The organism is Agromyces sp. Soil535 (assembly GCF_001428255.1).
Classification (GTDB): domain Bacteria; phylum Actinomycetota; class Actinomycetes; order Actinomycetales; family Microbacteriaceae; genus Agromyces.
This window is the reverse complement of the sequence record NZ_LMRW01000008.1, coordinates 1-57,671: the sequence shown is the minus strand read 5'-3', so window position 1 is coordinate 57,671 and position 57,671 is coordinate 1. Positions and strand designations below refer to the sequence as shown.

Sequence of the window (57,671 nt, the reverse complement as noted above, 5' to 3'; positions counted from 1 at the left end):
AGGACGGCCTCGCCTTCTACCCCGACTGGCCCACGCCGACGTTCTACGACGAGCTGAACGCGGGCCTGCAGGAGCTCGTCAACGGCACCAAGTCGCCCGCCGACGTGCAGCAGCAGCTCGGCGAGCAGTACCAGGCCGGCGTCGACGACATCGTCGGCTGACGCCACGGATGCCGCGGGCACGGAGTGTGCGCCGAGCCCGCGGCATCCGTCCAACCAACCGGAAGGACCCATCATGGCCATCGTCCCCGACACCCGGGCGCTCACCACGCGCGGCGCCGGCCGCGCCGGGAGCCGGGCTCCGTCCAGCCTCATCCCGGGCTCGAGCCGCAACGCCTACTGGCTGTACCTCGTGCCCGGCCTCGCGCTGCTGGCCGTCATCATCGTCGTCCCGCTGATCTGGAACATCTACCTGACGTTCACGGACTATCGCGGCATCCGTCCGCCCGAGTGGATCGGCCTCGAGAACTGGATCGAGCTGTTCGGCGACGAGGTGTTCTGGACCTCGTTCGGCAACTCCATCGCGATGATCGTCGCGATGGTGGTGGTGCCGACGCTCGCCGGCCTCGTCCTCGCCGCGATGCTCTTCGACCTCATCGGCAAGAAGTTCGGCGGCAAGCTCGCGAGCTTCCTGCGTGCCACCTACTACCTGCCGCAGATCCTGCCGGCGGTCATCGCCGCGATCGTGATCGGCTGGATCCTGCGCCCGCAGAACGGCGCGCTCAACCAGATCCTCGAGGCGATCGGGCTCGGCGCGCTGCAGCACAACTGGCTCGGCAGCCCCGACACCGCGCTGCCCAGCATCATGGTCATCATGGTCTGGGTGCAGCTCGGCTACCCGATCGTGATCTTCATGGCGGCGCTGCAGCGGGTGGACCCCGAGCTGTACGAGGCCGCCGAGCTCGACGGCGCCAACTGGTTCCAGCGGTTCCGCGCCATCACGGTGGGGATCATCCGCCCCGAGATCTTCGTCGTCACCCTGACGTGCACGATCGCAGCGCTGAAGGTGTTCGGGCCGGTCTACGCGCTGACCGGGGGTGGTCCAGGCACGGCCACGATCGTGCCCGCGTACTACGCGTACAGCGAGTTCTTCCAGTCGCAGCAGGTCGGCTACGGCGCGACGATCGCGACGGCGCTGACCGTCGTCATCGCCGCGGTCAGTGTGGCGTTCATCCTCGTGCAGAACCGTGCGGAGCGGAAGGAGGAGGCCCGATGAGCGCCGTGCTCGACGAGGCCGCGGAGACGCTCGGGGCATCCGTTCGCGAACCCGTCGACGCCAAGCGCCGCAGCCGGCGGGCAGGCGGCACGAAGCGCCGCACCGCAAGCGACTGGGTCGTGCTGGTCGTCGCGATCGTGCTCGGCTTCTTCATCGCGGTGCCGTTCCTGATGATCCTCATCAACTCGTTCAAGTCGCCCGCGGACTACAACACGTCCGGCCCGCTGAGCCTTCCGACCAGCCTGTACTTCGACGGCATCGTCGCGTTCTGGGAACGGGTGGACTTCCCCGAGAAGCTGTGGAACAGCGTGTTCATCTCAGGCCTCGTCGCGGTCTTCGCGGTGGTGCTGTCGATGTTCAACGCGTTCGCGCTGGGCATCGGCCGCGTGAAGGGCCGGCTCTGGATCGTCGTCGTGATCCTGCTCGCGAACATGCTGCCGCAGGAGGTGCTGCTCTACCCGCTGTACTTCATGTTCAAGGAGGCCGGACTCTACGACAACCAGTGGGCCGTGATCATCATCTTCACCGTGATCCAGTCGGCGTTCGGCACCTACCTGCTGGCGTCGGTCTTCGGCACCTTCCCGAAGGAATTGCTCGAGGCCGCGTCACTCGACGGCGCGAGCCGGTGGCAGATCCTCTGGCGCGTGGTCTACCCGATCTCGCGGCCGATGCTCTCGGTGCTGCTGATCTTCTTCTTCATCTGGACGTGGAACGAGTTCCTGATCCCACTCACGTTCCTGGTGTCGAACGACACGCAGACCGTGCCGGTGGCGATCACGGTGCTGCAGGGCGACCGGCTCATGGACGTGACCACGACGAGCGCCTCGGCCCTGCTCGGGCTCATCCCGACGCTCGTGTTCTTCCTCATCTTCCAACGCACCCTCACCCGGGGCATCACCGCAGGAGCAGTCAAGTAGCCATGAAGTTCACCGATGGGTTCTGGCACGTGCGTCCGGGCGTCGAGGCGCTCTACGCCCAGGAGGTGCGCGATCTCGCGGTCGAGGGCGACGAGCTGGTGGCCTGGGCGTCGACCCGCGTCGTGGAGCGGCGCGGCGACACCCTCAACCGGCCGATGCTCACGGTGTCGCTCGCGAGCCCGGCCGAGGGCGTCATCCGCGTGCGCATCGAGCACCACCGCGGCCGGCGCCGTGACCCCGGCTTCGCGATCGAGTCGGATGCCGCGCACCGCCCGGTGCTCGAGGCCGGCGACGACGAGGGCGTCCTCGACGCGGGGTCGCTGCGTGCGCGCATCCGCCGCGGCGCCCCCTGGGAGCTCGCGTTCGAGCACGACGGCGGCGCCTACACCACGAGCGGCCACAGGTCCGTCGGCTACCTGAAGCTCGCACCCGGCGCCCCGGTGGCCGCCGAGCCGACCGGTGTCGCCGGCATCACGACCACGGGCCTCGCTCCTGCGCCCGCCTACCTGCACACGCAGCTCTCGCTCGGAGTCGGCGAGCTGGTCTACGGGCTCGGCGAGCGCTTCGGGCCGCTGGTGAAGAACGGCCAGACGGTCGACATCTGGAACGCCGACGGCGGTACGTCGAGCGAGCAGGCCTACAAGAACGTGCCGTTCTACCTGACGAACCGCGGCTACGGCGTGCTCGTGAACCACGCCGGGCACGTCTCCTTCGAGGTCGGCTCCGAGGCGGTCGAGCAGGTGCAGTTCTCGGTCGCCGGCGAGAGCCTGGAGTACTTCGTCATCGCCGGTCCGACGCCCGCGGAGGTGCTCGACCGCTACACGCGCCTCACCGGGCGGCCCGCGCGCGTGCCCGAGTGGTCGTATGGGCTCTGGCTCTCGACGAGCTTCACGACCGACTACGACGAGGAGACGGTCACGTCGTTCATCGACGGCATGGCCGAGCGCGACATCCCGCTCGGCGTCTTCCACTTCGACTGCTTCTGGATGCGCGAATTCCACTGGACCGACTTCGAGTGGGACCCGGCGGTGTTCCCCGACCCCGAGGGGATGCTGGCCCGGCTGCACGATCGCGGCCTGCGCGTGAGCGTCTGGCTGAACCCCTACATCGCCCAGCGCTCCCGCCTGTTCCGCGAAGGCATGGAGGCGGGCTACCTCGTGCGGCGCGCCGACGGCTCCGTGTGGCAGTGGGACCTGTGGCAGGCCGGCATGGCCCTCGTCGACTTCACGAACCCCGAAGCCACCCGCTGGTTCCAGGATCACCTGCGGCGGCTCCTCGACCAGGGCGTGGACGCCATCAAGACGGACTTCGGCGAGCGCATCCCCGTCGACGTCGTCTGGCACGACGGCAGCGACCCCGAGGCCATGCACCACCGCTACACCGACCTCTACAACCAGGCGGTCTTCGACGTGCTCGAGGAGGCGCGCGGGCAGGGGGAGGCGGTGCTCTTCGCCCGGTCGGCGACGGCTGGCGGCCAGCGGATGCCGGTGCACTGGGGCGGTGACAACTCCTCGACGTTCACGTCGATGGCGGAGAGCCTGCGCGGCGGGCTCTCGCTCGCGCTCAGCGGGTTCGGCTACTGGAGCCACGACATCGGCGGGTTCGAGGGCGACCCCGACCCCGCGGTGTTCAAGCGCTGGCTCGCGTTCGGACTGCTCTCGAGCCACTCGCGGCTGCACGGGTCGACCAGCTATCGCGTGCCATGGGCGTTCGATCACGGCGACGAAGCGCCCGGCCAGAGCGCGGTGGAGGTCGCATCGCGGTTCGCGAAGCTCAAGCGCTCGCTCACGCCGTACCTCGTCGCGGCTGGCGAGGAGGCGCACCGCACCGGGCGGCCGATCATGCGGCCGATGCAGCTCGAGTTCCCCGACGACCCCGCGGTCGCCCACCTCGACCGGCAGTACCTGCTCGGCCCGAGCCTGCTCGTCGCGCCGGTGTTCAGCGCCTCGGGCGAGGTCGACTACTACCTGCCGCACGGCCGGTGGACGAACTGGTTCACGAAAGAGATCGTCGAGGGCGGCGGCTGGCGGCGTGAGGTGCACGGCTTCGACACGCTGCCGCTGTGGGTGCGGGAGGGTGCCGTGATCCCCGTGGTCGGCGAGGACGGGCGCGTCGGGCAGTTCGTCGGCTGACCGCAAGTTTCGACGCTAGGCTTCGAAACATGGAAACGGATGCCGCCGCAGAACGCGTCACGCTCGCGAGCGTGGCCGAGGAGGCGGGCGTGTCGCTCTCGACGATCTCGAAGGTGCTGAACGGCCGGTCGGATGTGTCGGCGGCGACCCGCACGCGGGTGGAGACGCTGCTCGCCGAGCGCGGCTACGTGCGGCGCGCCGGCCGCTCCGACGGCCGGGCCGACCTCATCGAGCTCGTCTTCCACGAGCTCGACCCGATCTGGTCGATGGAGCTCATCGACGGCGTGGAGTCGGTCGCGAAGGCGCACGGGCTGAGCGTCGTGCTCACGGTGAGCGGCAGCAGGCACGCGCCCGACCCCGACTGGATCGAGGGCGTCATGCGACGGCGCCCGGTCGGCGTCGTGCTCGTCTTCTCGGACCTCGCGCCCGAGTACCGCGAGCGGCTGCGATCGCGGGCGATCCCGTTCGTCATCGTCGATCCGGCGGGCGACCCGTCGCCCGATGCCCCGTCGGTCGGCTCGGCGAACTGGTCGGGCGGCCTCGCGGCGACCCGGCACCTCATCGAGCTCGGGCACCGGCGCATCGCCGCGATCACCGGGCCCGAGGACATGATGTGCTCGCTCGCCCGCCTCGACGGCTACCGCTCGGCGATGAACTCCGCGGGCCTCGCCATCGATCCGGAGTGGGTCCGCTTCGGCGACTTCCACGTGGAGGGCGGTCGCGACCGGGCCCGCGAGATACTGGCCCTGCCCGAGCCGCCCACGGCGATCTTCGCGGGCAGCGACCTCCAGGCGCTCGGCACGCTGGACGCCGTGCGCGAGGCCGGGCTCCGCGTGCCCGAGGACATCTCCGTCGTCGGCTACGACGACATCCCGCTCGCCCGCTGGGTGAGCCCGCGGCTCACCACCGTGCACCAGCCGCTGCGGCGCATGGGCGAGGAGGCGGCACGGCTCGCGATCCGCCTCGCAGAAGAGCCCGCGGGTACCACGCCCCGCATGGACCTCGCGACGAGCCTCGTGGTGCGCGACAGCACGGCGCCGCCCGCCGGGTAGGAGTCAGGCCCGTCCGTGCCCCTGCACCCGCGCCCGTGCACGCGTGCCCGCCTCACGGGTGGGAGGGCGACGAGTCTCCTGCGCTGGGGCTGAGCCGGAGCGCTCGCGCTCGCGGCCCCGCGCGAGGCGGCACGGTCAGCGCGCCGGCGCGTGCACCAGGCTGAGCAGATCGAAATCGGCCGCGGCCGCCAGCGCAGCGCCGCCTTCGTCTCGAGCGGGCTCGCCGACGACGAAGACCCCGCCTACGACCCCCACGAACCCGCCGCCCTCGCTCGGGCTGAGCGGCGAGAGGTCGGCCGTGCCGACCGCGATGCGGCGTTCGCCGTACTCGACCCGGGCGACGGCCTCGAAGCCGTCGATCTCGAGGGCGAGCCCGAGTCGCCCCGCGGGCACCTCGGCGACGCCCAGCACGCGGTCTTCGCCGTCGACATGCAGCACCAGTTCCACGACGCGGCCGGCAGTGCCTGCGCGCACGCCCAAGGTCAGGTGTCGGCGCTCCGAGAGCCGCAGGGTGAGCCCGGCGAGCAGGCCGGGCGACGGGGCATCCGGTGCCTCGACCACCGTCGCGAGCGTCGCGATGGGCTGCTCGAGGCGGAAGCCCGCGAACGCGTGCGGTGCGAGCTCGTGGAGGCTGCCGGAGGTGGCGTGGAGGCGCAGGTGCCCCTGCCGCTCGCCGAGCTGAGTCCTGCGCGCGCCGGGTGCGGTGCGCACCGACACCAGTTCCGGATGTACCGACGGCCCGTCGAAGTCGTCGACCAGCGACCGCGCAGCGGTCGCCTGCGCGTCCGCCCACGGCACCTCGACCTCCTCGGCCAACCGGCCGGTGGCCGGCGCGAACACCGGCCAGCCGTCTTCGAAGACGACCGGAACCAGCCAGGTCTCGCGGCCCTGCAGCGCGTCGGCGCGGGCCTCGTCGAGCGGCAGCCGCCTCGTCGCGAGCACGGTCGCCCACCACCCGCCGCGACCGTCGTCGACGAGGTCGGCATGTCCGACGTTCGCGACCGGGGCATCGCCGCCGAGATGACGGTGGGTGAGCAGCGGGTTCGCCCGCGACCCGGTGAAGGGTCCTGTCGGGCTCGCGCCGCGCGCTGCGCTCACGGCGTGGTGGCGTTCGGTGCCTCCCTCGCTCGCGACGAGCAGCAGGTCGCCTCCTCGGCGATAGAGGTGCGGCCCCTCCGCCCAGACCGCACCCTCGACCGCGCCGTGCCACACGACGTGCTCCTCGCCGGCGAGCGACATCGTGGAGAGGTCGAGCTCGCGCACCCACACCTCGGTCTGCTCGGGCCAGTCGCCCGGCTCGGCGAGCCGGGTGCCGCACCACCACGCCCGCCCGTCGTCGTCGTCGTCGTCGTCGTCGAACAGGATCGACGGGTCGATGCCCTGGGCATCCTCGATCCATGCCGGATCCGACCACGGGCCGGCCGGGTCCGTCGTGGTCACCACGAAGCTGCCCTGCCGACCCTCGCCGCCGACGAGCGTGCAGGCGACGTAGAACCGGCCCTCGTGGTGGCGGATCGTCGGCGCGAACAGCCCGCCCGAGGCCGACACCGTCGACAGGTCGAGCTGCTCGTCGCGGTGCACCGCGTGGCCCACGAGCTGCCACTCGACCAGGTCGCGAGAGCGATGCACCGGCAGCCCGGGGAAGTACTCGAAGGTCGAGGTCACCACGAAGAACTCGTCGCCCACCCGGCAGATGCTCGGATCCGGGTGGAACCCCGGCAGCACCGGGTTGCGCGCCGCGGTCACAGCGGATCCGGGCCGATCCGCTCGGAGGCCCACACGGGATGCAACGCGCGGGTGTGGTCGACCACTCGCACCGGCCCGACGAGCTCGACGTTCGCCTGCAGCGGCAAGTCGGCGCTCGACCGCCCGAAGCCCAGCACGAGCGACCCCGGCTCGACGATGCGGCGGCCGTCGCGCCCGGTGAACGCCGCGAGGTCGGCCGGCACCTCGACGCCCAGGCGCACGGATGCTCCCGGCTCGAGCTCGACTCGCCGGAACCCGACCAGCCGCTGCACCGGTCGCACGACGGATGCCACGGGGTCGTGCAGGTACAGCTGCACGACGTCGGCGCCCGCCCGGTCGCCGAGGTTCTCGATGATGAGCGACATCCTGACCGTGCCGCCGGTTGTCGCCTCGGCCGATTCCACTCGCAGGTCGCTCCATGCGAACGACGTATAGCCGAGCCCGTGGCCGAATGGGTAGCGCGCCGTCGGGTCGATGTTCGACACCTCGCTGCGCCGGGCCAACGTCGACGCCAGGTACGTCGACGGCTGCGCGCCGGGCGTCGCCGGCACGCTGACGGGCAGTCGGCCGCTCGGGTTCACGCGTCCGCTGAGGATGGCGGCGATGGCGCGCGTGCCCTCCTCGCCCGGGAAGAACGCCTGCACGATGCCGGCGGCGCGCTCGGGAGCGGTGCCGAGCACATACGGGCGGCCCGCGAGCATGGTGAGCACCGTCGGGGTGCCGGCGTCGAGCACGGCCTCGAGCAGCGCCGCTTGCGCACCGGGCAGGTCGAGGGTCTCCGCGTCGCAGCCCTCGCCGCTCGTGCCCCGGCCGAAGAGGCCGGCGCGGTCGCCGAGCGCGAGCACGACGACGTCGGCGGATGCTGCGAGCACGACCGCGTCCGCGATGCCGTGGGTCTCGCCGCCGTCGATCGAGGTGCCCGATGCGAGGGTGACCTCGGCGGCGGGGAACTCGGCGCGCAGGGCGTCGACGAGGGTCGGCAGCTCGATTCCCGCGCCGCTCGCTGGGTGGTGCACGCCGACGTGCGTCGGGAAGGCGTAGCAGCCGAGCACGGCGAGCGGGTCGTCGGCGGTCGGGCCGATCACGGCGATGCGTGCGGGCGCGGACAGGGGCAGCGTGCCGTCGTTGCGCAGCAACACGATCGCCTGCTCGGCGATGTCGCGCGCGAGGGCGCGATTCTCCACCGGGTCGAGGTCGACCGTGCCCTGCGCGGCCGCGGCCGGCGCCGCCGGATCGTCGAGCAGGCCCGCCTCGATCTTCTGCACGAGCACCCGGCGGAGGGCCCGATCGACGACCTCCTCGCCGACGCGGCCGTCGGCGACCGCCCGCACGAGCGGCTCGCCGAACGCGTGCACCGTGGGCAGTTCCACGTCGATGCCCGCCTCGAGCGCCGCCGCGGCCGCCTCGCCGAGGTCGCCGGCCGTGCCGTGCAGGGTCTCGAGGAAGGCCACCGAGAAGTAGTCGGCGACGACGGTGCCCTCGAAGCCCCAGGTCTCGCGCAGCACGCCCGTGAGCAGGTCGCCGTCGGCAGCCGTGGGCACGCCGTCGAGATCGGTGTACGCGTTCATCACCGAACGCGGCTTCGCATCGCGCACCACCATCTCGAACGGCGGCAGCAGCACGTCGGCCAGCTCCCTGGCGCCGACCGACACGGGCGCCAGGTTGCGGCCCGCCCGCGACGCCGAGTACCCGACGAAGTGCTTGAGCGTCGCCACGATGCCGGATGCCTCGAGCCCGCGCACGTACGCCGTGCCGAGGGTGCCGACCAGGTACGGATCTTCGCCCATGGTCTCCTCGACGCGGCCCCAGCGGGCGTCGCGCACCACGTCGAGCACCGGAGCCAGTCCCTGGTGCACGCCGACCGAGCGCATGTCGGCGCCGATGCGGCGCGCCATCTGCTCGATGAGCTCGGGATCGAACGTCGCGCCCCACGACAGCGGCACCGGGTAGGCGGTCGCGCCGTAGGCGGCGAAGCCCGCCAGGCACTCTTCGTGCACGAGCGCCGGAATGCCGAACCTGCTCGACGCGACGATGCGCTCCTGCAGGCGGGCGAGCGACCGCGCCCCGACCGCCGCATCGACCGGCGCGGTGCCGAAGGCCCGCGTGATCTGGCCGAGGCCCTTGGGCAGCAGCTCATCGAGATCCACTGCGCTGCTCATGTCGTGCTGGTGCGGGGCCACGTCGGCGCCGTCATCTGAGGCACCGATCCAGATGCCGTAGAGCTGGGCGATCTTCTCTTCGAGGGAGAGTTCGGCGATGAGCGCGCCCGCGCGCACACCGGCAGGCAGCGAACGGTCGCGCCACGGAACATCCGTCGTCGTCGTGACACCCGTCGTCTGGGCATCCGTCATCGTGTCGGCCTCTCGCTTCGTCTGGGCATCCGTCATCGTGTCGGCCTCTCGCTCCGTCGGGGCATCCGTCATCGTGGCGGCATCCATCGCGTACGCAGCATCCGTCACCGGCTCGCTCATCCCTTCACCGCCCCGGTCAGGCCGCCGACGATGCGGCGCTCGAAGATGCTGAAGAAGATGAGGGCGGGGATCATCGACAGCGAGGTGAAGGCGAGCACTTTGGCGGTGTCGACGGAGTACTGCGAGGCGAAGGCCTGCACGCCGAGCGGCAGGGTGAAGGCGGCCTCGTTGTTCAGGATGAACAGCGGCAGGATGTAGCTGTTCCAGCTCGCGATGTAGGCGAGGATGCCCACGGTGATGACGCCGGGCAACGCCAACGGCACCACCATCCTCCAGAAGAAGCCGAGGCGCGAGCATCCGTCGATCGAGGCGGCCTCCTCGATCTCGTCGGGGATGGCACGCAGGAACGGCACGAGGATGATGATCGTCGCCGGCAGGGCGAAGGCGATCTGGGGCAGGATGATGCCGGCCATGGAGTTCATCAGGCCGAGGTTGCGCACCACGATGTACAGGGGCGTGATCGCCACCGTCATCGGGAACATCAGGCCTGCGGCGAAGACCGCGTAGAGCAGCCCGCGCGCCCGAAACCGGTACCGCGCGAGCACGTAGCTGGCCATGAGGCCGAGCGCGACGACCCCGATCGTGGTGACGACCGCAGCGACCGTGGAGTTCGCCACCTCGCCCCAGAATGTCGTGCTGCCGAGCACTTCGGCGTAGTTCTTCGTCACCCAGGGCGAAGGCAGCCCCGACGGGTCGGCGGTGATCTGTGCGTTGGTCCGGAAGCCGCCGACGATGATGTACGCGATCGGCGCCAGCATGAGCGCGATGACGACGAGGGCGCCGAAGTAGATGGCGGGACTGCCCCATGGCAGCCGGCCGTTGCCGCGCGGCCGCCTGGCCCGCGGGATGGCGATGGTGGAGGTGGTCATCGCTCGCTCCGTTCTGTGAGGGCGCCCGCCGTGTCACGGCGCAGCACGTAGCGCTGGTAGACGAGGGCGACGACGAGCGAGATGAGGAACAGCACGACCGCCACGGCGTTGCCGTAGCCGTAGTTGCCGGCATTGCGGCCGTTGGCGACCATGTACGTCGCCATCGTCGAGGTGCCGGCGGTCGAGGCGATGTACTGACCCCAGATGATGTAGACGAGGTCGAACAGCTGCAGCGATCCGATGATCGACAGGAACGCCCAGATGCGCAGGGTCGGTCCGAGCAGCGGCAGCGTGATCCGGCGCTGGATCTGCCAGTAGGAGGCGCCGTCGATCTGGGCGGCCTCGGTGAGCTCCTGCGGGATGCCCTGCAGTCCGGCGAGGAAGAGGATGACGGCGAAGCCGATGTACTTCCAGGTGATGATCGCCAGCAGGGTCCAGATCGCCAGCCCGGGATTCGAGAGCCAGTCCTGGGCGAGCGCGCCGAGGCCGATCTTCTCGAGCAGTCCGTTGAGCGCGCCGTCGCTCTGGAGCATGAGGCTCCAGCCGGTGCCGACGACGACCTCGGCGATGACGTACGGCACGAAGATGAGCACCCGGATCGCCGACTGCCCCCGCATCGGGCGGTTCAGCAGCAGCGCCAGCAGCAGCGCGATCGGCCCCTGCAGCACGAGCGACATCACGACGATGACGACGTTGTGCCAGAGCGCCTCGTGGAACGTCGGGTCCTGGAAGATCGTGACGTAGTTCTGGAGGCCGACGAAGTCCGTGGGCGGACCATAGCCCTTCCATCGGAAGAATCCGTAGTACCCGGCCATGACGACCGGGAAGATGACGAAGCCGAGGAAGACGACGAGGGCCGGGCCGACGAGCACGGCGATCTCGAGGACCTTCCGCCAGTCGCGCCGGCCGCGGCCGAGACTCGGGGCCGACGCCGCCGGGGCGATGGCCGGGCGCGGGGCCGGGGACGACATGTCGTCCCCGGCCCGCACGCCGTCCGCCAGGGCTCGCCTCGGTGCGGGAGAGCTGGTGCGAACGCTCATGTTGCGAGGGCCTCTCAGCCCTTCTTGATGGCGTCTTCGACGGCGTCGACGATGCCCTGGGCGTCGCCCTTGCCGGCGAGCAGGTCGACGACGCCGACGTTCAGCGCGTTGCCGACGTTCTGGCCGAGCAGCGTGTCGAGCCACACCGAGACATACGGCGCGTCGCTGTACGAGGCGAGCACCTCCTGCAAGGCGGGGTCGGTGACGACGCCCTGGGCATCCTTGTTGGCCGGCAGCGTGACGAACGCCTCGGCGTAGGCTTCCTGCTGCTCCTTCTGCGAGGCGAACTCGAGGAACTCTGCGCATTCCTTCGGCGCGTCGACGTAGCAGCTGTAGCCGTCGACGCCGCCCATCATCGCGCCGGCGTCGCCGTCGCCGCCGTCCACGGCGGGGAAGGGGAACCAGCCGAGGTCGGCGAGCGGCTGCTCGTCGGGCGTGAGCGAGGCGATCACTCCGGGGTCCCACGCGCCCATGAGCTCCATCGCCGCCTTGTGGTTGGCGATGAGGCCCGCGGAGGAGCCGGCCCCCTGCTGGGCGGTGGTGGTGAGGAAGCCCTCGTTGTACGGCTCGGTGGCGGCGAAGTCCGCGAGGTCCTCGCCGGCGCGCAGGAAGCACTCGTCCGAGAAGCTCGGGTCGGTGGCGAGCGCGGCCACGACGTCCTGCGAGCACTCCCGCAGCACGAAGAAGTAGTACCAGTGGGCTGCGGGCCAGGCGTCCTTGGCGCCGAGGGCGATCGGGGCGATACCGGCGGCCTTGAGCTTGTCGACGTCTTCGCCGAGCTCGTCGAACGTCGTCGGCGTCTCGGTGATGCCCGCCTGGGCGAACAGGTCCTTGCTGTAGTAGATGCCGCCCGGCAGCACGGAGGAGGGCACGCCGTAGACCTTGTCGTCGACGGAGAACGCGGCGAGCGATGCCTCGCCCAGCGCGGACTTGGTGTCGTCCGAGAGCGCATCGGTGAGGTCCTGCACCTGACCGGCCTCGACGACGGCCGCGAGCTTGCCGCCGCCGCGGGCCATGAAGATGTCGGGCGCGTCACCTGAGTTCAGGGCGGTCTGGAGTTTGCCGTCCATATCCTCGTTCTGGATGGCCTGGATCTTGATGTCGACGCCGGGGTGCTCGGCCTCGAAATCCTTCGCCGTCTGCTCCCAATACGCCTTGCCGTCGCCGGTGGTGGAGTTGTGCCAGAAGGACAGTTCGACCGTGCCGTCCTCCGCGTCACCGCCGCCGGCACTGCACCCGGCGAGGGTGCCGACGGCCAGTGCGGCCACGGCACCCAGCGTGACGAGCCGTGTGGTGCTGCGTCTGTTCATCATTGAACCTCTCGAAAGTTTCGACCTTCACGTCGAAAGTGATCTGGACGCCTCGAATACTACGTCGCTCGGCATTTGGGGTCAAGCGCAACATATTCGGCGCGTCGCCGATGCGCCCTTCGGCGGCGCGCCTAGAGTGGTCGCGTGGCAGAGCGAGGCGGAACGTTCGACGGGGTGCACCGTCGAAACCTCTCGAAACTCCTCGGGCTCGTGCACCTCGAGGGGCCCCTCTCTCGCGCCCGGCTGACGGCCGCGACGGGTCTCAACCGCTCGACCGTGGCCGCGCTCGCCGCCGAGCTCGTCGACCACGGGCTCGTGGTGGAACGCGCCCCGGATCCGACGAATCGCGTGGGCCGTCCGTCGCCCGTGGTGGCGCCGCACCCCGGCGTGACCGCCATCGCCGTGAACCCCGAGGTCGACGCGGTGACCATCGCGGCGGTCGGCCTCGACGGCCGCATCCCGGTGCGGGAGCGCGTGGACGTCGACCACCTCGTGTCGCCAGCCGAGACCGCCGAGCTCGTCGCCCGCACGATCGAGCGCTGGCGATCGGGCGAGCTGGTCCGCGCCCGCATCGTGGCGGTGGGCCTCGCCGTGCCGGGACTCGTGCGCGCCTCCGACGGACTCGTCCGGCTCGCCCCGCACCTGGAGTGGACGGATGCCCCGATCCGCACCCTCGTCGAGGACGCGACCGGCCTGCCGACCGTGGTGGGCAACGACGCGAGCCTGGGCGCCCTCGCCGAGCACCTCTTCGGAGCGGGACGCGGGGTCGACGACATCGTCTACCTCAACGGCGGTGCGAGCGGCATCGGCGGCGGTCTCATCGTGCACGGGCTGCCCGTCGGCGGAGCGGGCGGGTACGCGGGGGAGTTCGGCCAGAATCGCCCGGGCATCGCCTCGCCCGACGATCGCCGGGCGGCCGGCGGCGTGCTCGAGGACGAGGTGAGCCGCGCCCGGCTGCTCGCGGTCGTCGGCCTCGCCGCCGCCGACGAGCCCACGCTCGCCGCAGCCCTCGATGCGTCGGACTCGCCCGAAGTGGCGGCAGAGCTCGCGCGTCAGCGCCGCATCCTCTCGACCGCGCTCGCCAACGCCGTGAACGTCCTGAACCCGTCGCTGGTCGTGCTCGGCGGTTTCCTCGCCACCGTCGCCGAGAGCGACCCCGGCGCCCTCGCGGCGGCCGTCGCCGAACAGGCCATGCCGGCAGCGGTGGAGGACGTCGACCTCCGCGTCGCCGCGCTCGGCGAGGACCGCCTCGCCATCGGTGCGGCCGAGCTGGCGTTCCAGGACCTGCTCGCCGACCCGCTCACGGGTGTCTGAGGGGCGGCGCCCACACACTGAGGCGTGCCTTCGCACGACCTGCCGGCGCGCTGATGCGCCCTCGCGCTGACGCTGGCGCGCGGCGTCCCTGCATGCGCGGCCCTCATCGCATGCAGCACTACCTCGACTCACGAGTTCTGGTCGGCTGGGGCCCAAGAGCAGCGGCCAGAACTCGTGAGTCGCATATCGATCTCATGCCGGGACGCGCCATCTCTCCCATTCGCGCGCAGGCCGACGTCGAGTCACGGGATTTCGTCGCTCAACGCAGTGAGTGGCGGCCGTAACTCGTGAGTCGCGAACCAATGTCGCGCGGCGTCGCGTGCTCGCTGACCCGCTCACGGGTGTCTGAGGGGCGCGGGGATGCGCTTCCCGCTTGCGTGAGCCGGGGCGGCATCAGCTAGAATCGATCACAGTCGAATCGATTCGAGGCCATGATGGCCGAGATCGCCTCACGACGGCGCCGAGCAGGGCGCCGTCGTTCCTGTTTCCCCGGCGCCCGAGGGCGTGCGCCGCCGCACACGAGCACGCCCAGGATCCGCATGTCCTCCACCGCCTCCATCCCCATCATCCGGCCCGACGACTACTCGGCGCCCGCGCACCCCGGCGACCTCCTCTCACGCCGCCAGCGCCTCGTCTACGTGCTCGTGCTCGGCGCGCTCACCGCACTCGGCCCGTTCACGGTCGACCTGTACCTGCCCGCGTTCCCCGTGCTGCAGGACGAGCTCGGCGTCTCGGCCGCGGCGGTGCAGCTCACGCTCACCGGCACGATGGTGGGCTTCGGCTTCGGCCAGCTCATCGTCGGCCCCTGGAGCGACAAGGTCGGCCGTCGCCTGCCGCTCATCCTCGCCACGACGCTGCACATCGCGGCATCCGTCGGCGCAGCGTTCGCGCCCGACATCGTGTGGCTCAGCGTGTTCCGCCTGCTGCAGGGCTTCGGCGCGGCCGCGGGCGGCGTGGTCGCCATGGCGATGGTGCGCGACCTGTTCGGCGGCAAGCCGCTCGTGCGCATGCTCTCGCGCCTTGCGCTCGTGAACGGCCTCGCGCCGGTGCTCGCCCCGGTCATCGGCTCGCAGCTGCTCGCCGTCATGGACTGGCGCGGCATCTTCGTGGTGCTCGCGATCTACGGGGCCGTCGTCGTCACGGCCGTCGCATTCTTCATCGTCGAGACGCTGCCCCAGTCGCGCCGCCACCTCGCCGGTCACTCGACCCTGCGCGACCGGTACGCCGCGCTCTTCCGCGACCGCGTGTACCTGGGCGCCGTGCTCATCGGCGGCATGACGTTCACCGGCCTCTTCGGGTACCTGTCGACGTCGTCGTTCCTCTTCCAGGAGATCTACGCGTTCAGCGCCCAGGAGTACGGCCTCCTGTTCGCGGTCAACTCCGTCGGCATCATCATCGGTGTGCAAACGAGCTCGCGCCTGATGCGCGGGGCGGTGCAACCCCAGTGGATCCTCGCGATCACCACCGTCGTGCACCTCTCGATGGCGATCGCCATCATGGTGCTCGACAACTCGGGTGCTGGCTTCTGGGGCACGGCGATCCCGCTCTGGATCTACATCCTCGCCTGCGGCTTCTCGTTCCCCGCGGTGCAGGTGCTCGCCCTCGCCCATCACGGCGCAGAGGCGGGCACCGCCGCGTCGCTGCTCGGCGCGCTGAACTTCGGTCTCGCGGGCCTGATCTCGCCGCTCATCGGCCTCATGGGCGTCGGCAGCGCCGTGCCCATGGCGTTCGTGATGACCCTCGCGGCGGTCGTGGCGATCGCCGCCCTGTGGGCGCTCGTGCGGCCGAAGACGGTGCCTCCGCTCAGCGACTGACGGCGCGCGGATGCCGAGGGCGGATGCCGCGAGGCGGGCGCCGCGGCATCCGGCATCGCGTGCTCGCGGCTAGCGTGGTGGGATGACGGACACCGACGACCTGCGGCCCGCGCAGCGGGAGGCGCGGGCGCAGCGGCTCGGCCGCCGGGTGCCGTTCGTGAGCGGCGTGGTCGCGGTCGTCGCCGCGGCCCTGCTCGGCGTCGTCATCATGGCCCGCTCGGGCGGCCTGCCGTTCGCGTTCGACGAGGAATGGGCGGCGGATCTCGTGGCGCTGCGCGGTCCTGTCGGCGACGTGTTCGCGTACTTCATGAACGCACTCGGCGGCGGAGTCGTGGGCGTGTTCCTGGTGCCCGTTGTGGCCGCGGTCGTGCTGCTCATCGCGAGACGACCGTGGGGTGCGCTGTACTTCATCGTGGCGTCGGCCGCGAGCGCCCTGGTCGTGCAGATCCTGAAGAACGTGTTCGGGCGCGCTCGGCCCGAGGACATCATGGTCACCTCCGACACCGGTTCATTCCCGTCGGGGCATGTCGCGAACGCGGCCACGATCGCGGTCGCGTTGGGCGTCATCGTGCCGGCGGTGTGGGTGTGGGTGCTCGGCGGCGTCTACACGGTGCTCATGGCCGTCAGTCGCACCTACCTGGGTGCGCACTGGCTCTCCGACACGATCGGCGGCCTCCTGGTTGGAGCGGGCGTCGCGCTCGTGCTGTGGTCGTTGTTCGCCGCACCCCTCGAGCGCGAGCGGCTCGCGTGGATCGCGCGCGTCTCGGCGCGGAACGCCGCCCGCGCACAGGCGCACGTCACGCCGCCGGCGAGCGAGCGGGACGCGAAGGACTGAATCACCCGCCGCCGATCCGCGGTACGCCGAGTACAACGTTGTAGACTCGCGCCGAACGGCTGAGGAGGCTCATACATGGCGTCGACGCTGCACGATGTCGCGAAACTCGCCGGCGTGTCCATCAAGACGGTGTCGAACGTCATCCACGACTACCCGCACATCCGCCCGGCCACCCGCGAGCGCGTCGAGCAGGCCATCGCCGAGCTCGGGTACATTCCGAACCTCACCGCTCGGAGCCTGCGTTCGGGGCGCACCGGTGCGATCGCACTCGCGGTGCCCGACCTCGGGCTGAGTTACTTCGCCGAGCTCGCGGCATCCGTCATCGAGGCGGCCGAGGAGGCCGGCGTCGTCGTGCTCGTGGAGCAGACCGGCGGCGACCGCGATCGCGAGCTCGACCTCCTGCGCAGCCCGCGGCTGAAGATGACCGACGGCTTGATCTTCAGCGCGCTCGGGATGGGTCAGGAAGACGTTGAAGCGCTCGACGTGCCCTACCCCCTCGTGCTTCTCGGCGAACGCATCTTCGGTGGGCCGTGCGATCACGTGACGATGCGCAACGTCGAGGCCGCACGGGCGGCGACCGAGTACCTCATCGGTTCGGGTCGGCAACGGATCGCGGTCATCGGCGCACACGAGGGCGAGGTGATCGGCTCGGCAGGCCTCCGCCTCAGTGGGTATCGTCAGGCTCTCGAAGTACACAGTCTGCCGTTCGACGAATCGATCATCGGTTACACGACCCTGTGGCATCGCGCGAACGGCGCGACGTGCATGCGCGAGCTGCTCGACCGCGGCGTGGAATTCGACGCGGTCTTCGGCCTTAACGACACGCTCGCCCTGGGCGCCATGCGCGCCCTGCAGGAGTCGGGCCGGCGGGTTCCGGACGATGTGGCGGTCGTCGGCTACGACGACCTGGACGAGGCGCAGTACTCGATTCCTTCGCTCACGACGGTGGACCCGGGTCAGCCGTGGATCGCACGCACCGCCGTGCAGACGCTCCTCGATCGAATCGAACGCGGCGATGCCGCCGGGCCGGCGCGACAGCTCTTGGCCGAGTTCTCGATCATCGAACGCGAGTCGGCGCCGCCTCCAATCAGGAGCGGGACACTGTAACGCCGTCGTCGACTCGGCCATTTGATGTTGGCCGTGGTACGGCGGGGGGCAGGATGTCGGTCTGGTTCTACAACGATATAGAAATCGCTTGACAGGGCGACATCCGCTGTGGAGGATGGTGGTGTTACAACGTTGTAAACCGCAAGCTCCCATCGTGCGACACCAAGTGCAGACAGAGCAGTCCCGCATCAGAGAGAGAACCCACACCAATGTTCCGCACCCGATTCCTTCTGGGCGCCGGCGCCGCTGCCGCCGCCCTTGCGCTCGCCGGCTGTTCGGTCGGCGGCGAGTCCGACGACGCGAGCGACGGCCCTACCGAGCTGACCTTCTGGCATGGCTATACGGAGGCCGACGGCGACGTGCTGGAGCAGATCGTCGATGAATTCAACGCCTCGCAAGACGAGGTCGTGATCTCGACCGAGATCAAGACCTGGGCCGTCATCGACGACACGCTGCTTCCCGCGCTCTCCGCAGGCGATGGTCCCGACATCGTGGCGATGCCCGCCGAGCGTCTTCCCGTCTACGCGGCCCGCGGCGCGTTCGCGTCCCTTGACGATTTCTACGCGGACCCCGATTCGAACACGGCGAACCTCAACCCTGGAGCTGTGGAGATGGAGACCGTGGAGGGGTCCCGCTACGGCGTACCGACGGGCTTCGTACCCCTCGCCGTGTACTACAACAAGGCACTGTTCGAAGCCGCAGGCATCAGTGAACCGCCCGCGACCTGGGATGAGTGGGTTACGACCGCCAAGTCGCTGACCGTCGACGGCAACGGCGATGGGACGCCCGAGCAGTATGGTGTTGTGCTGCCCGACCATGCGACCGTCGCGAACGGTCTTTGGCCGTCCTTGTTCTACGGCAACGACGGCGACATCGTCGAAGGTGGGGACACCGCCGTGATCGACTCGCCCGAGAATGCCGAGACGCTCGAATTCTGGCGTTCGGCGATCGTCGACGACAAGATCTCGCCGACTGGCGTTGATGGAATCGGCGCCGATGAGGTGTTCAGCAGCGGGAAGGCAGCCATGACCGTGGGTGGCCCCTGGATGGTGTTCATCGCGGGGGACAACGGCATCGATTACGGCATCGCACCCATTCCGGCCGGTCCGGAAGCGCAGGCCGCATCGGCGATCGGCGTCTCGATGGCGATCACCGCACAGGATGACGTTGCGAAGCAGGAGGCGGCGGAACAGTTCTTCGCCTACTTCCTCAACGACGAGAACTCGGTGGCATGGTCTCTCGGCTCCGGCTGGCCGCCTCTGCGTACGGACATCCCGGCGGATGCCGTCTCCGAGAACGCCACGGTCGCCGCGCTGACCGAGCAGGCTGAGCTCGGCCGCCCGCTGCTTCCCGGCGTCGTGAACAGCGTCGACGTGCTCACCGCAGTCGACGAACTCACGCAGAAGGTCATCGCCGGCGGCGACATCGAGGCATTGCTGGCCGAGGCGCAGACCGCGATCCAGACCGCACTGGACGACTGACCCGGCGTGCATCGACCGAGGGGGCGCCCTTCGGGGCGCCCCCTCTCCTGCAGAGATCATGGAGCCATGAGCACCCAGAACCACATCGTCCGCCGCTATCGGCCGGCGGCACCTCTCGGCGGACGCCGAGTGGCGCCGGCTTCCCGGCAGCGCAGCATCACGGCCCTCGCCTTCCTCGCCCCCGCGCTCATCATCCTGGCTGCGTTCGTGGCATGGCCGGCGCTGTCGGCCCTGCGGCTCTCGTTCACTGATGCAAGCGGTTTCGGGAAAGAGGAATTCGTGGGCTTCGGCAATTACGTCGAGGTCTTCACGCAGCCCGACATCCTCAATGCCGTGGTGAACACGGTCTGGTACACGGTACTCTTCACGCCGACGGCGGTCCTCGTCGCCCTCGGGCTCGCGCTGCTCCTCAACAATCCGCACCTGCCCTTCCGCTCGTTCTTCCGCACGGCGCTCTTCCTCCCGTTCATCGTCTCCCTCGCCGTCGGCGCCTTCGCGTGGAGCTATCTCATCGACCCGCAGATCGGTCTGCTGAACTACTGGCTGAACGGGCTCGGGGTGCGCATCGGCAACGTCCTCCAAGACCCCGTGCTCGCCATGCCCATGGTCGCGCTCGTGGCGGTCTGGAAGAACTTCGGGTTCTACTTCGTCATCTTCCTCGCCGGTCTTCAGGACATCCCCGCGTCGCTCTACGAAGCCGCGCGAGTAGATGGCGCGGGGCCGTGGTCGCGATTCCGGAACGTAACGGTACCTCTCCTGTCGAACACGTTCGCGTTCGTGGTCATCTTCGCGATGATCGCGGCGCTCCAGGCATTCGACCAGATCTACGTCATGACGGGTGGCGGTCCGTACGGGAGCACCCAGACCGTGGTGATGGAGATCTACGAGTCAGGCTTCCGAAAGCTCGAGCTCGGCTTCGCCTCCGCACTCTCGTATGTCCTGCTGATCGCCACGCTCCTGCTCAGCGCCGCGCAGTTCGTATTCTTTGGCCGCCGTGAGAAGGACCTGTCGTGACCACCGCCACCGCCATTCGCCGTCGCTCCGGTCTACGTCCGAGTACGGTGCTCGCGACGCTGGCGCTCGTCTTCACCACCGCGTTCGTGCTGCTCCCGATCGCGATCATCGTCTTCACCGCGTTCAAGCCCGTCGCCGAAGTGAATGCCTATCCGCCCACCCTGCTTCCGACGGAGTGGACGCTCGACAACCTCGCTCGGATAATGCAGGAACTGCCGTTCGCAAGACTCGTGCTCAACAGCTTCATCTTCGCGGGGGGCGTCACGCTATTCGCACTCGTGTTCGACTCGCTGGCCGCCTACGCGCTTGCCCGCATGGATTTCACGGGGCAGCGGGTGCTCCTCGTCGCGATCATCGCGAGCCTCATGATTCCATTCCAGGCGACCCTGATCCCCGTGTACCAGCTCGTGAGCCAGCTCGACTGGGTCAACACCTACGCCGGACTCATCGCGCCTCGGGCAGCGGATGCCTTCGGCATCTTCTTCCTCCGTCAGTTCTTCCTCGCCCTACCCCGGGACATCGACTCGGCGGCCCGCATCGACGGTGCGTCCGAGTTCAGGATCTTCCGCAGTATCGTGCTGCCGAACGCGGTTCCAGCCCTTCTGACGCTGGCGATCTTCACGTTCGTCAACAACTGGAACGACCTCCTCTGGCCGCTCGTGTTCACGACGGAGAGCGAGATGGGGACGATCACGTCGGGGCTCACGCTGCTGACCGGCCCCGGCGGCATCATCCCCTACGGCGTGATGATGGCGGGCTCCCTCATCGCGGTGCTTCCGCTCGTGATCGCCTTCCTTCTCGTACAGCGCCGGTTCATCGAGAGCATCGCGACGACGGGACTGAAGTGAGCAGCCGACCGGATTGGTATCGAGACGGCACGCTTCACTTCGCGCTCGGAATCGAGGACACGTTCGTGCCCCAAGAACGCGCCGGCGAGCGCGCGATCGATGAGTACGTGCTCACCGAGCACGACGTCCGGTGGCACTCGGACCTCGGTCTTGCGGTCGATGCCGGAGCGGAGCTGCTGCGCTGGGGCGTTCCCTGGTATCGCATCGAGCCGACGCCAGGAGTGTGGGAGTGGTCCTGGCTCGACCGGGTCATGGATCGATTCGCCGAACTGGGCCTGCGGCCGATCGTCGACCTCATGCACTACGGCACGCCGCTCTGGCTCGAGCACGAGTTCGCGAACCCGGAATATCCGGCCCGGGTCGCCGAGTACTCGGCTCGAGTCGCAGAGCGGTATGCGGCGCTGGGCGTGATGGACTACACGCCGGTCAACGAACCGATGATCCATGCCCTGTTCTCGGGCGAGTATGCGTACTGGCCGCCCTACCTCAGCGGGCCGGATGGCCTCAGCCTCATGGTGCATCGGCTCGCGCGCGGTTTCGTCCTCGCACAGCAGGCGATGCAGCAGGTGCTCGGCGATGGGGCCGTGTTCGTCCACGTCGACGCCGGCATGCGGTATGTCGGGGACACGGATGCACCGGAGCATCGGGATCTCTCGACGCGCCTTCGTGAGCAGGTGTTCCTCGTCGAGGATCTCGTGACGGGACGCGTCGACGGACAGCATCAGCTCGCGTCGTTCCTGCTCGCGCACGGCTGGGGCGACGATGACCTCGCGTGGTTCCGGGCCGACCCGATCCAACCGACGGTGATGGGCGTGAACTACTACCCGAGGCATTCGACCGAGGTGTTCGAGGCGGGTGTCCGTCACGCCGGCGGGTTCCGTGATCCCCGACCAACCCGGGACGACGGTGTCGATGGGCTCGAGGAGTTGTTGCGCGCTGCGGCCGTTCGATACGGCGCGCCCGTCATGCTGACGGAAACGTGCGTGACCGCCTCGGTGCCCGCACGGATCGCGTGGCTGGATGCATCCGTAGCCCGTGTTCGTGAGCTCCGCGATGACGGACTCGATCTCGTCGGCTACACGTGGTGGCCCGTCTTCGACATGTTCGAGTGGACCTACCGCCATTCCGACGCACCTCGGGAGGCGCACCGCCTCACCGTGGGGCTCTGGGAGCTCGCCGAGCGAGATGGAACCCTCGAACGCGTCCCGACGGCGATCGTCGATCGCTTCCGCATGCACGCTGGCGACCCCCGCAATCAGAAGACTCCCTAGCACATCCGTTCATCCTCGAGCAGAGAGCACCACATGCCCACCGCACGCCTGACCATCGACCCGCACTTCACGATCGGGCGCGTCCACCGGCGCGTCTTCGGCGGCTTCGTCGAGCACCTCGGCCGTCACGTCTACGACGGCATCCACGAGCCCGGCCACCCGACGGCCGACGCGGAGGGCTTCCGGGCCGACGTCGTCGAGCTCGTGAAGGAGCTCGGGGTCTCGACGATCCGCTACCCGGGCGGCAACTTCGTCTCGGGCTTCCGCTGGGAGGACAGCGTGGGCCCGCGCGACCAGCGCCCGCGCCGACTCGACCTCGCCTGGCACTCGACCGAGACGAACGAGGTCGGCCTGCACGAGTTCTCGTCGTGGCTCGACAAGGTCGACAGCGAGCTCATGCTCGCCGTGAACCTCGGCACGCGCGGCATCCCCGAAGCGCTCGACCTGCTGGAGTACGCGAACATCCCCAGCGGCACCGCGCTGTCCGAGGGGCGCATCGCGAACGGCCGCACCGACGCGTTCGGGGTGAAGATGTGGTGCCTCGGCAACGAGATGGACGGGCCATGGCAGCTCGGTCACCGCTCGGCCGAGGACTACGGCAAGCTCGCGTCGCAGACCGCGAAGGCGATGCGCCAGCTCGACCCGTCGGTCGAGCTCGTCGTCTGCGGCTCGTCGAGCGCGCACATGCCGACCTTCGGCGAGTGGGAGCGCGTCGTGCTCACGCACACGTACGAGGACGTCGACTACATCTCGTGCCACGCCTACTACGAGGAGAAGGGCGGCGACCTCGCCAGCTTCCTCGCCTCAGCCGTCGACATGGACCGCTTCATCGAGACCGTCGTCGCGACGGCCGACCATGTGAAGGCGGTGCTCGGCAGCGAGAAGACCGTGAACATTTCGTTCGACGAGTGGAACGTCTGGTACCTGACGCGCTTCCACGACGTCGACCGGATCGAGGGGATCGACAACTGGCCGGTCGCCCCGCGACTGCTCGAGGACGTGTACTCCGTTGCCGACGCGGTCGTCTTCGGCAACCTCATGATCTCGCTCCTCAAGCACGCGGACCGCGTCACGAGCGCGTCGCTCGCGCAGCTCGTGAACGTGATCGCGCCGATCATGACCGAGCCGGGCGGCCCCGCCTGGCGGCAGACGACGTTCTTCCCGTTCTCGATCACCTCGCGGCTCGCGCAAGGCGAGGCGCTGGAGCTCAAGCTCGACGCGCCCACGTATGCCACGGCGGAGTACGGCGAGGTGCCGCTCGTCGACGCGGTGGCGACGCACGACGCCGAGTCGGGGCGCACGGCGGTGTTCCTCGTGAACCGCAGCCAGGACGAGGCTGTGACGCTCACGGTCGACGTGTCGACCCTCGGTGATGCGGCGCTGCTCGAATCCCACACCCTCTCCGACGACGACGTCTCCGCGAGGAACACGCTGGCCGACCCCGAGCGGGTCGCGCCGCGGCCGAACGACTCGGTGCGCATCGAGGACGGCGAGCTCACCGTGACGCTCCCGCCGGTGTCGTGGACCGCACTGTCGCTCGGCTGACCGGGTCCAGCGCGGCGCGGCGGTCGTCGATGCCGTCGCGCCGCGTCGCACGCGGGGTCTCCGTGCTGGCCGCAGCATCCGTCATCGCATTGCTCGCCGCGTGCGCGCCCGGCGGCGCGCGCGAGCTGACGGGCGACCTCGCCGCCCACGACCCGGCGCTCGCCCGTGACGGCGACACATGGTACGTCTACTCCACCGGCAACGGCACGGTCGCCGACGGGAACATCCAGGTGCGCTCATCCGACGACGGCGTCACGTGGCGCTACGACGGCGAGGTGTGGCAGGAGAAGCCCGGGTGGCTCCGCGAGTCGGTGCCGGGCGTCGACAACCTCTGGGCGCCCGAGCTCGTCGAGCACGACGGCATCTGGTACCTCTACTACTCCGCGTCCACGTTCGGGAAGAACTCGTCGGTGATCGCCCTGGCGACGAACACGACGGTCGATCCCGACGACCCCGAGTACGCCTGGGTCGACCGCGGTCCCGTCGTGACGTCCTCGAGCGGCGACGACTTCAACGCCATCGACCCCGGCGTGGCCGTCGACGCCGAGGGCACGCCCTGGATGTCGTTCGGCTCGTTCTGGAGCGGCATCCGCATGGTGGAGCTCGACTGGCCGAGCGGGCTGCGCGCCGACGACGGCGAGCCGCTGCGCCTCGCCGACCGCGGCGTGCCGCCGAACGCGATCGAAGCACCGTACCTCGTCGAGCATGACGGCGAGTGGTTCCTGTTCGTCTCGCTCGACTCGTGCTGCCGCGGCACGGACAGCACCTACCGCGTCGCCGTGGGCCGATCGAATGCTCCGACCGGTCCGTTCGTGGACCGCGACGGCGTGCCGCTCCTCGAAGGCGGCGGCACCGTGCTGCTCGAGTCCGAGGGGTCGCGCATCGGGCCCGGCGGGCAGTCGATCGCCGACGGGATGATGGCGCTGCACTACTACGACGCGAACCTGCGTGGCGCGTTCCAGCAGGCGCTCCTCCCGTTGCGGTGGGACGGCGACGGGTGGCCCGTGGCCGAGTGGTGAGGAGCCCGACGAAGCGCAACCGAGTGGGGGCTGAAGGTCACGCGGAGCCCGATGCCGAGCCCGTCGCCGCCGTCGCAGGCTGGACGGCAGCCGCCTCCTCCACGAGCTGCAGCACGCGCGCGGCGACGCTCACCGCGATCGCCGCGGGCTCCTTCGACCGGATGCCCTCGATGCCGATCGGCGTCGACACCCGTGTGAGGTCGGCTTCGCCGAAACCCGCCTCCTCGCGCAACTGCTTCCGGAATCGCGTCCACTTCGAGCGTGAGCCGATGAGGCCGATCGAGCCGAGGCCGGGGGAGCGCAGCGCGGCCTCGACGATCGCGAGGTCCTCGACGTGGTCGTGGGTCATGACGAGCACGTGCGCGCCCTCCGGAAGCTCCGCGAGTGCGGCCTCGGGCACGGGCAGGTGGCGCACCCGCACGGTCGCCTCGGCGTCGCCGAGCACGCCGGAGGACCCTGGCACCCCGAGACGTTCAGGCGCGAGCATCTCGGCCCGGGAGTCGACGAGCCAGAGCTCGATCGGATGCCGGCCCAGGATGCGCGCGAGCTCCAGGCCGACGTGGCCGAGGCCGAAGATCGCGACCGACGGGACCACCCGCACGGGTTCCAGCAGCATGGTGACCTCTCCTCCGCAGCACTGCACCCCGTACTCAGTGGTGGTCTTGTCGCTGAGCGTCAGCGTGAGCAGCTCGGGCTCCGCGATGCCATCGGCGAGCAGCTCGCGAGCCCGGTGGATCGCCGTCGCCTCAAGGTTGCCGCCGCCGACGGTGCCGAACAGCGCGTCCGGCGAGACGACCATCTTCGCGCCGCCGTTGCGCGGGGCGTGACCGCGCACCATCGCCATCGTCACGATCACCGCCGGCGTCCGTGCCGCGCGGAGCCGCTGCACGGCCTCCAACCAGTCCACGCCCACGCCTCCGGGTCTCAGGAGTCCGACGGCACGAGGCGAGGTCCGGCAGTGGTGGCCGCGGCATCCGTGCCCGGGCGCTCGCCGGCGGCCCCGACGGCCGCACGGGCGGCCATGATCGCGCGGAAGGTCGCCTCGGGGGTCGCCGGAGAGCCGAGGTCCACGCTGCATCCGTCGGGTCCGAACGCGGCGACCGCCTCGCGGATCGCCTCGCGCACGCTGAACGCGAGCATGAGCGGCGGCTCGCCGACGGCCTTCGACCCGTACACCGCACCGTCCTCGGCGGCGTGCTCGAGCAGCCGCACGTTGAACACCTCGGGCATCTCCGAGAAGCTCGGCAGCTTGTACGTGCTCGCCGACTGGGTGAGCAGCCGGCCCCGGCCGGGCCCGTCGCCGGTGTCCCAGCGCAGCTCCTCGAGCATGAGCCATCCCGCGCCCTGCACGAATGCGCCTTCGACCTGGCCGAGGTCGATGATGGGCGACAGCGAGTCGCCGACATCGTGCAGGATGTCGACCCGCAGCATCCGTGAGACGCCCGTGAACCCGTCGACCTCCACCTCGGTCGCCGCCGCGCCGTAGGCGAAGTACTTGAACGGCTCGCCCTGCATCGTCTCGGCGTCCCAGTGCAGTCCCTCGGTGCGGTAGAAGCCGGCCGCCCAGAGCTGCACGCGCTGGTGGTACGCGGCCTGGGCCACCTCCGCGAACGTGAACGAGGATCCGGACACTTCGACGGAGCCCGGTGGAACTACCCCGAGGCCGGCGACCCGCCCGCCGGAGAACCGCACGTCGCGCTGGTCGATGCCGAGCATCCGCCCCGCCACCGCGGCCATGCGGTCGCGGATCTGCTCGCACGCGTGCTTGACCGCGCCGCCGTTGAGGTCGGCCCCCGAGGAGGCCGCCGTCGCGGAGGTGTTCGGCACCTTGTCGGTGCGCGTCGGGGCGAGCCGCACCGCCTCGAGCGGCACCCCGAGCGCGGTCGCCGCGACCTGCAGCATCTTCGTGTGCAGCCCCTGGCCCATCTCGGTGCCGCCGTGGTTCACGAGCACCGAGCCGTCCTTGTACACGTGCACGAGCGCGCCGGCCTGGTTGTACGCGGTGAGGGTGAACGAGATGCCGAATTTCACGGGCGTGATGGCGAGGGCGCGTTTCACGTCGTCATGCTCGGCGTTGAACGCGGCGATCCGGGCGCGGCGCGCGTCGAACTCGCTCGTGTGCCGGAGCTCGTTCCAGATGGTGTGCAGCCGTTCCGCGTGGCGCACGGGCTGGCCGTAGGGAGTGGTCTGGCCGGGCACGTAGAGGTTGCGCTCACGAAGGGTCGCGGCGTCGATGCCGAGGGCGGGCGCCGCGAGACCGAGCACGTTCTCGATGACGAACATCCCCTGCGGCCCGCCGAAGCCGCGGAACGCCGTCTGCGAGGTCTTGTGGGTCTTCGCGATGCGTCCCTGCGCCACGAAGTGGGGGATCCAGTACGCGTTGTCGACATGGCAGAGCGCCCGGCCCATCACGGGCTCCGAGAGGTCGAGGCTCCAGCCCCCGTCGGAGGTGAGCGTCGTCGCGAGGGCGAGGATGCGCCCGTCGTCGTCGAATCCGGCCTTCCACACGATGTGGAACGGATGCCGCTTGCCGGTCATCGTGAGGTCCTGCGTGCGGTTCAGCCGCAGCCGCACCGCTCGGCCGGTGAGCATGGCGCCGAGTGCGGCGATCGCGGCGAAGCCGTGCGGCTGCATCTCCTTTCCGCCGAATCCGCCGCCCATGCGAAGACACTGCACGGTGACCCGGTTGTTCGGCAGGCCGAGCACGTGCGCGACGATCTCCTGCGTCTCCGAGGGATGCTGCGTGCTGCACTCGATGAACACCTGGCCCTCGGAGTCGATGCGCGCGAGGGAGGCGTGCGTCTCGAGGTAGAAGTGCTCCTGCCCGCCGACCTCGACGACGCCCTCGAAGACGTGCGGCGCGGTGGCCAGGACGGACTCGGGGTCGCCCCGCCGGATCGTGCGGGGGATGCCCTGGAACGAGCCCGCCTCGATCGCCTCCGGCACGGTGATGATCGACGGAAGCGTCTCGTATTCCACCCGCACCGCGGCCGCGCCGAGTCGCGCGGCGTCCGCCGTCTCGGCGAGCACCCACGCGAGCGCATGCCCGTGGAACATCGCCTCGCTCGGGAAGAGCGGCTCGTCGTGCTTGACGCCCGCGTCGTTGACGCCGGGCACGTCGTCGGCCGTGAGCACGCGCACGACACCGGGTACGTCGAGGGCGGGCCGCACGTCGAGCGTCACGAGCGCGTGCGCCTGCTCGGACTGCACGGGCCACGCCGTGAGCACCCCGGCGGTGAGGGCGGCCAGGTCGTCGGTGTACACCGCGGCGCCCGTGGCGTGCAGCGCGGCGCTCTCGTGGGGCGTGCGCCGACCGACGACCGGGTCGGTCGGGCGGGCGGCGAGCTCGCTCATGCCGGCACCTCTTCCGTCGTGAACGGGGTCGAACGAGAGAGCTTCAGGAGGGCCGTTCCGAGCATGAGCGCGCGGTACTCCGCGCTCGCCCGGTGGTCGGACATCGGCGTGCCCTCTGTGCCGAGCACGGATGCCGCCTCGCGGGCGGTCTCGCGGTTCCACTCGCGGCCCATGAGCGCGGCCTCGGTGGCGCGGGCGCGGATGGGGGTGGCCGCGACGCCGCCGAGCCCGATGCGCGCCGAGGCGATGACCCCGTCGTCGAGGTCGAGCGCGAAGCCCACGGCGACGCTGGAGATGTCGTCGAAGCGCCGCTTCGCGATCTTGTGGAAGGCGGCGAGCCCGGCGAGCGGCATCGGGATCCGCACCGCGCGGATGAGCTCGTCGTCGCGGCGCAGCGTCTGCCGGTAGCCGGTGAAGTACTCCGCGAGGTCGACCTCCCGCTCGCCGTCGGCGGAGACGAGCACGACGCGCGCTTCGAGCGCGAGGAGGGCCGGCGAGGTGTCGCCGATCGGCGAGGCGGTGCCGAGGTTGCCGCCGATCGTGGCCCGGTTGCGGATGAGGGGCGACGCGAACTGCGGGAACACCTCGGCGAGCAGCGGCACGCGGCCGTCGAGGCCGCGTTCGATCTCGGAGAGCGAGAGCGCCGCGCCGATCTCGAGGCTCGCGTCGTCGCTGAAGGCGAGCGTGCGGAGCTCGGGAAGCCGTTCGATCGCGATGGTGAGGGCCGCGCGCCGTCCGCGGAGGTTCACCTCGACGCCCCAGTCCGTGGTGCCGGCGACCACCATCGCCTCGGGCTCGTCGCGCAGCAGCGTCAGGGCCTCGTCGAGCGATGCCGGTCGCACGAAGCGCTCGTCGCCGTCGCCCAGCCGGGTCGCCGCCGGCCCCGGCGCGGGGCGCTCCCGGCGTGCGGCCAACGGGTCGTGCGCGTCGGGCTCGCCGAGCGCGTACGCGGCATCCCGGATCGGACGGTACCCGGTGCACCGGCAGAGATTGCCGCTCAGCGCATGCAGGTCGAATCCGTTCGGCCCGTGGTGTCCGTCGGCCGTTTCGTCGCCGGCCGTCCGCCCGGCGCGGTAGAACTCGCCCGCCATGCTGCAGGCGAAGCCCGGCGTGCAGTAGCCGCACTGCGAGCCGCCCGCCTCGGCGAGCCCGGCCTGCACCGGGTGCGGATGCTCGGGCGACCCGAGCCCCTCCGCCGTCACGACCTCCTGCCCGTCGAGCGCGGCGGCCGGCACGAGGCACGCGTTGACGGTCGTCCACTCGGTGCCGCCGTCGTCGCGAGGTGCCGCGAGCAGCACCGCGCAGGCGCCGCATTCGCCCTCGGCGCAGCCCTCCTTGCAGCCCGTGAGCCCGAGGTCGCGCAGCCAGTCCAGCGCCGACGTGTGCACAGCAACGCCCCGCAACGGGTGTGTCACCCCGTTGACCGTCACGCCGATGGGATCCATGGTCGAACTCCTTGGTTCCGGAGTCTACGCCGCCGCGTTCCGCGTGTTTCCGGTTACGCCGTGATCGCATCTGCGCGAAGATGAGCTGAGCGTGTGGAGCATCAACCCCGGAAGGGAGCGGCAGCCGCATGACCATCGAGATCGCCCGTGACAGCGAGGTTCCGGGCGGCGAGGAGATCCTCACCGACGAGGCGCTCGCCTTCGTCGAGGAGCTGCATCGTCGCTTCGATCCGCGCCGTCGAGCGCTGCTCGCCGCCCGACACGACCGCCGTGAGCGGATCGCCCGCGGCGAGCCGCTCGACTTCCTTCCCGAGACGGCCGAGGTGCGCTCGGCCGACTGGCGCGTGCCCCCGCCGCCCGACGCCCTCACCGACCGGAGGGTCGAGATCACGGGACCCGCCTCCCCGCCGAAGATGGCGATCAACGCGCTGAACTCCGGAGCACGCGTATGGCTCGCCGACTTCGAGGACGCCCTGAGCCCGACGTGGGCCAACGTCGTCGGCGGCGTGCTGAACCTCCGCGACGCCGCACGCGGCGCGCTCGCCTTCGCCTCGCCCGAGGGGAAGGAGTATGCGCTCCGCGACGACGTGCGCCGCCCGACGGTGATCGCCCGCCCGCGAGGCTGGCACCTGCCCGAACGGCATGTGCTCATCGACGGCGAGCGCGCCTCGGGGTCGCTCGTGGACTTCGGGCTGCACTGCTTCCATACCGCGCAGCAGCTCATCGACAACGGCGACGGCCCGTACTACTACCTGCCGAAGCTCGAGAGCCACCTCGAGGCGCGCCTCTGGAACGATGTGTTCGTCTTCGCCCAGGACGCACTCGGCATCCCGGGGGGCACCATACGGGCGACCGTGCTCATCGAGACCATCCCCGCGGCTTTCGAGATGGACGAGATCCTGTACGAGCTGCGCGAGCACGCGGCGGGCCTCAATGCCGGCCGCTGGGACTACCTGTTCAGCATCATCAAGGTGTTCCGCGACGCCGGCCCCGAGTTCGTCGTGCCCGACCGCGCCGCGGTGTCGATGACCGCGCCGTTCATGCGGGCCTACACCGACCTGCTCGTGAAGACCTGCCACCGGCGCGGCGCCATGGCGATGGGCGGCATGGCGGCGTTCGTGCCGAACCGCGCAGATCCCGAGGCCACGGCCGTCGCGTTCGAGAAGGTGCGCGCCGACAAGACCCGGGAGGCGAACGACGGCTTCGACGGCTCCTGGGTCGCGCATCCCGACCTGGTGCCGGTCTGCCTGGAGGTGTTCGACGGAGTGCTCGGCGACCGGCCGAACCAGCTCGACCGCCAGCGCCCCGAGGTCGAGGTGACCGCCGCGCAGCTCCTCGACGTCGCGTCCACCGGCGGCGCGGTCACCGAGGCGGGCCTGCGCACGAACCTCTCGGTCGGCGTGGCGTACCTTGCGGCGTGGCTCGCGGGCAACGGCGCGGTGGCCCTTCACAGCCTCATGGAGGATGCCGCCACGGCCGAGATCTCCCGCTCCCAGGTGTGGCAGCACCTGCAGCACCGCGTGGTGCTCGCCGACACCGGCCGCACGATGACCCCCGGGCTCGTGCGCGCCGTGCTCGACGAGGAGGTGGAGCACCTGCGCTCGGAGACGCCGCCCGTGCGGTTCGCCGCGTTCACGGAGCCGGCCGCGCGCCTCACCGCAGACCTCTGCCTGCGCGACGAGTACGTCGACTTCCTCACCCTGCCCGCGTACGAACTGCTGGAGTGAGCGTGCGCACCGCCCTCACCGCCGCCGACCTCGCCGTGATCGACGCCCGTCTCACGCCGACCGACGAGCTGCTCGCGCGGGCCTATCCGGGAGACGACGGGTCGCGCCAGCCCGTGCACACCGTCTACGTGGCCGCCGACCGGTACACGCCCGAGCTGCCCACCGTGTGGGGGCGCGCGGCGCTCACCGCCGTCGACGCGGCCGGGGGTGTCGAGGCGGTCGCGGTCTCGGTCAGCCTCGACCAAGAGGTCGCGGCGGCCGTCGCACCCGGGGTGCGATCCAAGCTCGAACGCGAGCCGATCGAGGACCTGCGCATCGACTTCGAGGACGGCTACGGCGACCGGGGCGACGACGTCGAGGACGCCGATGCGGAGCGTGCGGCCAAGCGGGTCGTCGCCGCGGCGGGCGCGGGGTTCGCCCCGCCGTTCATCGGCATCCGGATCAAGAGCCTCGAGGTGGCGACGCGGGCCCGCGGCATCCGCACCCTCGACCTGTTCGTGACGACGCTGATGGAGCATGGTGGCCTCCCCGACGGGCTCGCGCTCACGCTGCCGAAGGTGTCGACGGTCGCCCAGGTGGAGGCGATGGCAGATGCCGTGGCCGCCCTCGAGCGCGCGCACGGCCTGACCGACGGGAGGCTCCGCTTCGAGGTGCAGGTCGAGACTCCGCAGGTCGTGCTGGGGGCCGACGGCACGGCGCCCGTCGCGCGCCTGCCGCTCGCCGCGCCGGGCCGCATCAGCGGTCTCCATTACGGCACCTACGACTACAGCGCCGCGATCGGCATCGCCGCCCGGTACCAGTCGTTGGAGCATCCGGCGGCCGACCTCGCGAAGGGGATCATGCAGGTCGCGGTCGCCGGTACCGGCATCCGCCTGTCCGACGGGTCGACGAACCTCCTGCCCGTCGGCGAACGCACGGCCGAGGCGTGGCGGCTGCACGCCCGGCTCGTGCGGCGCTCGCTCGAGCGCGGCTTCCCGCAGGGCTGGGACCTGCACGCGCACCAGCTGCCGACTCGCTTCATCGCGACGTACGCGTTCTACCGCGAGGGCTGGCCCGAGGCATCCGCCCGGCTCCGCGACGCGCTCGATCGCACGCCCGGTGCCGTGCTCGACGAGCCGGCGACGATCCGCGCACTCGCGGGCTTCGTGCTGCGCGGCGTGCGGTGCGGGGCGCTCTCCACCGGCGAGGTCGCGGAAGGCACTGGCCTCGACGAACCGACGCTCGTCGCGCTCGCCCATCCGAGACGCGCGACGAGCTGAGCGGATGCCGCGGCGCAGGCCGCACGGACGAGGAGGTCCCATGAGCTACTACACCCCGCAGGGCGGCCTGCCGCCCCAGACCGAGCTGCTCACCGACCGGGCGATCGTGACCGAGGCGTACACGGTCATCCCGAAGGGCGTGCTGCGCGACATCGTGACGAGCAACGTGCCCGGCTTCACGAACACCCGTTCGTGGATCCTCGCGCGGCCGATCGCCGGGTTCTCCACGACATTCGCCCAGCTCCTCGTCGAGATCGGGCCGGGCGGGGGCGCCGAGCGGCCCGAGCAGGAGGAGGGCGTCGAGGGGGTCGTGTTCGTCACGGCGGGCGAGCTCACCCTGACGCTCGAGGGCGAGCGGCACGTGCTCGCAGCGGGCGGGTACGCGTACCTCGCCGCGGGCGCCTCGTGGTCGCTCGCCAACGAGGGCGACGAGCGCACGAGCCTCCACTGGATCCGCAAGGCGTACGAGCCGCTCGAGGGCCGCACCACGACGTCGTTCGTGACGAGCGACCAGGCGGTCCCGCCACAGGAGATGCCCGACTCGAACGGGGCCTGGGCGACGACGCGCTTCGTCGACCCCGACGACCTCGCGCACGACATGCACGTGAACATCGTGACGTTCCAGCCCGGCGGCGTCCTTCCGTTCGCCGAGACCCACGTGATGGAGCACGGGCTGTTCGTGCTCGAGGGGAAGGCGGTCTACCACCTCAACGGCGACTGGGTCGAGGTCGAGGCGGGCGACTTCATGTGGCTCCGGGCGTTCTGCCCGCAGGCGTGCTACGCCGGTGGGCCCGGGCCGTTCCGCTACCTGCTCTACAAGGACGTGAACCGCCAGGTCCGACTCACCGATCCGGCCACCGGGCGAGCCGCGAGCCGATGGGGGTGAGCGAGCGGATGCCGCGGGCGGCCGGCGCGGCATCCGGGCCCTTCGACCTCGTGGTAGCGGGCGAGCGGGTGCTCGTCGGCAGCGCGTTCGCGCCCGCCGAGGTCGGCGTGCGAGAGGGCGCCATCGGGCGTGTGGCTCCGCTCGGCGCGGGCCTCGCCGCCACCCGCCACGTGCGGCTCGGCGACGACGAGGTGCTCATCCCGGGCCTCGTCGACACGCATGTGCACGTGAACGAGCCGGGGCGCACCGAGTGGGAGGGATTCGCGTCGGCGACGCGCGCCGCCGCCGCTGGCGGGGTCACCACCATCGTCGACATGCCGCTCAACAGCATCCCGCCCACCACCACGGTCGCGGCGCTCGAGGCCAAGCGGCGCGCGGCGCGCGGCGCCGTCTTCGTCGACGTGGGGTTCTGGGGCGGACTCGTGCCGGGCAACGAGGCCGACCTCGGGTTGCTCGTCCACGAGGGCGTCTTCGGGTTCAAGTGCTTCCTCGTGGACTCCGGCGTCGAGGAGTTCCCCGCGGTCACCACCGTCGAGATGGAGGCGGCGATGCGGGCGCTCGTCGGCACCGACTCGCTGCTCATCGTGCACGCCGAGGATGCTTCGCTCATCGATGCGGCGCCGCACCCGCACAGCCGCGCCTACGCCGACTTCCTCGCCTCGCGACCGCGCGCGGCCGAGCACGCCGCGATCGCCGCCGTGATCGAGGCGGCCGCCCGAACGGGGGCGCGAGCGCACATCCTGCACCTGAGCTCTGCCGACGCGCTCGGCACGATCGCGCAGGCCAAGCGCGAGGGAGTGCGCCTCAGCGTCGAGACCTGCCCGCACTACCTGACCCTCACCGCGGAGGAGGTGCCGCAGGGGGCGACCGCGTTCAAGTGCTGCCCGCCGATCCGCGAGGCCGCGAATCGCGACGCGCTCTGGCGCGGGCTCGAGGAGGGCACGATCGACTTCGTCGTCTCCGACCACTCGCCCGCGTCGCCCGCGGTGAAGCTCGCGGGCGACGGCGACTTCGCCGAGGCGTGGGGCGGCATCGCGTCGCTCCAGCTCGGACTGCCGATCGTCTGGACCGAGGCGCGGCGCCGCGGCATCCCGCTCGCCCGAGTCGTCGAGTGGATGTCGGGCGCGCCCGCACGGCGCGTCGGACTCGCGACCAAGGGCGCGATCGCCGAGGGGCGCGCGGCCGACCTCGTCGTGTTCGCGCCCGACGCCGGGTTCACGGTGGAGGCCGCGGCGCTCGAGCACCGGCATCCGATCACGCCGTACGACGGGCGCGAGCTCGCGGGGATCGTGCGGGCGACGTACCTCGCCGGCGTCCCGATCGACCGGTCGGATCCGCGCGGACGACTGCTGCGGCGGGCAGAATCGGAGGGTGGACCGGGCGATGTCGCGTGAAGAGCTCAGCCCTATCGCCTGTTCGACCTATCGAGGGAGTTGAGCCATGCCAGAGCCCGCCATCGTCCTCGGCCCCAACCAATACGGCAAGGCCGAGGTGCGCGTCGTGAAGGTCACGCGCGACACCGCACGTCATGAGATCGACGACCTCAACGTCACGTCCCAGCTGCGCGGCGACTTCGCCGCGGTGCACCTCGAGGGCGACAATTCCCACGTGGTGGCCACCGACACCCAGAAGAACACGATGTTCGCGTTCGCCCGCGACGGGATCGGCACGCCCGAGGCGTTCCTGCTGCGCCTCGCCGAGCACTTCACGAGCTCGTTCGACTGGGTGAGCGGCGGCCGGTGGGAGGCGGAGCGGTACGCCTGGCAGCGCATCCGAGTGGGCGACGCCGAGCATGACCATGCGTTCGTGCGCAGCGGGCAGGAGGTGCGCACCGCAGTGGTGGTCGCCGATGGCGACGCGCGCCACGTGATCGCCGGCCTCAAGGACCTCACGGTGCTGAAGACCACCGAGTCGGGCTTCGAGGGCTACCCGAAGGACCGCTACACGACGCTCCCCGAGACCCACGACCGCGTGCTCGCCACGGATGTCGCCGCCAGGTGGCGCTACGCACGCGCCGATGTCGACTACGACGCCGCCTACGCGAGCGTGCGCGCCCTGCTCCTCGAGGCGTTCGCCGAGAAGTACTCCGCCGCGCTGCAGACGACCCTGTTCGACATGGGACGCCGCGTACTCGAACGACACCCCGAGATCGCCGAGATCCGGTTCTCGATGCCGAACAAGCACCACTTCGTCGTCGACCTCACTCCGTTCGGACTGGACAACCCGAACGAGGTGTTCTTCGCGGCCGACCGGCCCTACGGGCTCATCGAGGCGGCGGTCCAACGCGAGGGCGTCGAGAGCCCGGCCGTGGCCTGGGAGGGCATCGCGGGGTTCTGCTGAGCGGATGCCGCGGGTCCCCTCCGCTACTCCCGCGCCTCCGTCCCACCCGGGCCTCCGTCACGGGCCTCCCTCCCGGTCCCTGCTTATGCAGGAACTTCTGCCCTTCCCCTGCCGGTCGCGCCCGCGACACGCCGGGATCTCGACGGAAGTTCCTGCAGTACCTCGGGAGTATTTCCACTCGTCCTCCCTCCCGTCCCTCCCGTCCCTCCCGTCCCTCCCGTCCCTCCCGTCCCTCCCGTCCCTCCCGTCCCTCCCGTCCCTCCCGGTCCTCCCCGGCCCTGTCAATGCAGGAACTTCCGCCCTTCCGCGGCGAGTCGCCGCCGCGACGCGTCGGTGTCTCGACGGAAGTTCCTGCGGTACCTCGGGAGCCATTTCCACTCGCCCTCCCACGACCGCATGCGACGGGGGGTTTCACTGCCCGCCGCTCAGTCCCCGACGGCCGCGCCTCGGCGCCGGAGGATGCTCGCCATGCCCGATCTCCTTCGTGAACTCGCCCGGCTCGGGCACGTCGCACGCGTCGCGTCGCTGCGAGCGCGCGGCATCCCTGACGCCTCGCTGCACGCGGCGCTCGCCGCTGGGTTCGTGAGGCGCCCGCGGCGCGGCTGGATCGCGTCACCGCTCGCCGACCAGGACCAGCTGCGCGCGATCGCCACCGGCGCCCGCATCGGATGCTCGTCGGCACTCCGTCGCCTCGGCGTGTGGGCCGGCACCGACGACGCCCTCCACCTCCACGTCCCGCGCACCGCCGCTCGGCTCGGCCAGTCGCCACAGGTCCCCGGGGTTGCGAGCCCCGGCGTGTGGCATCCGTTGGTGCCGGATCGGAAGCGGCGGGCGCGAACGGTCCGTCTCGCATCGGATGCCCCGCCGCGCGTGCACTGGGCACGGGAGCTCGCGCCACGACGTGCGCTCGACTGGATCGTCTCACCACAGACGGCCCTCGCCGCGGCCGTGCGCTGCATGGACGCCGAGCACGCGAGCGCGGCGATCGACTCCGCACTCCATGAGCGGGTCCTCACGCGACGGGAGGTGGACACGGTGATGGCGTCGCTCCCGAATCGGTGCGCCGCCCTCAGGGACGACTTCACCGGCAAGCCCGAGTCGGGAGCGGAGAGCCTGTTCGTACGGCGGATGTCGGATGCCGGGTTCCTCGTCGAACCTCAGGTCGATCTCGCGGGATTCGGCAGGTATGACGGGGTCATCGACGGATGCGTCCTCTTCGAAGTCGACGGCCGCGAATTCCATTCGGGGTCCGACGCGTTCTTCGCCGACCGAGATCGCACGCTCGTCGGGCAGGTCTTCGGCATCCCGGTCGTCAGGCCGAGTGCGCGGCACGTGCTCGAGGACTGGCCGATGACGTTCGCCGCCGTGGCCCGCACCGTCGCGGATGCCAAGATCGTGTGGCGGCATCGCGGGCTGCCGCCCATCACGGGCTGACCCCTCGGCTGCCCGCTCCGTTTCAGGCCTGGCGCGGGTGCGAAGTGCAGGAAGAAACGCCGACCAGCGCCGCCACGGGCGCCGCGACACGCCGACGATCGGTCAGAAGTTCCTGCATCGGCCGCCAAGGCGGTGATGGGAGGGGCGAGCGGATGCCGCGCCGCCCGCGACGGGACGGTGAGCGGATGCCGCGCCGGCGCGGGCCGACATTCCGTTCGGTTTCCGCGCACGGCCGTACCGCCGCCCATCGACTCGTCACGTCCCGCCGCGATAGCGTCGAGGCATGCGGATCCTCCTCGTCGGCGCCGGAGGCGTCGGAGATGCCATTGCCAAGATCACGGCCCGCCGGGACTTCGCCGAACTGATCGTGGTGAGCGACTACGACGAGGGAAGGGCGCGGCGCACCGTCGACTGGATTCGCGCGAAGCACGGCGACGACGTCGCGGGCCGCTTCGCCACGGCGCAGGTCGACGCGTCCGATCCCGACGTCGTGGCATCCGTCGCCCGTGAGCACCGCGCCACGCACGTGATGAACGCGGTGGAGCCGAAGTTCGTGCCGTCGATCTTCGCGGGCGCACTCGCCGCGGGAGCGGACTACGTCGACATGGCGATGAGCCTGTCCGAGCCGCATCCGACGCACCCCTACGAACGCACCGGGATCAAGCTCGGCGACGACCAGTTCGCGCAGGCGTCGGACTGGCAGGCCGCCGGCAGGCTCGCGCTCGTGGGCATGGGCGTCGAGCCGGGTCTGTCCGACGTGTTCGCCAGGTACGCCGCCGACCACCTGTTCTCCGAGATCGACGAGCTCGGCGTACGCGACGGCGCGAACCTCGTCGTCACCGACGAGGACGGCAACGAGATCTTCGCGCCGAGCTTCTCGATCTGGACCACCATCGAGGAGTGCCTGAACCCGCCCGTCGTCTGGGAGGAGGATGCGGGCTGGTTCACCACTGCGCCGTTCAGCGAGCCCGAGGTGTTCGAGTTCCCCGAGGGAATCGGCCCGGTCGAGTGCGTCAACGTGGAGCACGAGGAAGTGCTCCTGATGCCGCGGTGGGTCGACGCGAAGCGGGTGACGTTCAAGTACGGCCTCGGCGAGGAGTTCATCAACGTGCTGCGGGTGCTGCACCTGCTCGGCCTGGACTCGACCACTCCGATCCGCGTGCGCTCCGCCAACGGGCCGGCCGAGGTCGCCCCCCGCGACGTGGTCGCCGCGGCCCTGCCCGACCCGGCCACCATCGGGCCGCGCATGACGGGCAAGACCTGCGCAGGCCTGTGGGTCACCGGCACCGGCACCGACGGGACGCCCCGCGAGGTGTACCTGTACCACGTGTCCGACAACGCCTGGACGATGGCCGAGTACGAGTCGCAGTGCGTGGTCTGGCAGACCGCACTCAACCCGGTCATCGCCCTGGAGCTCCTCGCGACGGGCGTGTGGTCCGGCAGCGGGGTGCTCGGGCCCGAGGCGTTCGATGCCGCGCCGTTCCTCGACCTGATGGCCCGGCCAGAGGCCGACGGCGGCTACGGCCAGCCGTGGGGCCTGGAGGATCGGCTCGCGTGACCGCCGCGTCGAACCTGGTGCCTGCGACGGTCGTGGCCGACGCCGAGACGACGGCGGATGCCGCCGACGCACGTGCCGGCATCCGTACCCGCCCGGCCCGACCGGATGAGCTCGACGGCGTGCTCGCCCGTTTCGAGACCACGTGGGGCGCGGGACGCGGGCCCGACCGTGCGACGCTGCAGGCGCTCGACCACGCGGGCAACACCCTGCTCGTCGCAGTGGACGATGTGCCGGATGCCGCGGAGCCGCCCCTCGGCGCGACTCTCGGCTTCCTCGGCTGGTCGGGCGGCATCCACCTGCACTCGCACATGAACGCCGTCGACCCGGCGACCCGGGGCCGCGGCGTCGGGGTCGCCCTGAAGCTCCGGCAGCGGGCGGTCTGCCTCGCGCACGGTGTCAACGAGATGCGCTGGACCTACGACCCGTTGATCCGCCGCAACGCGCGGCTCAACCTCGTTCGCCTCGGCGCCGAGGTCGTAGCCTTCCTGCCCGACTTCTACGGCGAGCTCCGCGACGCGATCAGCGGCACCGACCGCAGCGACCGCTTCGAGGTGCGCTGGCGGATGGACTCTCCACGCACGGCGCGGGCCCTCACCCGGGGCCCCTTGCCCGACTGGCGGGCCCAGGGCGGTCTCGCGCTCCTCGCCGACTACGAGCACGTTCGCGCCGAGGACCCCGACGTCGCCGTGCGCCTGCGCGAGGCCTCCCGCGAGGCGTTCGCGTCGCTCGAGGCCGATCCGAGCCTCCGCGTCGAGCTCGACGCGAACGGCGACTACGTGTTCACACGCGACGACCCCGACCGGGAGGCCTGATGAGCGACCCCACCCCCACCATCGAGCGCATCGAACTGCACCGCCTCGACGTGCCGCTCGTGCGGCCGTTCGAGACCTCCTTCGGGCGGGAGACGGTACGAGAGGTGCTCCTCGTGCACGTCGTCACCGACGCGGGCGACGGGTGGGGGGAGTGCGTCGCCGGCCGCGACCCGTTCTACTCGGGCGAGTACGTCGACGGTGCGGCATCCGTCATCGAGCGCTACCTCGGACCGGCGCTCCTCGGGAGGCACGGCCGTCACGCGGCGACCCACCACGGCGCACCGGATGCCGCGGGCACGACGGTGGCCGAGGGGCCCGGGTCACGGGGGGCATCCGTGCCGCTCGCGGCGTCCGTGGCTTCGACGCTCGCGTTCGTCGCCGGCCACCGCATGGCGAAGGGCGCGCTCGAGGCGGCCGTGCTCGACGCCGAGCTGCGAGCGCAGGGTCGCTCGATGGGCGAGCTGTTCGGCGCGGAGCGCGAGTGGGTGGACTGCGGCGTCTCGGTCGGCATCGCGCCGACGGTCGAGGAGCTCCTCGACGAGGTCGCGGGCTACATCGAGGAGGGCTACCGGCGCATCAAGCTGAAGATCAAGCCCGGCTGGGACCTCGTGCCGGTCGGGGCCGTGCGCGAGGAGATCGGACCGCGCGGGATGCTGCAGGTCGACGCGAACACGGCGTACACCGCCGAGGACATCCCGCTGCTCGCGCGCCTCGACGCGTTCGACCTCCTGCTCATCGAGCAGCCGTTCGCCGAGGAGGACATCGCCACGCACGTGCGCCTCGCCGAGGCGTGCGTGACACCGGTGTGCCTCGACGAGTCGATCCTCGACGTCACGACCGCGATCGACGCGATCGACCGCGGTGCGACGAGCGTCGTGAACATCAAGCCGGGCCGCATGGGCGGCTACCTCGAGGCGCTGCGCGTGCACGACGCCTGCCGTGAACGGGACGTGCCCGTGTGGTGCGGCGGCATGCTCGAGACCGGGGTCGGCCGCGCGGCGAACGTGGCGCTCGCCGCGTTGCCCGGGTTCACGTTGCCGGGCGACACGTCGGCGTCGGCGCGCTATTTCGCCGAGGACCTCACGGAGCCCTTCGTGCTCGGCGAGGGCGAGCACCGCGGGCAGCTGCGGGTGCCGGATGCCGCGGGCACGGGCGTCACCGTGCGCGATGATCTCCTGCGCGACTGGGCGAGCTCCGCGCGCGTCGTGATCTCGCGCTGACGCCTGTGCGGCGTGCCAGAATCGGCAACGTGGACTTCTCCGAGCGAGCCCGTTCGCGCTACCCCGGCGGGCGACCGACCGAGGAGGCGCTCGGCATCCAGCGCCGATTCATGCGTGTCATCGAGCGCGGGCTCGCGCCGTTCGCGATCGTGCTCGAGACGAGGGGGCGCACGAGCGGGGCGACGCGGCGCGTGCCGCTCGTGATGGTGCGGCGCCGCGGCATCCGGTACGTGGTGTCGATGCTCGGTCCCGACGTGGGCTGGGTGCGCAACGTCCACGCGGCCGACGGGCGTGCGGCGATCATCCGCCGCCGGCGTGAGGAGGTCGTGCTGTCGGAGGTCCCGGTCCCGGAGCGCCCGCCCATCCTGCGCCGCTACCTGCTCATCGCGCTCGGGGCGCGTCCGCACATGAAGGTGCACTGGAACTCGCCGCTGCGGGACTTCGAGCGGGTGGCGGGGGACTACCCGGTATTCCGGGTCGATCGCGCTACGCCATGACGCCCGGCCGTCAGGCCGGAAGCAGCTCCAGCGCGAGCTCGCCGATCGCCGCCGCGGAGTCCGCGAGCCGCGGATCGTCGTCCAGGGTGAACCACGTCGACGAGAGGGCGCACCACGCCAGGAGCCAGTGCGTGAGGCGGGTGGGCTCCACGCCGGTCGACGCCGCCACCACGCTGAGCTGCCGCTCGAGGCGGCCCGGCGCGAGCGCGCGGTCGTGCGAGGGGTTGCACAGCAGGTTGCAGTAGTCGAACGCGGCCTCGCCGATGAGCCCCTTGGGGTCGATCGCGAGCCAGCCGCGCTCGCCGAAGTCGAGCACGTTCCCGTGGTGGAGGTCGCCGTGCAGCACGACCGGGCTGCGCGCGTCGTCGAGGAGCGCGGCGGCCAGATCGGCGCCGCGACGGTGCAGCGGACCGAGCCGGTCGGCATGTTCGAACAGGTGCCGGAACCAGGTGGGCAGGTCGAGGAGCTCCGGCGGGTGATCGGCGCCGAGCACGTCGTCGGATGCCGCGTGGATGCGCACAGCGGTGTCGCAGATGATGCGAGTGGCCTCGCTGTCGCGGCCGTTCTCGACCAGGCGCACGAGGTCCCGCTGCCCGGTCGCCCGCTCGAGGAGCACCGCCTCGCCCCTCCGCTGGAGCACGCGTGCCGCGCCGTGCCCGGCGAGGGCGTCGAGGACGTGAGCGCCGCGGATCTCCTCCTCGGTGTGCGCGAGCTTCAGCATCGCCGGTTCGCCCTCGATCGTCCGCACGGGCATGAGCGTGCTCGACGCGGTCGTCATGACGTCGCCGTCGGGGTGCAGTCGCCACCGTCGCAACCAGGCGGCCTCCCCGGCGTGGCCGGGGTCCACGGGGCCGAGGTCGCTCACGGGCGATTCCACTCCTTGCCCGCCCACGGGTCGTAGTCGGCCTCGAGGGCCGCCTGCGCCGGGCGCTGGGCTTCGGGCACGTGCTGGAGGTTCACGCGGATCCGGTACCAGAGCGAGCTCGACCCGCGCATGCCGTCCACGAGCACGTCGGCGGGCTGCAGCAGCGGCACCACGTCGGGATGCTTCGCCTTCCACCGCTCGAGCGCCTCGAGGGCTTCGGGCTTCGTCTTCGTGCGTGCGACCTCGATGAGAGGCATCGTCGACTGCCGCCGCCCCGAGCCGTCGGACGACTTCGGCGGCTTCTCCGCGGGACCCAGCTCCTCGGCGAGCCGCAGCAGCCCGTCGAGGCCGCCGACCGTGTCGTCGATGCCCGCCGCCGGATCGCCGCGTTCCGCGAACCGCTGCAGCACCGTCGGCACGGTGAACCGTTCGGGGTGGCTGCCCCGCACCTCGTCCCAGTCCAGCGGGGTCGAGACCCGCGCATCGGGCAGCGGGCGGATCGAATACGCCGACGCGACCGTGCGATCCTTGGCGTTCTGGTTGAAGTCGACGAACACGCTCTCGCCGCGCTCCTCCTTCCACCACCGCGCCGTCGCGAGGCCGGGCGCGCGCAGCTCGACCTCCCGCGCGAGGGTCTCGGCGGCGAGTCGCACGTCGCGGAACGTCCAGCGCGGCGCGATGCGGGCGTAGATGTGCATGCCGCGCGATCCCGAGGTCTTGGGCCAGCCGACGAGCCCGTGGTCGGCGAGCACCTCGCGCACCACCATCGCCACGTCGACGATCTGGCCCCAGTCGACGCCCGGCATGGGGTCGAGGTCGACGCGGAGCTCATCGGGATGATCGAGGTCCTCCGCGCGCACCGGATGCGGGTTGAGGTCGATGCAGCCGAGGTTCACCACCCACGCGAGCGCCGCGGCATCCCGAACCACGACCTCTTCGGCCGAGTTGCCCGACGCATAGTGCAGCGTGGCCGTGTCGATCCACTCGGGTCGCTTCTCGGGCGCGCGCTTCTGGAAGAACGCCTCCTGCGAGATGCCCTTCACGAACCGCTTCAGCACCATCGGACGCCCCTCGACGCCACGAAGCGCCCCATCGGCGACGCTCAGGTAGTACCGCACGAGGTCGAGCTTGGTGAGGCCGGGCTCGGGGAACACGACCTTGTCGGGGTTGCTGACGCGCACCTCGCGACCGTCGATCTCGAGGAGTTCGGCGCTGTCCTTGGCGGGACTCACGCCTTCACCCTAGGTGCGAGCGCCGCGCGACCGGAACCCCCGGGCGGGCGTGGCGCTCATCGCCGGGTCGACGCACTCGATCCGTTGACGGATGCCGCGGCCGCCCCGGCCGCCAGCGCATAGCGCCGGGGCGTCTCGCCGATCACCGCCCGGAACTCGCGGGTCAGGTGCGCCTGGTCGGCGAATCCGAGCTCCGCGGCGAGGTCTGCCAGCGACGGAGAGGTCGGGCTCGCGAGGGCGGCGGCGGCCTCCTGCATGCGGTATCGGCGTATGAGCCACTTCGGGGTGAGTCCCAGCTGCTCGCGCACGAGCCGTTGCAGGGTGCGCAGGCCGAGGCCGCTCGCGCGGGCGAGATCCTCGGCGCGGAGGATGGAGCGGTCCTCCTCGGCGAGCTCGACCACGTGTCGCACGAGGCGGGCTTCGTCGTCGACCACGAGGCGCTGGGAAAGGAGCCACGACTCGAAGCGGTCGAGCCCCGCCGCGTCGTCGCCCGCCGCGACGGCCGTGCGCACGTCGCGCGCGAGGCCCGCGGCATCCGTGACCCGGAGCCGCCCGAGCGGCACCGACCCGCCGATGAGCGCCCGCATCGGCCCGTCGACGAGCAGGCGCGCGACGCCGGGTTGCAGGAGCGCGCCGAACGCCCAGCCCTCGCCCTCGAGGCGCTGGTGGCCGCGGCCGAGCTCTGGGCCGTACAGCGCCGCGGCATCCGCCTCGATCACGAGGTTCGCCGACGGGTACTCGAGCACGCCCTGCTCGACGACGAGGCCCGGCGGCAGGCGCCAGCGCGGCACCCACACGTGCCGCACGAGGTCGGCGACGTCGTCGCTCACTGCGTGACGCGCGAGCCGCACCGGGCTCTGGGCGTCGACCTGCGCGTCGGCATGCGACGGCAGCGGGGCGACGCCGGGCTCGCCGGGCGACGGGGCGAGCACGCCCTTCACCGCGGCGGCGCCCGCGCGGGAGCGCCAGTAGTCGTCACCGGCTCGCATGGCCCCAGTATTCCGGGCACCACCGATGTCGCGTTTCGACAAGATCGGCGGATGCCGCGTGCGTAGCGTCGGAGGCATCCGATGGAGGTCGGAGGTATCCAATGAAGGAGGAATCGTGCAGGACTTCGAGATGACCGTCTACATCGCGGCCGACCCGATGACGGTGTGGGACGCGATCACGGGCGACGAGGGGAACCGCGCCGTGATGTTCGGCTCGGTGCTGCGCGGCGACCTCGTGCCGGGCGGCCACTACGAGTACATCGGGCCGGGTGAGGCAGGCGACGAGACCGTGCACGTCTACGGCGACGTGCTGCAGGCCGAGCCGGGCGCCGTGCTCCAGCTCACCGAGCATCCCGGACCGGTCTATCGCGAGAACCACGCCGAGCTCATGAGCCGCATGACCTGGCGCCTCGAGCAGGCGGGCGCAGGGCTCACCAAGCTGACGTTCACGAACGACGGGTGGAGCGAGGGGCATCCGTCCCAGGCCGAGACGGCCGAGACCTGGCCGATGGTGCTGTCGAGCCTGAAGTCGTGGGTCGAGACAGGGGAGGCCATCCCGGTCAGTGCCTGAGCCGAGCGGATGCCGCGATCACGACCCGCGAGTCAGCGATCCCGAGCCGCGGTCGCGACCGGGACCGCAAGTTCGCGCAACATCGCGATCGCGGCGTGCGACGCCTCGGGGTCCCCGGCCTTCAACGCCTCGAGCAGGCCGGCCTGCACCCGGCCGAGCCCACCGACGTCCACCCAGTCGGGGAGCGAGAGGCTCCCGAGCCGAACGACGTGCTGCGCGGTCTCCAGTGCTCCGCGAAGCGCTGGGTTCGCACTCAGCCCGGCGAGGGACGTGAAGAAGTCGAAGGTCGCGGTGGCGATCTCACGCGACAACGCGATGCGCTCGGCGAGCCTCTCATCGCCCGAACCCATTCCCATGAGCTCGTCGAGGTCGCGAAGGAAACGCCGGTGCTGGGTCTCCATCTTGCGGAGCACGCTCTTCGGCACCGTCTCGGCGACCTCGTCGATCAGCGCGTGCATCAGGGCGACCCACACGATCAGGTGCTGGCGCACCTGCTCGGGCGACACGACGGCCACCCGCGTGAACCGGTTCGGCTCGGACTCCACCACCCCGATCGCGCGCAGCTTCTGGATCGCCTCGCGGACCGGGGTACGCGAGATGCCCAGATCCTCCGCCAGGGCGATGTCGTTGAGCCGTTGGCCAGGCTCGAGTCGGCCGTCGTAGATGGCGTTGAGCAGCTCCTGGTAGACGGAGTCGCCGACCGTGAGGCGTGACGCGCTCACGGACATCGTGCTGCCGAGCCCTGACCGCGATCCTGGTTCCATGAACTGTAATATACCGGAATCCAGGAAAGGTGGAAGGCCTCCGATCCGTGGTGTCGGGCACCACTTGATCCGGAGGCCTTCTCGACCGCGACGGCGGAGCTGCGTCGATCAGCAGGGGGCGAGTGGAGCCACATCGAGGACCGCACGCGACACCCAGCCCCCACCGTTCGCGTTCGCGATCCGGAGCCACACGTCGGAGCCACCGTCGTAGACGGCGTTGACGAAGCAGATGGCCTCGATCTGGTCGCCGGCCTCGAAGTCGTCGATGGCGGTCGACACAGCCGTGGGCGAGGTGTAGCTGGAGGCGTCCCTCGTGAAGGTCGCGATGGTGTTCGACGGGGCGGCGAGCGCGGGGCTCGCCACGACGAGTCCGGCGACCGCGCCCGCGAGCCCGCCGATGATCCAACGTCCGGTGCGGATGTTCATTGCAGTTCCTCTTCTCTCGGATGACCGACCTCTCGTCGATCGGTATTCTAATATATCAGAATATCTCTCAAGTTCAGAATGCAGGCATCCGGCGTGATCGGATCGATACCGGCCCGCAGCCGGGTCGCGGGATAGCGTGGTGCCACCGTGCACGAGCGAAAGGACAGGGATGCGTCGCATTCTCGACATCCGGATCGTCCGTTGGGAGCTGAAGCTCGCGTACGTCGTCGGCGCCTACCTGGTCGGGCTCGCCATCGCGACGATGCTGCGCGCGCTGGGGACAGCGGAGGCCACCATCGCACTTGTCTCGTTCTGCGTCGATCTGGTGGCGATCCTGCTCGGCGCACGCGTCTTCCGCGGCCGGGGCGAGCCGATCGAGCCGGCGCGGACGTGGTGGCGGATGACCGCGCGCCCGAAGCTGAGCTGGAGGCTCGGCATCCTCTTCCTGGTGCTCTCGGTCGGTTCGGCGACCAGGCTTGTCCTCCTCGCGATCGGTGCGTGGCCCGTGGGGCCGACGGGTGCGGACGGCGACATCCTCGGGATCGCCGTCCTCGTCGAGTACGGCTTGATCGCCTTCCTCTACCTGAACTCGGCCATTCGCCTGCGACGGCTCGGAGTGCCGCCACCCGAGCCGAAATTCCGGCCGACGGTCCGGATCAAGCCGTAGCCGATCGGCGTCCGCACGCCCCTCCGCGACACGCGAGGGGCGGCGGCCCCGTCGCTAGGATCGTGCTCATGGCCGACGACGCGGTGAAGCAAGCTCAGGAGGCCGCCGCCGCTGCGGCCGAGGCAGCAACGGCGCTGCAGGTGCAGGCGCAGGAGGCCATCCGCAAGGCAGAGGAGGCCGCGGCGCTCGCGCAGGCCGCCCTCGACGCGCAGCAGGCAGCGGATGCCTCGGCCGCCGCCTCGCGGGTCGAGGAGCGGCCGGCGCAGCCGGACGCGTCTCGAAGCCCGACCCTCGCGCACGCGGGTCTCGAGACGCCGCCTCCGGCGGCTCCTCGACCCGCGGAGGCACCCGCCGGCCCGCTCGACGTCGACCAGGTCGCCGCGATCCGCGACGGCTACGCGTTCGACGGCGCCGCCCTCGAGATGGGCGCGCTCGTGAACGGCGATCCGATGCCCGACGTGCCGGTGCGCATCCCGCTCGCGATGACGAACCGGCACGGGCTCGTCGCCGGTGCCACCGGGACCGGCAAGACGCGCACGCTCCAGGTGCTCGCCGAGCAGCTCGCGGCGAACGGCGTCGCAGTGTTCGCCGCCGATATCAAGGGCGACCTCTCGGGCATCGCGACGCCGGGCGAGGGCAACGAGAAGCTGCTGAAGCGCACCGACGGCATCGGGCAGGCGTGGAGCGCAGCATCCTTCCCGGTCGAGTTCTTCTCCCTCGGCGGCATCGGCAAGGGCGTGCCGATCAGGGCCACGGTCGCCGGGTTCGGTCCGCTGCTCCTCTCGAAGGTGCTGGGCCTCAACGACACGCAGGAGTCGAGCCTCGGACTCGTGTTCCACTTCGCGGAGAACGCCGGCATGGCACTCGTCGACCTCGCCGACCTGCGCGCCGTGCTGCAGTACCTCGTGAGCGACGACGGCAAGGCCGAGCTCGAGGGGCTCGGTGGCCTCTCGAAGGCGACCGTCGGCGTCATCCTGCGCGAGCTCGTCGCGTTCGCCGAGGCGGGCGCCGACGTGTTCTTCGGCGAGCCCGAAATCGACACCGCCGAGTTCCTGCGCGTGGCTTCCGACGGTCGTGGCATCGTGAGCCTGCTCGAGGTGCCGGGTGTCGCCGACCGGCCCGCGCTGTACTCGACGTTCCTCATGTGGCTGCTCGCCGACCTGTTCAACGACCTCCCCGAGGTGGGCGACGTCGACAAGCCCAAGCTGGTGTTCTTCTTCGACGAGGCGCACCTGCTCTTCAACGACGCGTCGAAGGACTTCCTGCAGCAGGTCGTGCAGACGGTGCGGCTCATCCGGTCGAAGGGCATCGGAATCTTCTTCGTCACGCAGACGCCGAAGGACGTGCCGGCCGACGTGCTCGCGCAGCTCGGTTCGCGCGTGCAGCACCAGCTGCGCGCGTTCACCCCCGACGACGCGAAGGCGCTTCGGGCGACGGTGTCGACCTACCCCACGTCGGGCTACGACCTCGAGGAGACGCTCACCATCCTCGGCACGGGCGAGGCGATCGTCACCGTCATGAACGAGAAGGGCGCACCCAGCCCCGTCGCCTGGACCCGGCTGCGTGCGCCGCAGGCGTCCATGTCGCCGAGCGCGGATGCCGCGATCGACGCCGCCGTGGCGGCATCGCCGCTGCAGGCGAAGTACGGAACGGCGATCGACCGCGAGTCGGCGCACGAACTCCTCACCGCGAAGATGAACGCCGCAGCGGCCTCCGCGATGGCCGCCGAGGACGCGGAGGCGAACGCCAGGGCCGACGCCGAGTTCGCCAAGCAGCAGGCGGCGATCGAGAAGCAGCGCGCGAAGGAGCAGAAGGCTGCGCAGGCCGAGTACGACCGGCTCATGAAGCGCACGTCGAGCACGTCGCGCTCGTCATCGTCGCGGTCGCGCTCGTCGAGCGGCGGGTCGGTGCTCGAGCAGGTGCTCGGCTCGAAGGCCACCCGCGACGTGCTGACGAGCGTCGTCGAGGGGATCTTCGGCACGCGGCGGCGCAGGTGAGCGCCGAGCACCCGGATGCCGCGGCGGCCGCGCCGACCGGCAACGCGGCGCCGGGGCATCCGTTCATCCGGCCGTATCGGCCGAGCGACCGCGACGACGTGTACGAGATCTGCCTGCGCACCGCCGCCGGCGGCGGCGATGCGACCGGCGTGTACTCCGACGATTCGCTCATGCCCGACGTGTTCGCGCTGCCGTACGTGGAGTACGCACCGGACCTCGCATTCGTCGTCGACGACGGCCGAGGCGCTCGAGCGCTCGGCTACGTGATCGGCGTGGCCGACACGCGTGCGTTCGTCGAGTGGTGGAAGCGCGAGTGGACCCCCGGCTTCCGCGAGCGGCATCCGGCCCCGGGCCCACCGACCGGACGGAATCCCGAGTACACCGAGGAGCAGTTGCTGGGCGCCGGTACCGACCCCGAACGGATGCTCATCGCCGAAGTCGACGCATATCCCGCCCACCTGCACATCGACCTGCTGCCGGACCTGCAGGGTCAGGGCTTCGGACGTCGCCTCATCGACACGTTGCGAGCCGCGCTCGCCGAGCGCGGGGTCGCCGCGGTGCACCTCGGCGTGGACGCGGCGAACACGGGGGCACGGGCCTTCTACGACCGGCTCGGCTTCCACGAGTTGCCGTCGAGCCGGCCGAATGCTCCACTGCTCGGCATCGCGACGAGCTGACCCGCGATCGCACCAGCCGGCGGCGCCGCAAGCGCGGTGGGTCCCGCGAGCGTCGCCCTCAGCGGCTGAGCGAGCGCCGTTCGAACCAGTAGAGGAGCTCGGGATCCGTCTGGCGCAGCTCCGCGAGCGTCACGGGCTCGGGCCGCACCGTCTCCTCGGCACGCAGTATGCCCGCCACCCGGTCCATCGTGGCCGTATTCCAGAATCGGCCGCGCATGCGGAACACGCCGCGTCCGGTGCGGCTCACGACGAAGAGCTCCTGCGTGGTGTCGAGGCTGTTCGCGCGATAGAGCTGTATGCGCAGCACGCCGGCGATGTCCCGTGCCGCGATCGTGTAGGTGCCGCCGAAGAATCCCCGCTCCACGATGCCGTACACGCTCAGCGACGCCTGCGTGCGCTGGTAGGCGACCCACGCCGCGACGATGAGCGCGGCCGTGATCGCGCCCGTCCATGCGACGACGGGCCACGCCCCGCCCGGGTCGAGCAGCCACAGCTCGGCCGCGAGCAGCGGCAGCACGAGCGCAAACGTCGGCAGTCCGATGCTCCGCGCGAGGGTGCGACGCGGCCTCAGGGTGAACACCCTGAGGCCGTCGCCCCTGATTGCCCTCGACCCGGTGGAGGAGCCCCCTGCGTCCCCACTCCTTGTTTCCACCGGTGCCGATGACATCTCTCACATCATGCGCGGACGCGCGCCTGCGCGCCATTCCTCATTAATGAGGACACGGGCGGATGCCGCGGCGTAGAGGTCGGGGGTGAGGTGCACCGAGGGGGTCGAAACGCGGCTCTACGACACCTTGATTGGCGGGCACATCCAAATCCGAGGAAGACACAACGTTGACAGCATGGCGGGGATTGCAGCCGCCTTCTAGTGACTGGCCGAGCAGGGGCTCCAGCCGAGTACGTCGGGCGCGGCGTGCATTCCGTCCGGCTGTGTGGATGTCACCCCTAGTCACAGCCCGCGCAATTCGCGCGCTGCCTTGACGGTGAGCACCAGTCCTCCCAGAGTCGTCGGGGATATCTGGGACAGCTGGATACGTAGCGACGTGTTGTCGGTCGACGGTAGCGCTCTGAATACGACAGGGGCGCACGAGCCGTACTCCGCGAGCGGTTCGGCGAATAGGCTTCCTAGTCGATCGACTGCCGCTTCAATTGCTGACTCGTGCTCGTGCACAACGTGAGCGAACGTCATTGTGCATGCGTGGAAGGCGCGCCGTGAAGTGTCCATCACGCCGGCGGACGGAAATCCATCCCATAGGTCCCTGCACGCCCGCCACGCGGGATCCCGCTCGTGTGCATCGAAGAGGCGATCGAGATCCCAGGTCCATTCCTGTGCGTCCCGTGAGACGGTGTACGTCAAATAGTGACTCGCGCCTCCTTGATGCTGATCAAGGTTTCGGAGTTCCCATGCGAGGCGGTAGTCGCGGTCTTCCCGATAGAGCGCGTCAAACCGCGCATATGTGCGGGAGCCCTGACCAGTGCGCTCGACGAGAGCTACCGCACTCTCGACCTTCGAACGCATGGCTCTGAATTCCGCGAGCCATGCAGTCACGGCTGAACCGACTCGCCCAACGGACACTTGCGAGCGTTGTTCGCGAAGCGCGTCGGAGAGGGCATTGAGCGACGTCGTGATACCCAGAGTGATGCGGCTGCCATCGAACGCTGCCGCGAGTGCGCCGGCATTGGCGAAGGCCTCATACTCCTCTGAGCTCAGAGAGCGCAGCGTCTCCAGCGACCATGATGCAACGGGATCTTCCTTCAGGTGAACCTGGGCGCCAAGTGACCAATCGGAGTCGATCATGACGTCGACCCTAACGATTGACCTGGGTGCTCGAAACGTTGCAGGGCAACGCTCATCCAGCAAATCCGAGGCTAGAAGTTGTGATCAGGGGAACAAACGTACTGGCGGAGGATGGGGGATTCGAACCCCCGAGGGCTTTCACCCAACACGCTTTCCAAGCGTGCGCCATAGGCCACTAGGCGAATCCTCCTGGGACCCCTCACGCACCCGCCAGAGCCCGGTTACCCTTGCTGCGTTTCCGCCCTGGGGGAGTTGGCCTGGATGGCGCCACGTGAGGAGCCTGAGACAGTCTACCCGAGCCGGACGGACGCGATGAACGGCGGCCCAATAGGCTGGAGCCCGTGGCGCACCGCATCTACATCTGCTCTGCCGAGGGGAACACGGGCAAGTCCACCGTCGCACTCGGCATGCTCGACACCCTGACCCGGCGCGCGACCCGCGTGGGGGTGTTCCGGCCGATCTCCCGCTCCACCGCGGAACGCGACTACGTGCTCGAGCTGCTGCTCGCCCACGAGGGCTCCGTGCCCCTCGAGTACGACGAGGCCATCGGCGTCTCGTACGACGAGGTGCACGCCGACCCCGACCAAGCGCTCGCGACGATCGTGCGCCGTTTCAAGGCGGTCGAGGATCGGTGCGACGCGATCGTCATCCTCGGCTCGGACTTCACGGATGTCGGCAGCCCCACCGAGCTCGCGTACAACGCACGCATCGCCGCGAACCTCGGCGCCGCAGTGCTGCTCGTGCTCGGCGGCCGGGTCGGTCTGGGCCGCGGACGCTCAGAGCGCCTCGGCCATGCGGACGCCCGCACGGCCGACGAGCTCGCCCAGCTCACCGAGCTCGCCATCGAGGAGCTCGCGCGCGAGCACGCGACCCTCCTCGGGATCGTCGTGAACCGCGCCGACCCCGGGCGGCTCGCCGAGATCGTGGAGCGGGTTGGCGCCGCCGCACGGTGGGAGGTCGACGCCGTCACGGGCGCTCAGACGCTCGCCGAGGCATCCGTCGTCGTGTGGGCCATTCCCGAGGACCCGTTCCTCGTGGCGCCGTCGATGCGCACGATCATGCACGCCGTCGACGGCGAGCTGTACGCGGGCGACCCCGACCTGCTGAACCGCGAGGCGCTCGGCGTCGTGGTCGCGGCGATGTCGATGGAGAACGTGCTCACCCGACTCATCGAGGGCTCGGTCGTCGTGGTGCCCGGCGATCGCAGCGAGGTGCTGCTCGGGGTGCTCACCGCGCACGCCTCCGCGACGTTCCCGTCGATCTCGGGCATCGTGCTGAACGGCGGCTTCCCGCTCTCGGAGCAGATCGAGCGGCTGATCGAGGGCATGGAGGCAGGGCTGCCGATCATCCGCACGGCGCTCGGCACCTACGACACCGCGCTCGCCATCACGCAGACCCGCGGCCGGCTCGCTGCCGAGTCGCAGCGCAAGCGCGACACCGCCCTCTCGCTGTTCGAGAAGCATGTCGACGGGCACGCGCTGCTCGACCTGCTCGACGTCGCCTCGCCCGAGGTCGTGACGCCGCTCATGTTCGAGTACGGGCTGCTCGAGCGCGCCCGCAGTGAGCGCAAGCACATCGTCCTGCCCGAGGGCTACGACGACCGCATCCTGCGTGCCGCCGCGACGCTGCTCGCGCGGGACGTCGCCGACCTCACGATCCTCGGCGAGGAGATCGAGATCCGTTCCCGCGCGATCGGGCTCGGGCTCGACATCTCGCGGGCCACCGTGCTCTCAAACCACGACCACGTGCTCGTGTACCGGTTCGCCGACGAGTACCAGCGCCGTCGCGCCCACAAGGGCATCACCCTCGAGCAGGCGCGCGACACGGTGCAGGACGTCTCGTACTTCGGCACCATGATGGTCGCGCTCGGCCTCGCCGACGGCATGGTCTCGGGGGCGGTGCACACGACCGCGCACACCATCCGGCCGGCGTTCGAGATCATCAAGACCAGGCCCGGCGTCGAGGTCGTCTCGAGCGTCTTCCTGATGGCCCTCGCCGACCGGGTGCTGGTCTACGGCGACTGCGCGATCGTGCCCGTGCCGACGGCCGAGCAGCTCGCCGACATCGCCATCTCGTCGGCCGCCACGGCCGCGCAGTTCGGCATCGAGCCACGCGTCGCGATGCTCTCGTACTCGACGGGCGAGTCGGGCTCGGGTGCCGACGTCGACAAGGTGCGGCGCGCCACCGAGCTCGTGCGCGAGCGGGCGCCCGAGCTGGCTGTCGAGGGGCCGATCCAGTATGACGCGGCCGCCGACGCGGCGGTCGCGCGCACGAAGCTGCCCGAGTCGGATGTCGCCGGCCGGGCCACGGTGTTCATCTTCCCCGACCTCAACACGGGCAACAACACGTACAAGGCGGTGCAACGCTCGTCTGGGGCCGTGGCGATCGGTCCAGTGCTGCAGGGCCTCAACAAGCCCATCAACGACCTCTCGCGGGGAGCGCTCGTGCAGGACATCGTGAACACCGTGGCCATCACGGCGATCCAGGCGGCGGATGCCTCGTGAGCGTCGTCCTCGTCGTCAACTCCGGTTCCTCATCCCTCAAGTACCAGCTCATCGACGTGGAGGCGGGCGAGGCGCTCGCGAGCGGGCTCATCGAGCGGATCGGGCAGGCCGAGGGGCGCGCGACGCACGCCGTGCGGCATCCGTCGTCCGACGCGCGCGAGGAGTCCTTCACCGTCGACGCGGCGATCCCCGACCACGACGCGGCGTTCGCGCGCATGCTGGCCGCGTTCGATGAGCACGGGCCGTCGCTCGAGGCGCATCCGCCGGTCGCCGTGGGCCACCGCGTGGTGCAGGGCGGCGCCCGGTTCTTCGAGCCGACCGTCGTCACCGATCGCGTGAAGCACGACATCGAGGAGCTCGAGGTGCTCGCGCCGCTGCACAACCCGGCGAACCTCGCGGGCATCGTCGCCGCCGAGCGCGCGTTCCCCGACGTGCCGCACGTCGCGGTGTTCGACACGGCGTTCCACCAGACGCTGGCGCCGGCCGCGTACACGTACGCGATCGACCGCGAGCTCGCCGCGAAGCACCGAGTGCGGCGCTACGGCTTCCACGGCACCTCGCACCGCTTCGTGTCGCGCGCGGCGGCCGAGTTCCTCGAGCGCCCCGTCGAGGACCTCCGCATGATCGTGCTGCACCTCGGCAACGGCGCCTCCGCGTGCGCCGTGTCGGGCGGGCGTTCGGTGGAGACGAGCATGGGCATGACGCCGCTCGAGGGGCTCGTGATGGGCACGCGCTCCGGCGACATCGATCCCGCGGTGCTGCTGCACCTGCAGCGCGTCGCCGGCCTCGACACGGATGCCACCGACAGGCTGCTCAACTCCCGGAGCGGCATCCTCGGGCTCGGCGGGCACACCGACATGCGCGACCTGGTCGCCGCGAGCGAGGCCGGCGACGAGGCGGCGACCCTTGCGCTCGAGGTCTACACGCATCGCATCCGCTCGTATGTCGGCGCCTACGCGGCCCAGCTCGGCCGGGTCGACGCGATCGTGTTCACTGCGGGCGTCGGCGAGAACGCGCCGATCGTGCGCGAGTGGTCGCTGGCGGGGCTCGAGGGCTTCGGCGTGGAGCTCGACCCGGCCCGCAACCGCGAGCGGGGGAGCAGTGCAAGGCGCATCTCGACGGATGCCTCTCGGGTCGTGGTGCTCGTCGTCCCCACGAACGAGGAGCTCGAGATCGCGCGGCAGACGCTCGCGGTCGTCGAGGGGTGACCAGCCCCGCGATCAAGCGGCGACGGGCGCGGAGACGTGCGCGTGCGCGCGATCGGCGACGATCGCGGCATCCGCCCCCACCCCGTCGATGAAGTTCGAGCGGCGGGTGCGCTGGAAGCGAAGCCCGAGCGCCGTGAGCCCCGGAATGTCGGTGACGCCGTGGTGGTGGCGCAATTCGCCGTGCGCGTCGAGCAGCCCCGCGGGCAGCCAGCTGTAGTCGCGGCGGTAGCCCGTCGCCCAGATGACGGTGCGGATGCCGCCGCCGATGAGATCGAGCGACGTGGGCGCGTCTGGCGGGGTGAACTCGACGGGGCGTCGCGTCGCGCCCGCCGGCATCCCGGAGCGCTCGATGAAGCCGTCGAGTCGATCGAGCACGCGGTGCATGACACGGTCGGCGAGCGACACCCGCGCGGCGAGCGCAGTGTCGAAGTGCGCGGTGCGTCCGTCGTTGCCGGTGAAGCGGCCGACGAGTTCCACGCCGCGGCTCGCGAGCGAGGGAAGGTCGATCGTGCGTGGCTCGCCGCGGCTCCCGACGAGCTGGGCTGCCGGCTCTCGCACGGCCGCGGCCGGGTCGGGCATGTCGTCGATGCGCCGGTCGAGCGAGCCCGTGCGGTCGAGCCACTCCATGATGTCCGCGCCCCGGTAGCGCCGTGGCAGGCGCACGTGGCTGCCGACGGCGAGGACGACGCGGCGGCCGTCGCGGCGGAGTTCATCGGCGAGCTGGGCGCCGGTCGCCGACGCGCCCACCACGAGCACGCCGCCCTCCGGAAGCGAGTCCGGGTTGCGGTACTCGTCGGAGACGAGGGAGTGGATCGACGGATGCAGTCCGGCTGCCGCGCCCGGAACGCCGGGAATGTCGCACCAGCCGGTGGCGACGATGACGTTCCTCGCGCTCCAGGCGCCCGAAGGCGTGTAGACGATGAGTCGGCCTCCACGCGGCTGCACCCGGTCGACGCCCACCCCGCCCTCGACGGGCGCGGAGAAGCCCCGGGCGTACGCCCGCAGCAGCGCGGCGAAGTCGGCGGTGGACATGAACCGGTCGGGATCCTGGCCATCGTATGCATGGCCGGGCAACCGCGTCATCCAGTTCGGAGTGAGCAGGGTTTGGCTGTCCCAGCGGCGGCCCATCCAGCGGTCGCCGACTGCATGGCGGTCGAGCACGACGTGCTCGTGGCCGAGGCGCGTGAGCTCGTGACTGGCAGCGAGGCCGGCCTGGCCCGCGCCGACGACGACGGTGTCGATGTTACTCATGGCGATGCTCCTCGAGGGGTGCCGGCGATCGGAGCCGGCACCCCTGCGTGGTGGGTGAGTGGGGAGTGGATGGSGCGGGCCCTCGTGGGGCCGCGCGCCGGGATCGCGGCTCAGCCGGTGACGACGTCGATGCTGATCGGCACGCCGTTGGTGAGCACGTCGTAGACGGCCGAGCGGCGCACGGACTGCTCGAGCACCGCGCGCAGCTTCTCGGGCTCGTCGCCCTTCAGGGTGAAGCTCAGGCGGATGGCCGTGTAGCCGTTGCGCACCTCGGGGTCGAGCCCGAGGATGCCGAGCACGTTGATGTCGCCCTCGACCGTCGACGAGACCTCGGTGAGGTTCACGCCGCGGGCGGCCGCGATGTTGGCGAGGCCCGAGGTGATGCAGGCCGAGATGGCGTGCAGCAGGTACTCCACGGGCGTCGGCGCATGGTCGGCTCCCACGAGCACGGTCGGGTGGTCCGCCTCGATCACCGTCGGCTGGCGGTGCTCGAGCTCCTGCTTCGCGCCGAAGAAGCGGTGGATGACGGTGCGGTTGTGCGTCCCGTTGATCCACGTGTTCTCAGCGCGGAACTGGAACTCGGCGATCTCGGGGTCGGACTTCACGACGTCGAGCGTCGCGAAGAGCGTCTTGGTGTCGACGCCGTTGCGCAGTTCGGGCTGCTCGGTGAGGGTGGTGCTGGGGTTCATGGTGTTGCTCCTTGCGTGTGGTGTTTCGTGGGTGGTGCTTGGTGTGAGGTGGTGCGGTCGGCCGCCGGGAGACGGATGACGCGTGACGACGTTCGTCACGGCATCTGCAGGTGGTCCGTGGGAACCCGACGGTGTCCGTCGGTGACGAGCGCTCGCACGGTGGCGGCGATCGCGGCGAGGGCCAGAAGCCCCAAGGTGATCTCTGCGATGAACATGTGGATGACCGTACGAGCGGCCCATTCCCGCGCCCTTCCCCGTGCGGGGAAGGATTCGGGAATGATGCACGGCGCAGCGGATGACGGGCGCGCTCTATCGGTGATGGGCCGGTCGGACGATAATTCCCTCAGCGGCGGGTAGCCCGCCGGGGAGGTCGATGCCTCGTGCCCGACGTCAGGATCGAGCTGCTGGGACGTTTCGACGTGTACGTCGACGGATCTCTCACGGGTGCGGGCACGCTGGGCCGCCGTCAGGCCTCTGCTGGGCCGCCGTCAGGCCTCTGCT

At 70.7% G+C, this 57,671-nt stretch carries 48 protein-coding genes, 1 tRNA gene and 1 other RNA gene (1 of these 50 running past the window's edge); 31 read left to right on the top strand and 19 right to left on the bottom strand.

Annotation, left to right across the window (positions count from 1 at the left end; all coding sequences use genetic code 11):
* From ASG80_RS08120 to ASG80_RS08100, 5 genes are all read left to right on the top strand, one after another.
* Window positions 1-161 carry the 3' end of an ABC transporter substrate-binding protein gene (locus ASG80_RS08120; RefSeq protein ID WP_056729671.1) on the top strand. 1,129 nt of this gene lie to the left of the window's left edge, so the window shows 161 of its 1,290 coding nt (coding positions 1,130-1,290); the start codon falls outside the window, past its left edge; its stop codon occupies window positions 159-161.
* Window positions 162-234: 73 nt separating this feature from the next.
* A complete protein-coding gene (locus tag ASG80_RS08115; protein ID WP_082589944.1) occupies window positions 235-1,215 on the top strand; it encodes a carbohydrate ABC transporter permease in 981 nt (326 codons plus the stop codon).
* Entirely contained in the window at window positions 1,212-2,132 is a 921-nt protein-coding gene (locus ASG80_RS08110) for a carbohydrate ABC transporter permease (protein ID WP_056729670.1), read from the top strand. Before ASG80_RS08115 ends, ASG80_RS08110 begins: the two co-directional genes overlap by 4 nt.
* 2 nt (window positions 2,133-2,134) lie before the next feature.
* On the top strand, window positions 2,135-4,264 hold the full coding sequence (yicI, locus tag ASG80_RS08105) for an alpha-xylosidase (RefSeq protein WP_056729669.1): 2,130 nt from the start codon (window positions 2,135-2,137) through the stop codon (window positions 4,262-4,264).
* 29 nt (window positions 4,265-4,293) lie between these two features.
* On the top strand, window positions 4,294-5,316 hold the full coding sequence (locus ASG80_RS08100) for a LacI family DNA-binding transcriptional regulator (RefSeq protein ID WP_056729668.1): 1,023 nt from the start codon (window positions 4,294-4,296) through the stop codon (window positions 5,314-5,316).
* Window positions 5,317-5,451: 135 nt separating this feature from the next.
* Here the strand turns inward: ASG80_RS08100 and ASG80_RS08095 are convergent, their stop codons facing one another.
* The 5 genes from ASG80_RS08095 to ASG80_RS08075 are packed head-to-tail and all read right to left on the bottom strand — an operon-like array spanning window position 5,452 to window position 12,752.
* Window positions 5,452-7,062, bottom strand: coding sequence for a glycoside hydrolase family 43 protein (locus ASG80_RS08095; protein ID WP_056729667.1), 1,611 nt, complete (start codon window positions 7,060-7,062; stop codon window positions 5,452-5,454).
* Complete coding sequence (locus ASG80_RS08090) at window positions 7,059-9,533, bottom strand: beta-glucosidase (RefSeq protein ID WP_235508242.1); 2,475 nt, start codon at window positions 9,531-9,533, stop codon at window positions 7,059-7,061. The genes ASG80_RS08095 and ASG80_RS08090 overlap by 4 nt, the downstream gene beginning before the upstream one ends.
* Window positions 9,530-10,402: a carbohydrate ABC transporter permease gene (locus ASG80_RS08085; protein ID WP_056729666.1), complete on the bottom strand. Its 873-nt coding sequence runs from the start codon at window positions 10,400-10,402 to the stop codon at window positions 9,530-9,532. The genes ASG80_RS08090 and ASG80_RS08085 overlap by 4 nt, the downstream gene beginning before the upstream one ends.
* Window positions 10,399-11,442, bottom strand: a complete 1,044-nt coding sequence (locus ASG80_RS08080) for a carbohydrate ABC transporter permease (RefSeq protein WP_056729665.1) — start codon at window positions 11,440-11,442, stop codon at window positions 10,399-10,401. The genes ASG80_RS08085 and ASG80_RS08080 overlap by 4 nt, the downstream gene beginning before the upstream one ends.
* Before the next feature lie 14 nt (window positions 11,443-11,456).
* Complete coding sequence (locus tag ASG80_RS08075; protein ID WP_235508241.1) at window positions 11,457-12,752, bottom strand: extracellular solute-binding protein; 1,296 nt, start codon at window positions 12,750-12,752, stop codon at window positions 11,457-11,459.
* A 144-nt stretch (window positions 12,753-12,896) separates the two neighbouring features.
* On the opposite strand from ASG80_RS08075, the gene ASG80_RS08070 reads away from it, so the two are divergent.
* The 10 genes from ASG80_RS08070 (at window position 12,897) to ASG80_RS08025 (ending at window position 25,000) form a co-directional block, all read left to right on the top strand.
* Window positions 12,897-14,066, top strand: a complete 1,170-nt coding sequence (locus tag ASG80_RS08070; RefSeq protein ID WP_056729663.1) for an ROK family transcriptional regulator — start codon at window positions 12,897-12,899, stop codon at window positions 14,064-14,066.
* A gap of 539 nt (window positions 14,067-14,605) precedes the next feature.
* A complete protein-coding gene (locus ASG80_RS08065; RefSeq protein WP_056729662.1) occupies window positions 14,606-15,880 on the top strand; it encodes a multidrug effflux MFS transporter in 1,275 nt (424 codons plus the stop codon).
* A gap of 82 nt (window positions 15,881-15,962) precedes the next feature.
* The gene (locus ASG80_RS08060) at window positions 15,963-16,715 is read left to right on the top strand and encodes a phosphatase PAP2 family protein (protein WP_082589940.1); all 753 of its coding nucleotides are present in this window, start codon (window positions 15,963-15,965) and stop codon (window positions 16,713-16,715) included.
* 75 nt (window positions 16,716-16,790) lie between these two features.
* Window positions 16,791-17,822, top strand: a complete 1,032-nt coding sequence (locus ASG80_RS08055) for a LacI family DNA-binding transcriptional regulator (RefSeq protein WP_056729661.1) — start codon at window positions 16,791-16,793, stop codon at window positions 17,820-17,822.
* A gap of 209 nt (window positions 17,823-18,031) precedes the next feature.
* On the top strand, window positions 18,032-19,303 hold the full coding sequence (locus ASG80_RS08050) for an ABC transporter substrate-binding protein (RefSeq protein ID WP_056729660.1): 1,272 nt from the start codon (window positions 18,032-18,034) through the stop codon (window positions 19,301-19,303).
* Window positions 19,304-19,369: 66 nt separating this feature from the next.
* Entirely contained in the window at window positions 19,370-20,317 is a 948-nt protein-coding gene (locus ASG80_RS08045; protein WP_056729659.1) for a carbohydrate ABC transporter permease, read from the top strand.
* Window positions 20,314-21,165, top strand: a complete 852-nt coding sequence (locus ASG80_RS08040; protein ID WP_082589938.1) for a carbohydrate ABC transporter permease — start codon at window positions 20,314-20,316, stop codon at window positions 21,163-21,165. Before ASG80_RS08045 ends, ASG80_RS08040 begins: the two co-directional genes overlap by 4 nt.
* 65 nt (window positions 21,166-21,230) lie before the next feature.
* Window positions 21,231-22,436, top strand: a complete 1,206-nt coding sequence (locus ASG80_RS08035) for a family 1 glycosylhydrolase (RefSeq protein ID WP_235508240.1) — start codon at window positions 21,231-21,233, stop codon at window positions 22,434-22,436.
* A 33-nt stretch (window positions 22,437-22,469) separates the two neighbouring features.
* Window positions 22,470-23,981 (top strand): alpha-N-arabinofuranosidase, encoded by a 1,512-nt coding sequence (locus ASG80_RS08030; protein WP_056729657.1) that lies wholly within the window; start codon window positions 22,470-22,472, stop codon window positions 23,979-23,981.
* Window positions 23,957-25,000, top strand: coding sequence for an arabinan endo-1,5-alpha-L-arabinosidase (locus ASG80_RS08025; RefSeq protein WP_235508239.1), 1,044 nt, complete (start codon window positions 23,957-23,959; stop codon window positions 24,998-25,000). The genes ASG80_RS08030 and ASG80_RS08025 overlap by 25 nt, the downstream gene beginning before the upstream one ends.
* A gap of 37 nt (window positions 25,001-25,037) precedes the next feature.
* On the opposite strand, the gene xdhC is transcribed toward ASG80_RS08025, so the two are convergent.
* The 3 genes from xdhC to ASG80_RS08010 are packed head-to-tail and all read right to left on the bottom strand — an operon-like array spanning window position 25,038 to window position 29,799.
* Entirely contained in the window at window positions 25,038-25,907 is an 870-nt protein-coding gene (xdhC, locus tag ASG80_RS08020; RefSeq protein WP_056729694.1) for a xanthine dehydrogenase accessory protein XdhC, read from the bottom strand.
* Window positions 25,908-25,924: 17 nt separating this feature from the next.
* Complete coding sequence (xdhB, locus tag ASG80_RS08015; protein WP_056729656.1) at window positions 25,925-28,354, bottom strand: xanthine dehydrogenase molybdopterin binding subunit; 2,430 nt, start codon at window positions 28,352-28,354, stop codon at window positions 25,925-25,927.
* Window positions 28,351-29,799: a xanthine dehydrogenase small subunit gene (locus ASG80_RS08010; protein ID WP_056729655.1), complete on the bottom strand. Its 1,449-nt coding sequence runs from the start codon at window positions 29,797-29,799 to the stop codon at window positions 28,351-28,353. The genes xdhB and ASG80_RS08010 overlap by 4 nt, the downstream gene beginning before the upstream one ends.
* 128 nt (window positions 29,800-29,927) lie before the next feature.
* On the opposite strand from ASG80_RS08010, the gene aceB reads away from it, so the two are divergent.
* From aceB to ASG80_RS07960, 10 genes are all read left to right on the top strand, one after another.
* A complete protein-coding gene (gene aceB / locus ASG80_RS08005) occupies window positions 29,928-31,526 on the top strand; it encodes a malate synthase A (protein ID WP_056729654.1) in 1,599 nt (532 codons plus the stop codon).
* 2 nt (window positions 31,527-31,528) lie between these two features.
* Window positions 31,529-32,785 (top strand): aldolase, encoded by a 1,257-nt coding sequence (locus ASG80_RS08000; protein WP_369816238.1) that lies wholly within the window; start codon window positions 31,529-31,531, stop codon window positions 32,783-32,785.
* 40 nt (window positions 32,786-32,825) lie between these two features.
* Entirely contained in the window at window positions 32,826-33,671 is an 846-nt protein-coding gene (locus ASG80_RS07995; RefSeq protein ID WP_056729652.1) for a bifunctional allantoicase/(S)-ureidoglycine aminohydrolase, read from the top strand.
* Window positions 33,662-35,065 (top strand): allantoinase AllB, encoded by a 1,404-nt coding sequence (gene allB, locus ASG80_RS07990; RefSeq protein WP_200952527.1) that lies wholly within the window; start codon window positions 33,662-33,664, stop codon window positions 35,063-35,065. The genes ASG80_RS07995 and allB overlap by 10 nt, the downstream gene beginning before the upstream one ends.
* Window positions 35,066-35,111: 46 nt before the next feature.
* Window positions 35,112-36,011 (top strand): factor-independent urate hydroxylase, encoded by a 900-nt coding sequence (gene pucL / locus ASG80_RS07985; RefSeq protein WP_056729651.1) that lies wholly within the window; start codon window positions 35,112-35,114, stop codon window positions 36,009-36,011.
* A 468-nt stretch (window positions 36,012-36,479) separates the two neighbouring features.
* The gene (locus ASG80_RS07980) at window positions 36,480-37,445 is read left to right on the top strand and encodes a type IV toxin-antitoxin system AbiEi family antitoxin domain-containing protein (protein WP_056729650.1); all 966 of its coding nucleotides are present in this window, start codon (window positions 36,480-36,482) and stop codon (window positions 37,443-37,445) included.
* A 283-nt stretch (window positions 37,446-37,728) separates the two neighbouring features.
* A complete protein-coding gene (locus ASG80_RS07975; RefSeq protein WP_056729649.1) occupies window positions 37,729-39,003 on the top strand; it encodes a saccharopine dehydrogenase family protein in 1,275 nt (424 codons plus the stop codon).
* Window positions 39,000-39,815, top strand: a complete 816-nt coding sequence (locus ASG80_RS07970) for a hypothetical protein (protein ID WP_056729648.1) — start codon at window positions 39,000-39,002, stop codon at window positions 39,813-39,815. Before ASG80_RS07975 ends, ASG80_RS07970 begins: the two co-directional genes overlap by 4 nt.
* Window positions 39,815-41,035, top strand: a complete 1,221-nt coding sequence (gene menC, locus ASG80_RS07965) for an o-succinylbenzoate synthase (protein ID WP_056729647.1) — start codon at window positions 39,815-39,817, stop codon at window positions 41,033-41,035. The genes ASG80_RS07970 and menC overlap by 1 nt, the downstream gene beginning before the upstream one ends.
* A gap of 29 nt (window positions 41,036-41,064) precedes the next feature.
* Window positions 41,065-41,532, top strand: coding sequence for a nitroreductase/quinone reductase family protein (locus tag ASG80_RS07960; protein WP_156401720.1), 468 nt, complete (start codon window positions 41,065-41,067; stop codon window positions 41,530-41,532).
* A 10-nt stretch (window positions 41,533-41,542) separates the two neighbouring features.
* Here the strand turns inward: ASG80_RS07960 and ASG80_RS07955 are convergent, their stop codons facing one another.
* The 3 genes from ASG80_RS07955 to ASG80_RS07945 are packed head-to-tail and all read right to left on the bottom strand — an operon-like array spanning window position 41,543 to window position 44,618.
* Window positions 41,543-42,397: an aminoglycoside phosphotransferase family protein gene (locus ASG80_RS07955; RefSeq protein ID WP_235508238.1), complete on the bottom strand. Its 855-nt coding sequence runs from the start codon at window positions 42,395-42,397 to the stop codon at window positions 41,543-41,545.
* Window positions 42,394-43,629: a non-homologous end-joining DNA ligase gene (gene ligD / locus ASG80_RS07950; RefSeq protein WP_056729646.1), complete on the bottom strand. Its 1,236-nt coding sequence runs from the start codon at window positions 43,627-43,629 to the stop codon at window positions 42,394-42,396. Before ligD ends, ASG80_RS07955 begins: the two co-directional genes overlap by 4 nt.
* Before the next feature lie 56 nt (window positions 43,630-43,685).
* On the bottom strand, window positions 43,686-44,618 hold the full coding sequence (locus ASG80_RS07945) for a helix-turn-helix domain-containing protein (RefSeq protein WP_082589935.1): 933 nt from the start codon (window positions 44,616-44,618) through the stop codon (window positions 43,686-43,688).
* Between the two features lie 115 nt (window positions 44,619-44,733).
* Here ASG80_RS07945 and ASG80_RS07940 point away from each other — a divergent pair, with 115 nt between their 5' ends.
* Window positions 44,734-45,189, top strand: a complete 456-nt coding sequence (locus ASG80_RS07940; protein ID WP_200952526.1) for an SRPBCC domain-containing protein — start codon at window positions 44,734-44,736, stop codon at window positions 45,187-45,189.
* 32 nt (window positions 45,190-45,221) lie between these two features.
* Here the strand turns inward: ASG80_RS07940 and ASG80_RS07935 are convergent, their stop codons facing one another.
* Together ASG80_RS07935 and ASG80_RS07930 are read right to left on the bottom strand one after the other, a co-directional pair.
* Window positions 45,222-45,911: a GntR family transcriptional regulator gene (locus tag ASG80_RS07935; RefSeq protein ID WP_235508237.1), complete on the bottom strand. Its 690-nt coding sequence runs from the start codon at window positions 45,909-45,911 to the stop codon at window positions 45,222-45,224.
* Between the two features lie 150 nt (window positions 45,912-46,061).
* On the bottom strand, window positions 46,062-46,379 hold the full coding sequence (locus ASG80_RS07930; RefSeq protein WP_056729644.1) for a hypothetical protein: 318 nt from the start codon (window positions 46,377-46,379) through the stop codon (window positions 46,062-46,064).
* Window positions 46,380-46,548: 169 nt separating this feature from the next.
* On the opposite strand from ASG80_RS07930, the gene ASG80_RS07925 reads away from it, so the two are divergent.
* From ASG80_RS07925 to ASG80_RS07915, 3 genes are all read left to right on the top strand, one after another.
* On the top strand, window positions 46,549-47,046 hold the full coding sequence (locus ASG80_RS07925; protein ID WP_056729643.1) for a hypothetical protein: 498 nt from the start codon (window positions 46,549-46,551) through the stop codon (window positions 47,044-47,046).
* Between the two features lie 68 nt (window positions 47,047-47,114).
* A complete protein-coding gene (locus tag ASG80_RS07920) occupies window positions 47,115-49,043 on the top strand; it encodes a helicase HerA-like domain-containing protein (RefSeq protein ID WP_056729642.1) in 1,929 nt (642 codons plus the stop codon).
* Entirely contained in the window at window positions 49,040-49,720 is a 681-nt protein-coding gene (locus ASG80_RS07915; RefSeq protein ID WP_056729641.1) for an N-acetyltransferase, read from the top strand. Before ASG80_RS07920 ends, ASG80_RS07915 begins: the two co-directional genes overlap by 4 nt.
* 58 nt (window positions 49,721-49,778) lie before the next feature.
* Here ASG80_RS07915 and ASG80_RS07910 read toward each other — a convergent pair whose 3' ends face one another.
* The 4 genes from ASG80_RS07910 to ffs all read right to left on the bottom strand — a co-directional run bounded on the left by ASG80_RS07910 (window position 49,779) and on the right by ffs (window position 51,802).
* Window positions 49,779-50,300 (bottom strand): hypothetical protein, encoded by a 522-nt coding sequence (locus ASG80_RS07910; protein ID WP_056729640.1) that lies wholly within the window; start codon window positions 50,298-50,300, stop codon window positions 49,779-49,781.
* Window positions 50,301-50,669: 369 nt separating this feature from the next.
* Window positions 50,670-51,518, bottom strand: a complete 849-nt coding sequence (locus ASG80_RS23480) for a hypothetical protein (protein ID WP_156401719.1) — start codon at window positions 51,516-51,518, stop codon at window positions 50,670-50,672.
* A 102-nt stretch (window positions 51,519-51,620) separates the two neighbouring features.
* Window positions 51,621-51,708 (bottom strand) — tRNA-Ser (locus ASG80_RS07905).
* Window positions 51,706-51,802, bottom strand: an RNA gene (ffs, locus tag ASG80_RS22855) — signal recognition particle sRNA small type. Before ffs ends, ASG80_RS07905 begins: the two co-directional genes overlap by 3 nt.
* A 57-nt stretch (window positions 51,803-51,859) precedes the next feature.
* Between ffs and pta the strand changes: the two genes are divergently transcribed.
* A complete protein-coding gene (gene pta / locus ASG80_RS07900; RefSeq protein ID WP_056729639.1) occupies window positions 51,860-54,022 on the top strand; it encodes a phosphate acetyltransferase in 2,163 nt (720 codons plus the stop codon).
* Window positions 54,019-55,230 carry an acetate/propionate family kinase gene (locus tag ASG80_RS07895; RefSeq protein ID WP_056729638.1) on the top strand — a complete coding sequence of 404 codons (1,212 nt, stop codon included), beginning with the start codon at window positions 54,019-54,021 and terminating at the stop codon, window positions 55,228-55,230. The genes pta and ASG80_RS07895 overlap by 4 nt, the downstream gene beginning before the upstream one ends.
* Before the next feature lie 12 nt (window positions 55,231-55,242).
* On the opposite strand, the gene ASG80_RS07890 is transcribed toward ASG80_RS07895, so the two are convergent.
* Window positions 55,243-56,481 carry an NAD(P)-binding domain-containing protein gene (locus ASG80_RS07890; RefSeq protein ID WP_056729637.1) on the bottom strand — a complete coding sequence of 413 codons (1,239 nt, stop codon included), beginning with the start codon at window positions 56,479-56,481 and terminating at the stop codon, window positions 55,243-55,245.
* A 110-nt stretch (window positions 56,482-56,591) separates the two neighbouring features.
* Window positions 56,592-57,170: an OsmC family protein gene (locus tag ASG80_RS07885; protein WP_056729636.1), complete on the bottom strand. Its 579-nt coding sequence runs from the start codon at window positions 57,168-57,170 to the stop codon at window positions 56,592-56,594.
* Window positions 57,171-57,671 lie beyond the last annotated feature (501 nt).

Coding starts and splice junctions, on each gene's coding strand:
- ASG80_RS08115 (WP_082589944.1), top strand. CDS start 235: ATGGCCATCGTCCCCGACACCCGGGCGCTCACCACGCGCGGCGCCGGC.
- ASG80_RS08110 (WP_056729670.1), top strand. CDS start 1,212: ATGAGCGCCGTGCTCGACGAGGCCGCGGAGACGCTCGGGGCATCCGTT.
- yicI (WP_056729669.1), top strand. CDS start 2,135: ATGAAGTTCACCGATGGGTTCTGGCACGTGCGTCCGGGCGTCGAGGCG.
- ASG80_RS08100 (WP_056729668.1), top strand. CDS start 4,294: ATGGAAACGGATGCCGCCGCAGAACGCGTCACGCTCGCGAGCGTGGCC.
- ASG80_RS08090 (WP_235508242.1), bottom strand. CDS start 9,533: ATGAGCGAGCCGGTGACGGATGCTGCGTACGCGATGGATGCCGCCACG.
- ASG80_RS08085 (WP_056729666.1), bottom strand. CDS start 10,402: ATGACCACCTCCACCATCGCCATCCCGCGGGCCAGGCGGCCGCGCGGC.
- ASG80_RS08080 (WP_056729665.1), bottom strand. CDS start 11,442: ATGAGCGTTCGCACCAGCTCTCCCGCACCGAGGCGAGCCCTGGCGGAC.
- ASG80_RS08075 (WP_235508241.1), bottom strand. CDS start 12,752: ATGAACAGACGCAGCACCACACGGCTCGTCACGCTGGGTGCCGTGGCC.
- ASG80_RS08065 (WP_056729662.1), top strand. CDS start 14,606: ATGTCCTCCACCGCCTCCATCCCCATCATCCGGCCCGACGACTACTCG.
- ASG80_RS08060 (WP_082589940.1), top strand. CDS start 15,963: ATGACGGACACCGACGACCTGCGGCCCGCGCAGCGGGAGGCGCGGGCG.
- ASG80_RS08055 (WP_056729661.1), top strand. CDS start 16,791: ATGGCGTCGACGCTGCACGATGTCGCGAAACTCGCCGGCGTGTCCATC.
- ASG80_RS08050 (WP_056729660.1), top strand. CDS start 18,032: ATGTTCCGCACCCGATTCCTTCTGGGCGCCGGCGCCGCTGCCGCCGCC.
- ASG80_RS08045 (WP_056729659.1), top strand. CDS start 19,370: ATGAGCACCCAGAACCACATCGTCCGCCGCTATCGGCCGGCGGCACCT.
- ASG80_RS08030 (WP_056729657.1), top strand. CDS start 22,470: ATGCCCACCGCACGCCTGACCATCGACCCGCACTTCACGATCGGGCGC.
- xdhB (WP_056729656.1), bottom strand. CDS start 28,354: ATGAGCGAGCTCGCCGCCCGCCCGACCGACCCGGTCGTCGGTCGGCGC.
- ASG80_RS08010 (WP_056729655.1), bottom strand. CDS start 29,799: ATGGATCCCATCGGCGTGACGGTCAACGGGGTGACACACCCGTTGCGG.
- aceB (WP_056729654.1), top strand. CDS start 29,928: ATGACCATCGAGATCGCCCGTGACAGCGAGGTTCCGGGCGGCGAGGAG.
- ASG80_RS07995 (WP_056729652.1), top strand. CDS start 32,826: ATGAGCTACTACACCCCGCAGGGCGGCCTGCCGCCCCAGACCGAGCTG.
- allB (WP_200952527.1), top strand. CDS start 33,662: ATGGGGGTGAGCGAGCGGATGCCGCGGGCGGCCGGCGCGGCATCCGGG.
- pucL (WP_056729651.1), top strand. CDS start 35,112: ATGCCAGAGCCCGCCATCGTCCTCGGCCCCAACCAATACGGCAAGGCC.
- ASG80_RS07980 (WP_056729650.1), top strand. CDS start 36,480: ATGCCCGATCTCCTTCGTGAACTCGCCCGGCTCGGGCACGTCGCACGC.
- ASG80_RS07975 (WP_056729649.1), top strand. CDS start 37,729: ATGCGGATCCTCCTCGTCGGCGCCGGAGGCGTCGGAGATGCCATTGCC.
- menC (WP_056729647.1), top strand. CDS start 39,815: ATGAGCGACCCCACCCCCACCATCGAGCGCATCGAACTGCACCGCCTC.
- ASG80_RS07945 (WP_082589935.1), bottom strand. CDS start 44,618: ATGCGAGCCGGTGACGACTACTGGCGCTCCCGCGCGGGCGCCGCCGCG.
- ASG80_RS07930 (WP_056729644.1), bottom strand. CDS start 46,379: ATGAACATCCGCACCGGACGTTGGATCATCGGCGGGCTCGCGGGCGCG.
- ASG80_RS07925 (WP_056729643.1), top strand. CDS start 46,549: ATGCGTCGCATTCTCGACATCCGGATCGTCCGTTGGGAGCTGAAGCTC.
- ASG80_RS07920 (WP_056729642.1), top strand. CDS start 47,115: ATGGCCGACGACGCGGTGAAGCAAGCTCAGGAGGCCGCCGCCGCTGCG.
- ASG80_RS23480 (WP_156401719.1), bottom strand. CDS start 51,518: ATGATCGACTCCGATTGGTCACTTGGCGCCCAGGTTCACCTGAAGGAA.
- ASG80_RS07890 (WP_056729637.1), bottom strand. CDS start 56,481: ATGAGTAACATCGACACCGTCGTCGTCGGCGCGGGCCAGGCCGGCCTC.
- ASG80_RS07885 (WP_056729636.1), bottom strand. CDS start 57,170: ATGAACCCCAGCACCACCCTCACCGAGCAGCCCGAACTGCGCAACGGC.